The following is a 57,671-nucleotide window of genomic DNA, read 5'->3' as shown; positions in this document are numbered from 1 at the left end:
CCGCGCCGCGAAAATCGAGATACCGCTGGATGAGGAATGTGATGCCACGCGCCACAAGGAAGAGCGCAACGATAAAGACAGTAATGGTGAAGAGCAAGGGAGATCCCCCGTTCGCTAAACGCCGTTAGATGTGCGCGACACGCCTGAGCTTGGAAAACGGCCCGTAAACACAGCAGCGTGACGCCCCCGGTCGAGCAGTATTGTACCCAAGCCAAAATTTTTTGAAAATCATGCTTGCAAGTCCTTACAAACTCGCGTATATTATCTTCCTGCAAGCGGACATGGCTCAGTTGGTAGAGCACAACCTTGCCAAGGTTGGGGTCGCGGGTTCGAGCCCCGTTGTCCGCTCCATTGCATGAGACGGGCCGGATGGAGCATTTTCATTCGGCCTTTTTCATCGGCGACGTGGCCAAGTGGTAAGGCAGAGGCCTGCAAAGCCTTTACCCCCAGTTCGAATCTGGGCGTCGCCTCCATTGCATTGAACGGGCGCCTTCACGGTGCCCGTTTTTTTGTAACCTGCGCACCTATGGCAACCATACCCACCGGAAAATGAGACCCAAGGTGCCGCCCGGCCAACGAAGCCTAGGGTGCCGTCCATCCACGTGACCCTACGGCCAACTGCCCCCTGGCCCTCGGAAAGACTTATCTCCGGCCGGCTTATCACAAGAGTTTGATCAAGCGCGTCATGGTGCCCTGAGCATCGGTACGGCGCCGTATCTCAACGCTATCCACCAGCAGGCGCATGAGCTTGATGCCGCGCCCGCGCTCCTCGCTCTCCTCGGGCTCTTCATCGGGCGAAATCTCAAACCCGCACCCGCAATCGCAAACCTCGATCACCACGCGATCGCGATAGGCCCGCGCGTTGAGCACGCATCCCACCCCGCATGCATGGTCGTAGGCGTTGCCGAGGGCCTCGCTCGCAGCAAGTGCCAGATCGTAGCGCGCGTCCTGTGCCATAGGCAGGCTTTCAAGCAGCTCGACAACGCGATGGCGATAGAAACCGAGGTGTTCGATGCCCTCGGTAACAGAGATGCTCTTGCTCCAGCTCGGCAACTCGGTAGGTGAGAGCGCTGGAATGGGCGGCCGGTCGGCAGCAGTGACATGAAGCACGTCGATGAGGCGGGCAATCTGCAAAAAGCGCGCAACTGCCGGCGATGCGTTAACGAGCGAGAGCAAACCATCGCTTCGCATAAGGCGGCGAGCGCAGGTGAGCAGGAAGGCAAGGCCGGTGGAATCGATAAAACTCACGTGCTCGCAATTGACGATGATGCGCCGCGCACCGCCATCAATCAGGGCATCGACGTCGGCGCGCAACGAAGGCATCGTCGAGATGTCGATATCGCCCGGCGGGGCGAGAACCGCTATGTCGTTCCACTCACGCATATGCACATGCTTCCCGCGTCGAAGCACTTCTAATCAGTGCGCCCCGCAGACGAGCCGCTCGCTCCGGCAACTGGATATACGGCCTCATCGCGCGTCGCCTTCCGTTGCCGCATGCTGAAAGCCGGAGCGCTCGGGACCCTGGAACTCAAGCGCCACGAGCGCGATGTCGTCTTCGAGCGATGAATCGGTAAAGGAATCGAGCTCGTCGAGCACGCGCTGGCACAGTCCGTCCGCGCCAAAGCGCGCGTTCGCAAGGATGATGTCGCGCAGGCGCCGCTCGCCGAAGAACTCGCCCGAGGCGCTCCGTGCCTCGATGGCGCCATCGGTATACATGAACAGCACATCGCCGCGGGCAAAGGTAAACGATCCGCTCTTGAATGCCATATCCTCGAATGCGCCAACCACGCCCGATTGCTCGCTCAGAAGCTCCACCTCGCTCGGAGACGCCTCTCCCCCGGAGAGCGTCTCTCCATCTTCTGTTGGCGCAGCCCCCGCATCGCCACCCACATGGGCGAGCATCGTGGGTGGGTGCCCCGCCGAGCAATACGTCGCCCTCCCGCGCCGTAAATCGAGCTTGGCCACGAACATGGTCGCAAACGTCTCGACTCGCGAGAAATTCATGAGCATCGCATTGAGCGAGCGGACCATGCGAACAGGGCTCAGCCCTTCCCATGCATAGGCGGAGAGCGCTGTCTTGACGAGCGCCGACATGGAGGCGGCCTCGATGCCCTTACCGGATACATCGCCCAGAATCATGACCGCCCGGTCGTCGGGAAGGCGAATAAGTGTGTAGAAATCTCCGCCCACAAGCGCCTGCTGCGTGGCGGATGAGTACAGGGAGTCGCTCACGATGCCCGGAACAGCCCCGAGGGAGCTCCTCATGCCTGCCTGCAGCGTCTGGGCGATCCTCCGGTCCTCCTTGCTCTGCGTGGCGTCGCGCAGCCGGAGCTCGAACTCATGCGCCAAGCGCACGAGATAATCGAATTCCATATCGTCAATGGGCTCCTGGGAGTCGTCGCGCAACAGCAGGAAGGTGCTAGGAGCGAACCCGGACGAACGCGGCGCAAGGGCAGAACCAGCCCCCTCCGCCGTCTGCGAACCCTCGTCCATGCTTTCCGAGGCACCCGTATCGCCCGCTTCCGCCGCGCGAGACGCTTCCGCTGCATCGCGATCGGCATGCTCCCCCAAAGAATCAGCGCCCGCATCGACGCCGCCGAACGCCAAGTCTCCGCGCATCTCGAAGAACACGCCTTGGTCGGGCAGACCCTGCGAGCTCAGCCATGTCCCCATGCGAGACATGCGCTCGATGCGCGTGATGCGCACGTATTCCAATTCGGTCCCGTCCGACCTAAACTCCCCCGCTGCATGCGCAAAGTAATCCCGCGGTTCCTGGTTCATGCGGGCGGCGGGCGCGGTCGTGGAGAAGAAGAGCTGGTCGATGTCGCCGGGGAGCGCGACGCGGCTCCCGCCCTCGAAGTCGATTTCAAGCTGCCCCGTACGGGGGTTGCTCACCACAGGGCACACGTGGCACGAGAGCACCCGGCGCACCTCGGTGATCGTCTCGGCCCAGATGAGCCCGATGTCGCCCTCGGCACCATATACGACATCGCGCACATGGTTGAGCGAGCGACTGAGCTCGGCGGTGCGCTGGGAGCGCATGCTCGTTGCCAAGCTCATGAGCTCGATTGATAGATAATCGCAAACGACCTCGATAACGTTCACGTCATACGCACGCGATGCCGTGGGGCGCTTCCAGCCCAGCTCAATCACACCGAGAATCTGCGTACCGAAGAAAACCGGCACCGCGATGAGCGTCTTGAAGGGCGGCATATAGTGCGCACGGAGGTTTCTACCACATCGAGCGTCCAGGTCGTAGAGCGAACCGGCGTTGGTGCCCGAGCCCTCGCCAGAGCGGATGATGGTGAGGCGGCAGCTCGAACCCTTGCGCGTCACATAGGTGGGCACGCCCGCACCAAAGGGAATGAACTCCGGTACATAATCGAGCTCGAGGCTTCGCGAAATACCCCGCAGCTTGAACCCTCCGCCCTCTGCGAAGTAGATAGTCGATCCATCGGCATCGAGCGCATCCACGAGCTTGTTGAGCACCGTGTCCAGAAGCGATGGGAGATTCTCTGCACCCACGGTGGACATGATGACCGAAAGCGTCCCCGAAAGGCGCTTGTTCGCCGCCTGAAGCTCCGAGAGCACACGGCGCATCTGGCGATCATGCGCATAGCGCTCTTCGAGACTGCGAAGCGTGAGAAGCACATGCCCTTTACCAGATGCGCGCTTGAGCAAACGCTTGCGCAGGCGCTCGGACGGTGTCACCTGAATCGCGCGCACGAGCACTGGAATGAACGAACCGTCCGCAAGCTTGAGCATGAGCGGGCAGTCCTTGCCATCGAGAGAGAACGGCAGCTTGTGATCGGCAGCGCGCTCGAAAGATGAGCTGAAGAGGAGGTCTTTGACATCGGTTTCTATAAGCTGGCTGGCCTCTTCCCCCGTTAAAGCAACCAGACGGGAGTTGACCTGGTAGATGGTACCGTCGGTACTGCATGCGATGATGGCGTCGCTCGTAAGCTCGGCAAGCCGTGGGAGGTCGGAAAGCTCATCTCGTCCCGTTGCATCCATCGCGCGTCCTCTCGTTCGTAGCGTCTTGACCTACTATACCCCGTTATCGAGTCTCCCCCGCCTTAGGGTTCTCGAGCTGAACCCGGGTGCACGCTTCGTTCATGGACGGACTGCAGGCGGGCATCCCGCTTTCGGGCGACATTAGGACACGAATCTCGTTGTCGGGCGACAATTCTCCGCTAGGAGGCGCAAACATGGCGATATGTCGCCCGAGAATGGTCCCTGTGTCCGAATCGCGCCCGAGTACACACTGCGTGCGCATCGCAGCACTCGCGCGGGGTGCACGTCCGATGTCATAGACGCTAGAGACATGAAAAAGGGCCTCCGTGGAGGCCCTGAACACTCGATGGTGTCGGAGGCGGGACTTGAACCCGCATGATCGAAAAGTGATCACTAGCACCTCAAGCTAGCGCGTCTGCCAATTCCGCCACTCCGACAAGCAGCGAAATAGATAATACCCCAGCCCCTCCGTAGAACGCAAGAAGAATTTTGAGAAATTTTTCTCGCGCGGGCCCACTGCGTCCGCCGTCACGCAGAAGCAGCAGTTCGAAGTGCTATTCCGCGAGTTCAGCCGAAGCGAGATCGAGGCGCCCCTGGGTATCGATGGCCAGATGGGTCACGCGCTCCGAAGCCGCATACGACCGGGCATGGTACATGAGCGGCACCACCGGGCATTCGGATCCAATGATGCTGTCCGCCCCCTGCAAGAGCGAAACCCGTGTGCCCTCATCAAGCTCTGTTCGGGCCTGAGCAAGCTGCTGGTCAACATGGGCGTTCTGGTAACGGGCATAATTCGTCGAACCAATGCAGCCCGAGAAGAAGAGCGGGAAGAGCACGCTATCCAAGGTTGGCGCATCGGCCGTCCAGTCAACGCGAACGAGGTCGAAATCCCCATCCTCGATGCGCTGCCGAAGCGTCTCGGCATCAAGCGCCTCGAGACGACACGTGATACCGAGGTCCTCCAAGTCGTCAGAAATCTTCTGCATGACCTCCGCATGCCCGCCATCGGTGTTATACGAGAGGCGAACCTCAATGCCACGATGGTCGTCATCATTGAGCGGATAGGAGCTTTCAAGCAGCTCCGTGGCGCTCGAGGGGTCGAATGCAGCGTACGCCCACGACTCCTCGCGATAACCGAAGACCGTCGGAGGAACAGCGCCGTGCGCCGGCACCCGCGTCTCACGGTAAAGCGTGTCGCACAGGTAATCGCGATCGATTGCCAGGGAGATGGCGCGCCGCACCACAGGGTCATCAAGCGGTGCCGCCGAACAGTTGCAGGCGAGCATGCTTGTCGTAAGCCCGGTTACACAGACAAAGCGTCCATCATCACCGAGCGTGCGACCATCCTCTGAGCGCCCAAGACTCGATGCGGCGTCGCTCGCATCGCCTATAGGACACGGGCTCACATCGATATCGCCCGTTTGGAACGAACGGAACGACGATTCCGTATCCGGCTCGACATCGAAGAGCACGCGGTCGAGCGATGCAACCTCGCCATAATAGTCGTCATAGCGGGATAGCGAGAGCGTGCCCGAACCGCTCTTCCACGTGTCTGCCATCATGAACGGGCCGTTGCCGATGGGCCGTTGGGAGAAGGACGGTAGGTCGTCGTCAGCGGAAGACGGAACGGGGCCAAGCGCCGGATGCGCTAGCAGATAAGGCAGATCGGCATAGGGCGTGCTCAAGCGTATGCTAAGCGTTGCGCTATCCGGGCACGTGACGCCGGAAAACTCCGTCGCCAACCCAATGTGGAGGGCATCATAGCCATCAATGAGCGAAAGGAGGTAGGCATAGGGCGTGGTGCCAGCAAGCTGGCTTGGGGCGCTCGACGGACACACGATTCGCTCCCAAGCGCGCTTGAAATCCTCAGAGGTTACCCGCGAGCCATCGTGAAACGTGGCATCCCGCAGATAGAACGTGAACGTCTGGGCATCATCCGACACCTCATAGCGGTCCGCGGCAAGGCAAGAAAGCTCTCCGGTGGAAAAATCATACGAGGTAAGGCAGTCGAACAACTGCCACACGACGGTAAGAGAGCTCGTATCGGTCGCAAGAGCTGGGTCGATACTTGCAGGTCGCGAGAACCCTATGGCCAGAGGCTGTTCGGCAACCGCCGCACTCCCCTGCTCGGCCTGACCTCCCGAAGTGCACGCGGAAAGAGCAGCGAGCGCACCCGCAGCCAGCGATCCGCCTAGAAAACGCCTGCGGCTTAGCGCTCCATGAGCCATTCGATCCATGCCAAACGCCCTTCATATCGCAATCATCTACCGCGACCAGCTTATCAAAATGGCCGCAACAACGTGAGCCGCCGCACAGAGCACCACCCACTCGACAAGAATGCCGCGTGTGCCATGCAAACCAAGCCTGTTACCGCCGATCAAAGGAATCTAGACCTGCAGCGGAAACATCAAGGGCGGCCCCTTTGCTCGCGAGCGCTTCCGCAGGAACTCGACTCTGCCGAGTTCCGAGGACTAGCGAGGGAGCAAAGGGGCCGCTCGTTAGGTGCGTCAACCTATCCTACAGGTCGATATGGGTTTCCTTGATTGGGAACTTCTCCGCGAAGTGGCATGCGCACATATGACCAGGCGCGACCTCACGGAACTTAGGCTCCTCCTTGCCGCAGATCGCCTGCGCGATCGGGCAGCGGGTGTGGAAACGGCAGCCGCTCGGAGGGTCGATCGGCGAGGGGGGATCGCCCGCAAGGATGATGCGGGATCGCGTCTTCTGCACGTCGGGATCGGGCACCGGAACTGCAGAGAGCAACGACTGCGTGTACGGATGATGCGGCTCGGTGTAGAGGGTCTTCCAGTCGGAAACCTCGACCATCTTGCCCAGGTACATCACCGCAACGCGGTCGGAGATGTGCTGAACGACCGAAAGGTCATGCGCAATGAACAGGTACGCGGTACCGAAGCGGTCCTGCAGGTCCTTGAGCAAGTTCAGAACCTGCGCCTGGATGGAGACGTCGAGCGCGGAAACGGGCTCGTCGCAGATGATGAGCTTCGGCTTGAGCGCGAACGCGCGGGCGATGCCGATACGCTGGCGTTGACCGCCGGAAAACTCATGCGGGTAACGGTTGATGTGCTCGGGGTTGAGGCCCACGACGTCGAGGAGCTCGCGCACGGTCTGCATGCGCTCCTCTTTGGTGCCCACGTTGTGGATCGTCATGGGCTCCGAGACGATCTCGCCGATGGTCATGCGCGGGTTCAGGCTCGCATATGGATCCTGGAAGATGAACTGCATGTCGCGGCGCATCTCCTTGAGCTCCTTATGGCTCATCTTCGAGACGTCTTTGCCTTGGAAATACACCTTGCCCGAGGTGGGGTTGGTCAGCCTCATGATGGAGCGGCCCGTCGTGGACTTACCGCAGCCGGATTCACCCACGAGGCCGAAGGTCTCGCCCGCATGGATCTCGAACGAAACATCGTTTACAGCGGAAACAACGCGCTTGGAGAACCTACCGGCGAGCATGCCCGCCTCCGCAGGGAACTCCTTGCTCAGATGCTCGACCTTAAGCAGCGGCTCCTTGGTGGTATCGGCCATTAAGCCTCGCCTCCCTTCGAGAATGCTTCGATGGTATCGGGCGTTCCCGTCGCGATCTTACCGCGCGAGCGCGAGGTATCGGGAGCGAATTTGAGGAACGCGGGGTCGTCGGCAAAGTGGCATGCGGAGTAATGACCGGTCTCAGTCGTGATGTACTCAGGTGCCTGCTCATGGCAAACATCCACCGCATACGGGCAACGCGGAGCAAAGGGGCAGCCCTTGGGAAGGTTCACGAGCGACGGCGGGTTGCCGTGAATGGGCGTAAGCGGCTTCTTCTCGTCGACCGCCTGCTCCGGAATGGAGCGGATAAGGCCCCAGGTATAGGGGTGGCGGCTCTCGTAGAAGATCTCGTCGGCGGTGCCGAACTCAACCGGGCGGCCGGCATACATGACCATGATCTTATCGGCCATATCGGCCACGACACCCAGGTCGTGCGTGATCATGATGATGGCATTGCCGTTCTTCTGCTGCATCTCCTGCATGAGCTCGATGATCTGCGCCTGAATGGTCACGTCGAGCGCCGTGGTGGGCTCATCCGCGATGAGGATATCCGGGTCGCAGGCGAGCGCCATGGCGATCATCACGCGCTGGCGCATGCCGCCCGAGAACTGGTGCGGATACTCGTTCACGCGCTTCTCAGGGTTCGGAATGCCCACGAGGCGAAGCAGCTCGATGGCGCGCTCCTGTGCCTGCTGCTTAGTGTAGCCACGGTGCAGGCGCAGGCCCTCGCCCAGCTGGCGCCCAATCTTATAGACCGGGTTCAGCGAGGTCATGGGATCCTGGAAGATCATCGCGATATCGTTGCCGCGAATGTGCTGCATCTCCTCTTCGGACTTCTCGAGGAGCGACTCGCCTCGATAGAGGATGTCGCCGTCTTCGATCTTGCCCGGAGGCATATCGATGAGACCCATGATGGTCATGTGCGTCACCGACTTGCCGGAACCGGACTCACCCACCACGCCGAGCGTCTCGCCGCGATCGAGCGTGTAAGACACACCGTCGACAGCATGCACGACGCCGTCCTGCGTGTGGAAGTACATCTTAAGATTGTCGACCTCGAGCAGATGGCGCCCTTCGGGCACGGGCTTCGTCTTAAGGTCGACGTAGCCGTTGTTGTTCTTCTTCGCCATTATGCATCCTTCATCTTGACGTCAAGTGCGTCGCGCAGGCCGTCGCCGAGCAGGGTGAACGCAAGCACCGTAGAAAGGATTGCGAGACCCGGCATGATCATGAGCCAAGGGGCTGTCATAAGATACGCCTGGCCGTCCTGGATCATGATGCCCCACGACGGGTTGGGCGGCTGCACGCCCATACCAAGGAACGAAATCGAAGCCTCGGTAAGAATCGCCGAACCGATATTCATCGTGGCATAGACCACGATGGAAGCGACCGAATTAGGGAAGATGTGACGCGCGATGATGCGGGCGTCGGAAGCTCCCATGGAACGGGCGGCGTCAACGTAGTCGTTCTCCTTAACGGAGAGAATCGCGGAGCGGAACACGCGCGCGATCGACGGCCAGCCGAGAATACCGATGGCAATGAACACGTTCGTGATGCTCTGGCCGAGCGCTGCAATCAGGCACAGCACGAAAAGCACGTACGGGAACGCAAGGAAGATGTCGGCGGCACGCATGATGATGGTGTCCCAGATGCCGCCGTAGTATGCGGCGATGGCACCCATGATGAGGCCGATGACCGTAGAGATGGCGGTTGCAAGCAAGCCGATGGTAAGCGAGATGCGTGCACCATAAATCACGCGGACCAGAATGTCGCGCCCGGTGACATCGGTGCCGAAGGGGTGCTCAAGCGACGGAGGCAGCAGCGAGCTCGTCGCCATGGCGGTGGTATCGGCTGCAGTGGGCGAGCCAAGAAGCTGAGGGGCCCAGAGATCGGCCGTGATAGCAACAAGCGCCACGAACACGATCCATGCGGCGGCGATGATCGCGAGCTTGTTCTTACGAAGGCGCTTCCAGGCATCTCCCCACAGGGTACGAGAAGCCTCGCCCGAAACGTTGTGCGGCGCGGAAGCCTCAGCCTTTGCCGCCTCTCCGAGGCGCTGCGTAGGACTCGGGTACAACATAAACGTGTTCCCTCCTAGTCTTCGCTCTTGCTGTTGCCAAGCCTGATGCGAGGATCAAGGAAGGCGTAGCTGATATCGACAAGCAGATTGATGACCATGACCACCACGATGATGATCGTGACGCCACCCATCACGAGCGGCCAGTCACGAGACGAGATGGCACGGTAGATCTCCGAACCAACGCCGGGCCAGTTGAACACCGTCTCGGTAAGAATCGCGCCGGCCATCATGGCGCCGAAGTCGATGCCGATATAGGTAACAACCGGAATGAGCGCGTTCTTGAGCGCATGGTGCAGAATGATCGCCCGACCGGAGAGGCCCTTGGCCTTCGCGGTGCGGATGTAATCCTGGTTCATGACGTCAAGAAGCTGCGAACGCATGATGCGTGCCGTGTAGGCGGTCGAGACCGCAGCCAGCGTAAAGGCCGGCAAGATGTAGTGGACCCAATCCATATATTGAGAATTGGGACCGCCCGCGCCCGAGATGGGCAGCGAGATGGCGCCTCCGGTGAGATCTTTGAGCCAGATGCCGAATATCAACTGTAAGATCATGCCGAGCCAGAATGCCGGAACAGCAACAAGGACCGACGTGATGAGCGTTACCAAAATGTCCCAGAAGGAGTAGCGCTTGATGGCGGAGACCAGGCCGGCACCGATGCCCATAACTGCCTCGAGGCAAATGGCGCACACAGCAAGCTTGATGGTGTACGGGTACTTCTCGGCGAAGATGTCCGTGACGGGACGCTTCTTCTGGTACGAAGTGCCCAAATCGCCGTGGAGCAGATCGTCCATGTAGCGGATATACTGCTCCCAGATGGGGACGGGAATGGTGTCACCGTTCTCGTCGTAGATCGGGCGACCGTTTTCGTCGCCGTAGATCATGTTGTTCTCCACCTCAAGCTGGAGTCGCGTCTGCTCGGGAACCGAGCGACCGCCGGTGATCATCGAGATCGGGTCACCGGGCACAATGGTCTTCATGGCAAAAAGAATAATGGTCACACCGATGAAGACAGGGATGAATTGAAGCACGCGCTTCAATATGTATTTTCCCATACAATACTCCCCTGGTCCGTTGATACGTGGCTATGGCGTCGGCCAGCCACTAAAACGGGCGCCTATCCTGCGAGGACAGGCGCCCTGTACAGATAGATTCCAAATTATAGCGCAGATTTGGAACCTACATCATAACTACTCGGCGCTCACGAGCTGAGCCTTGGAGAGGTCAGCCTTCTTCTGCGGGTCGAGATACATCGTCGCCACGTTGGAGCCGCCGACCATGGTGTGGGTATAGAACATGAGCGGGATGACCGGCATGTCCTCGGCGATCTGCTTGTTGACTTCCTGCAGCGCAGCGATGCGCTCGTCGTCATCAACGGTCTGGCGGGCAGCCATGAGCCCCTCGTCAACCGTGGGGTTGCTGTAGCCGGCGCGGTTGTCGCCGTTGCCGGTGTAGAACAGCGGATACAGGAAGTTGTCCATGATCGGGTAGTCGGCGACCCAGCCCAGACGGCCGAACTGGTAGTCGAGCTTCTGATACAGGTCGAGAACCGTAGCCCAGTCAGGGGTGTTCGCGGTGCAGGTGATACCCACAGCGGCGAGGTCGGAGATGATGGAGTCCATGACCTCCTTGTGGCCGCCGTCCTGGTTCGAGGTGATCTCGAGCTCGAGGCCACGGTTACCATCGGCATCAGCGGGATAGTACTCGTCGAGAATCTCGGTCGCGGCGTCGACGTCGTACTTGGAGTACTCCCACGCGCCCTCCTCGTAACCGGCGATTCCGGGCGGGACGATGTTGTCGGCCGGGGTGCGAGAACCATGGAAGAGGGTATCGCAGATGGCCTGGCGGTTGATGGCCATGGACACGGCGTGACGCAGGTTCACGTCAGTGAAGGGACCCTCGACCACGTTGCAGGTGAGGTAGTAGGTGGAGGGCTCAGAGCCGTTCAGGAACTGGTGGCCCGGGGTGATGGTGTAGCCATCCTCGGACTCGCCGTACTCCTCGGCAGCGGCCGCAAGCGAAGCGACGGGCACGTCGGAGACATCGAGGTTACCAGCCTGGAACTCCTTGTAGGCGGTCTCGACGTCCTTCTGGATCATGAAGTTCACGCCATCGAGAATCGCGGGCTCGCCGTAGTAGTCGTCGAAGCGCACGATGTTGATGTACTGACCGTCGACCCACTCGCCGTCCATCTTGAACGGGCCGTTGCCCACGGGTGCGAGGCCGAAGTCGACCTGGCTCATGTCCTTGGCGCAATCCGGAATAGGAGCGAGCGCGGGGTGAGAGGCGACATAGGGGAAGTCAGCGTAAGCGTAGGAGAGGGTGACCACGAGGGTGTGATCGTCCGGGCAGGTGAGGCCGGACATCTCCTCGGCCTCGCCAGCGGCCAGCTCGTCGTAGCCGGCAATCATGGCGAGGTGGTACCCGATGACCGAGGGGCTCTCGGGGTTGGTGGCGGGGTTCACGATGCGCTCCCAGCCATACTTCCAGTTGGAAGCGAGGACGTCGGTGCCGTCGTGGAACTTGGCCTCCTTGAGGTGGAAGGTGAACTCGGTGGCGTCGTCGTTCGCCTCCCAGCTCTCGCACGCGAGCGGCTCGAGCTCACCGGTCTCGAAGTTGTACTGGGTAAGGGAGTCGAACAGCTGGAAGCCGACCTGGGTGCCCTGGTCCTCCTGCAGGTTGTACGGCTCGATGCAGACCGGGTTGTTGATGTAGTAGCGCAGGGTGCCGCCCTGGGCGCCACCAGTGGCTGCGGAACCACCGGTCGTGGTGCCACCCTTGGTGCAACCCGCGAGCGCGGCGAGCGCGCTAGCAGCGAGGGCTCCGCCCACGAAGTGACGGCGGTCGAGCACCGGCTGCTTCTTCTCGAAATCTGCCATGCCTTCCTCCTTTTTTAACGGGTAGAGCCGATCTGCCCCACCTTTGATGCATCCGTCGATCTTCGCCCATGGCAACTCAGACGAAGGGACGCTTTGAATACAATACCGGATTCTCATCACAAAGTCTGCAAGAAACCTTACAGAAACGAAGGAAACACTTTACTTCAACAAAGCGACGCAAGCCTTTCCGGTATGCATGGCACAATCCTTCTTATGCAAACATCCCGCTCAAGGCCGTGCCAGAGCGGGATGCGCCTGCGTAATAACGATGCAATTATGCTTGATGAGCGCTCTTTATCGTGAAAACGCCTTTCGGACGCCCCGGAGATGAACGGTAGAATCGAGCCGGTGAACGGCTCTCTTGCAATCGAGCGGCGCCGGAACGTTTTAGACGAAATCGACGCCCTGAATTCCGCCCTGCGGGAAGAAGAACATGCACAGGACAACGCAGACGGCGAAGACTACGGCGACGATCACCGTAAGCCGGTCGAGATTGCGCTCCATGACGCCCGTAGCTGCACTGGAGTTATAAAGCGAGCTGGCGATCATATCGGAAACACCGGTGCCCTTGCCGGAGTGCATGAGCACGAGGGCAATGAGCGCGAGCGCGGAGAGCGCCCACACGATGAAAATGATGACCTGGAAGGGACCCATAAACGACTCCTTTTCACCACAGCAAAACTCTCGCATGATAGCACACCATTATGTCAATTGTCACCATCATCCAAAACTGGCATTCATATCCTGATACAAGTCAAAATGGGACGGGGACGTTTTGACTCATTTTGCACAACGCCCTCCGGTCAAATTGGGACGGGGTTGTTTTGACTCATTTCGCACATCGCCCTCCCATGCAGGTTGAAACGGGCTTCCAACGATTTATTGGGAGCGGGTCATATCGTTACGTACGGCCGTTGCTCGCGTAATCGAGCTTTTCCCAATGCCCGTCAACCGTTCAATTTGCTTGACAGTCAACCCCGTCTCCCTAAGCCTGCGCAAAGCCTCATCCCGATCTTCTCGGCAAAGAGCCTTGATATCACCTGGCTGCCCGCCTTCTAGCGCGCATCTCGCCGCCGATAGAGCCTCGTCGTCGGCAACCCTACGCGACGCTCTCACATAATAGTATGCGTATCTCTCGTCCTGAAATAGCTCCCTGAAGCCCTTGGGGCCGCCCACCATATCAAGGATGAGCTCACTCGACACAATACCGCCACCAGTTAGATACTCCTGATAGCTGCTCCACCGATATCGATCGACCGCCGCGATGTTAGCCTTCGCCGGGTTTTCGTGAATATAGCGAACCGCCTGCAGCAGTTGACGATCGTCCGTAATAGGCACGCCAGTGAACCTGCCCTGAAAAACCGCGCCGACATGACCGGTTTTACTATTGAAATACTGGGCGTAGGCCGTTGTGAGGCCATGCATCATGTGACTGACCTCGTTCTTCGGATCATCAAGCAGAAGGTGAACATGGTTGTCCATGAGACACCACGCAAGCACCGCCATCTCATGCGATCTCGCTTTGTTCTCCAGCGACGCCAAGTAATGTAGGCGGTCTTCATCGTCCTCAAAGAGTAGCTGACGGCCATTTCCCCGGCACGTCACGTGATAGAAGCCCGAGTCTGCAATCTGTCGTGCCACGCGCGGCATTCCCCATCACCCCTTGGTATTACGACGTTTGAGCATCGCCTGCAGGGAGTGGCGTCGCGATCCCACGCCATCCGTCGCATCTTCGTTGTCAAGCTTCGCGAATGCAATTGTTCCCCACAGCGAGCGTCCTCAAAGCGTAGAGCGTTCAAAAGGGTGCGTCATGTCGTCCACGGCGAGCGGTAGTAGAAAAACGGTAGTCGGTACCAGCAGTTTTCCACACTAAACACTATCTGACAAATATCTGAAAGGGATATTGCCGGAAGCTGAAAACTACCTCATTTACAGAGCGGAGCGATCGATACTCGCTGCCAAATTCACCCTCTTCTTTCACAGGCATCATTGAAGTGAGTCAAAACAAATCCGTCCCATTTTGACGCAGACGCATACAAGAAAGGGGCTGCCGCAGAGTGCGACAGCCCCTACTTGGGTCAAAATAAACCCGTCCCAGAATGACTGGTTAGTCCTCGGTGGCGAGAACGCGACCGGTCATCTCGGCAGAAGGCTCGATGCCGGCGAGGGAGAGCATGGTCGGAGCGATGTCCGAAAGGCGCCCGTCCTCGATACCGGTGAGTTTAGCGGCCGGGTCGACCACGATAAACGGCACGCGGTTGGTGGTGTGCGCCGTGAACGGGTGCTTCTCGCCCGCGTCGTCCACGTCGTACATATGGTCCGCGTTGCCATGGTCGGCCGTGATGAGCGCAAAGCCGCCCTTGGCAAGAATGGCGGGGATAACCTTGGAAAGGCCATCGTCCACAGCCTCGACCGCCTTCACCGCAGCGTCAAAGACGCCGGTGTGGCCAACCATATCGCAGTTCGCATAGTTGACGATGTAGAAGTCCGCGCGGTCCTCGTTGATGGCCTCGACGAGCTTCTCGGTGACCTCGGGCTCAGACATCTCGGGCTGCAGGTCGTAGGTAGCGACCTTGGGCGAGGGAACGAGCACGCGCTCCTCCCCTTCCTTGGGCTCCTCGACGCCGCCGTTCAGGAAGAACGTCACATGCGCATACTTCTCGGTCTCCGCCGTATGCAGCTGCTTCAAACCGTTCTGCGCGATGACATCGGCAAGCACGTTCTCGGGGAAGGTCTTGGGGAAGGCCACCTCGACGTTCTTGAACGTCTCGTCGTACTCGGTCATCGACACGAAGTGCGAGAGCTTCGGCGCGACCTTGCGGTCGAATCCGTTGAAGTTCTTCTCGGTGAAGGCTCGAGTCATCTCGCGGGCGCGATCGGGACGGAAGTTGAAGAACACCATCGCGTCGCCGTCGTGCACGCCCTCGTTGTGGCAGGCGAACGGCTCGACGAACTCGTCGCCGCGCTCGTCCTTCTCGTAGTAAGCCTTAACACCCGCGACCGGGTCCACGTCCTCGCCGTCGTAAGGCAGCGTGATGACGTCGTAGGCGCGCTCGACGCGCTCCCAGCGATTGTCGCGGTCCATAGCCCAGTAACGACCGGACACGGTGGCGATGCGCGCATCGACGCCGGTGTACTTGGAAAGGGCCTCGAGGTTCTCGGCAAGGGTCTCGATATAGCCGGCACCGGAGTGCGGGTCCACGTCGCGGCCGTCCATGAAGCAGTGGAAGCGAATCTTTTCGACGCCGTGCATGGCAGCAAGCACCGAGAGGGTCTCGCCGTGGCGCTGCATGGAGTGCACGCCGCCCGGGGACACGAGGCCCAGCAGGTGGACGGTGCCACCGCGCGCGGCGACGTCCTCCATGGCAGTCGCGAGCGTCGGGTTCTCCTCGATGGAGCCATCGATGATGGAGTTGTTGATGCGGCTGAGCTCCTGGAACACGATGCGGCCGGCGCCGATGTTCAGGTGGCCGACCTCGGAGTTGCCCATCTGGCCCGCAGGCAGGCCCACGTCCTCGCCCGAAGCACCGAGCGTGGTGTGCGGGTACTCCTCCCAGAGCTTATCCAGGTAGGGCTTGTTGGCCTTGAAAACGGCGTTGTTGTCGCCCGCAGGGGCGAGGCCGAAGCCGTCCATGATGACCAGGAGCGCAGGAAGATGACGCTCTGCCATGCGCTACTCCCCCGCCTTCTCGACCATGGCCGCGAAGCTATCGGCCTTGAGCGAGGCGCCGCCCACGAGCGCGCCGTCGACGTCTTCCTTCTCCAGGAAGCCGGCGATGTTCTCGGGCTTGGCGGAGCCACCGTAGAGCACGCGGATGCCGTCGGCGATCTCCTGGCCGAAGATCTCGACCAGGGTGGCGCGGATGGCGCCGCAGACCTCCTGGGCGTCATCGGCCGTGGCGGTCTTGCCGGTGCCGATGGCCCAGATGGGCTCGTAGGCGATGACGAGCTGGTCGCCGGAGGAAATCTCGACGCCCTCGAGGCCAGCCTTGATCTGAGCGGTCACGAACGCAACGTGCTCGCCCGCCTCACGGGTCTCGAGGCTCTCGCCGCAGCAGAAGATCGGGACGATGCCGCCGGCGATGAGCGCCTTGGCCTTCTTGTTCTCGTCCTCGTCGGTCTCCTTGAAGTAGTCGCGACGCTCAGAGTGGCCGATGATGCAGTACTCAACGGGCACGCTCTTGAGCATGGCAACAGAGGTCTCGCCGGTGTAGGCGCCGGAGGCCTCCCAGTACACGTTCTGAGCACCGAGCTTGATCGGGCTCTCCTTGACGCCGCCCTTGCAAGACACAACGCGAAGGTCGACGGTCGGCGGGCAGATGCACACCTCGACGCCCTCGGGAATCTCGGGCAGCGCGGCAACGAGCGCCTGCGCCAGGTCCTTGGCCTCGTTGAGGTCGTTGTTCATCTTCCAGTTGCCTGCGATGAGGCGGGTACGCTTACTCGGCATCGTTCAGAGCCTCCACTCCAGGAAGGGCCTTGCCCTCGACGAGCTCCATGGAGGCGCCGCCACCCGTGGAGATCCAGGACATCTTGTCGGCCAGGTTGAACTTGTTCACGGCTGCGACGGAGTCGCCGCCGCCGATGATCGAGGTGCAGCCCTCGTTCGCAGCCACGGCCTCGGCGACCGCCTGGGTGCCGTGCGCGAAGTTGTCGAACTCAAAGACGCCCATGGGGCCGTTCCAGAACACGGTCTTGGCCTCGGCGATGGCGTCGGCATAGAGCTTCTCGGTCTTGGGGCCGATATCCATGCCCATGCGGTCCTCGGGGATGGCGTCGGAGGCCACAACCTCGCCCTGGGCATCCTCGCCGAAGTGGTCGGCCACGACGTTGTCGACCGGGAGCAGGATCTTCACGCCCTTGTCCTCGGCCTTCTTGAGCATCTCGGCCGCGCGCTCAATCCAGTCCTCTTCCTTGAGGGAGGTGCCGACGGTCTTGTAGCCCTTGGCCAGGAAGAAGGTGTAGGCCATGCCGCCGCCGATGATCAGCGTATCGGCGGAGTCGATGAGGTGATCGAGCACGCCGATCTTGGAGGACACCTTGGAGCCGCCCACGATGGCCACGAACGGGCGCTCCGGCTCGGCGAAGATGCTGGTGAGGGTGTCGACTTCCTTCTCAAGCAGGAAGCCAGCGACCGCCGGCAGGTACTCGGCAGGGCCAACCACGGAGCCCTGGGCGCGGTGCGCGGTGCCGAAGGCGTCGAGCACGAAGACGTCGCCGTAGGAGGCAAGGGTCTTGGCGATCTCGGGGTCGTTCTTCTTCTCGCGCTTGTCGAAGCGGACGTTCTCGAGCACCAGGATGTCGCCCGGCTCGAGCGCGGCCACGGCCTCGGCGGCCTTCTCGCCATAGGTGTCGTCGACGAACTTCACGTCGAAGCCGGTGAGCTCAGCGAGCTTGTCGGCAGCAGGCTTGAGCGAAAGCTCGGGCTCGGGGCCATCGCCCTTGGGGCGGCCGAGATGGCTCATGAGAATGATCTTGGCGTTGTGCTGCTTCAGATACTCGATGGTGGGGATGGCGGCGCGCACGCGGGTGTCGTCGGTCACGACGCCGTCCTTCAGCGGCACGTTGAAGTCGACGCGCATGAGCACGCGCTTGCCGTCCACATCGATGTCGCGGACGGTCTTCTTGGTGAAAGCCATTTCGCTCCTCTTTCTATCTGGTGAATACAAAAAGGGCGCGGCCGCGGCCCTGTGAGCTGCGACCGCGCCCAAGCATGCGAGAGACGCGCGACTAGGCGACGAACTTCTCGAAGTACTTGATGGTGCGGACCATCTGGGAGGTGTAGGAGTTCTCGTTGTCGTACCAAGAGGTGACCTGAACGAGCGTCTGGCCGTTGCCGAGCGGGGCGCACATGGTCTGGGTGGCGTCGAAGATCGAGCCATGGGTCTCGCCGATGATGTCGGTGGAGACGATGTCGTCCTCGTTGTAGGCGAAGGTCTCGGAGATGGTCGCGGCGTAAGCCTTCATAGCGGCGTTGACCTCGTCCTTGGTGACTTCCTTGTCAACCACGGCATAGAGGTTGGTGAGGGAGCCGGTGGGGGTGGGAACGCGCTGGGCGGCACCGATGAGCTTACCGTTGAGCTCGGGGAGCACGAGGCCGATGGCCTTGGCGGCACCGGTGGAGTTCGGGACGATGTTCACGGCGCAGGCGCGGCTACGACGCTTGTTGCCCTTGCGCTGCGGGCCGTCGAGCGGCATCTGGTCGCCGGTCCAGGCATGGATGGTGGTCATGATGCCGGACACGATGGGCGCGAAGTCGTTGAGACCCTTGGCCATCGGGGCGAGGCAGTTGGTGGTGCAGGACGCAGCGGAGATGATGTTGTCCTCGGCCGTGAGCTGCTCATGGTTCACGTTGTAGACGATCGTGGGGAGATCGTTGCCCGCGGGAGCGGAGATGACGACCTTCTTGGCGCCAGCGTTGATGTGGGCCTGAGCCTTCTCCTTGGAGGTGTAGAAGCCGGTGCACTCGAGCACGACGTCGACACCGAGCTCGCCCCACGGGAGGTTGTTGGCGTCGGCCTCCTTGTAGATGGTGATCTCCTTGCCGTCAACGGTAATGGAGTTCTCACCGGCGGTGACCTCGTGATCGCGGCTGTAGTTGCCCTGCGTGGAGTCGTACTTCAGCAGGTACGCGAGCATATCCGGGGAGGTGAGGTCGTTGATCGCGACGATCTCGGAGCCCTCGTGACCGAACATCTGGCGGAACGCGAGACGACCGATGCGGCCAAAGCCATTAATCGCAACCTTTACTGCCATGTGTGTCTCCTTTCGTAGGGCCCGGCGGGTTCTTTGCCCACCGTTTAGACCCACAAACTAACCACTCACCAAATATACCTTTTTTTCTAAGCCCTATTCGCGTAATTGCGCACTTTTTGATGATTCCCTTGCATTGAAACGCTTTAACCCTAACCAGCCAGCAGATTTCCGCAGAATGATAAAACGAACCCGGTTCGTTTTATCATTCCAAGAGCTTTTCCAAGCGCAGCACGCGATGATACAGGGCGGACTTTGAGAGCGGCGGGTCCGAAACCTCGCCCAGATCGCGAAGCGATAGGTCTGGATACGCCTCTCGGAGGGCGCAGAAGTCCTCTAGGGCACGGGGAAGCGTACCCCGCAGCCCCCGGCGCTCAACCTCCGCGATGAGCTCGAGCTGGTGCTGTGCTGCACCGGCACTCCGTGTCTGGTTGGCGAGCTCGGCGTTCACCTTGCGATTGACCTCGTTCTTCACCGACTTCATGGCGCGGGCGTCCTCTAGAACGTCTACGCTGCGCTGGGCCCCCACCGCTTCGAGGAGGGCACGGATGTCGCGCGCGCTCTTCACATAGACGGCGAAGGTCGACTTGCGCCGGTTCACACGGGCATTGACCCCGATCTGGCCGATGAGCTCGGCGAGCGCGTCGGCGAACTCCTCGCCCTGCACGGCGATCTCAAGATGAAAGTCGCCACGAGGGTCCGCCACGAAGCCCCCCGCGATCAGCGCCCCGCGGATGTAGGCGAGACGGCAGCAGGGCCGCGCCACCACATGCCGGGGAATCCCGCGTACGAGCCCGCCGCGGCGGTCGAGAATACCAAGCAGCACGAGCGCCTTGTCGAGCCCCGGCTGATCGGGCAGGGTGATGAGGTAGTTGCGCACCTTGTGGAGCACCGAGCGACGGACGGTGAACTCGGTGCGCAGCTTCAAGATCTTATGGGTGAGCCCGAGCATGGTGCGGGCCACGGCACCGGTCTCGGTGGCAACCGTGAGCCGATAGCGGCCGGACCCCGCGATAGAGAGCGTCCCGCAAACGCGAACGAGGGCCGCGAGCGTCGCAAGGTCGCAGTACTCGCAGGTGGGCTCGCAACGCGAAAGCTCGTCGCGCACCTCAGCCGTAAATGACATACACCTGTTCCTCCCTAGGTCAGTCGTGTTGGGTCATTTTGGGACGGGGTTGTTTTGACTCATCCGGTGAGTCAAAACAACCCCGTCCCAAAATGACCCACGACCAATCCCCACCAGGCCCTAGTGAGCCTCGCCCGTCGCGGTCTTGTTGGCGCGCGCTAGGTCGCGATGCGAAATCGACACATGGTACTGCTGGCGCTCCAGATAGCGCGCCGTGGCCTCAGCGATGGCCACGCTGCGATGCTGGCCGCCCGTGCAGCCGATGGCGATCGATAGCTGCGGCTTGCCCTCGGCCACATAGCCGGGCATCACGGCATCGAGCAGCTGGTACCACGCGGTGAGGAACTCCTTCGTCTTCGGATGCTCGAGCACGAAGGTCGACACCTTCTCATCGAGCCCCGTCATGGTGCGCATCTCGGGGTCGTAGAAGGGATTGGGCAGGAAACGGACGTCGATCATGATATCCGCCTCGACCGGCATGCCATGCTTGAAGCCGAACGAGAAAACCTGCACATCCATCAGCTGCTGGTCGGTGAGCTCGGAAAACGCAAGGCGCAGCCGCGTGCGCAGCGCCGATACGCGCAGGCGGCTCGTGTCGATGATCATGTCGGCACGATCACGCACCTTGCGCAGCTGGATGCGCTCGCGCTGGATGGCGTCGGCGGTGGACTCGCCCGGCTTTGCAAGCGGATGCCGGCGGCGGTTCTCGTTATAGCGACGCATGAGCACCTCGTCCGACGCCTCGAGATAGACGACCTTGCAGGTCATCTCGTGCGCCTCGAGCGATACGATCACATCGAGCAGCTCGTCGAAGAGCCCCTGGCTACGCAGGTCGCAGGTCACGGCGAGATGTCGCCCCACGCCCGTGTTGATGCCCACCAGCTGGGCGAGTTGCAGCACGAGGCTCGGCGGGAGGTTATCGATGCAGAAGTAACCCATGTCCTCGAACACGTGCATGGCCTGCGTGCGCCCAGACCCGCTCATACCTGTGATGATCACGATGTCCGGAACGCGATCGGCGAGCTCCGCCGCCGTAATCGCCTGAGGATTCATCTCTGCCATGGGGATCGCCTTCCTGCCGTCGAGCCGTCCTCCCCAGTATACCCGTGCGCCTCCCCTACCGACAGGACGCTCCGGCCGCGCGCGAGCAAAACGGCACCCCGCTCGCGAGCCACCAGAGCGACCCGCGCGCGATTAATCGATCGCTTGCGATAACGGCGAGCCCTCTATGCATCCAACGCGGCGGCAAACCAGCTCGTGATGCTCGTGGGATGCGTGATGGCCGTTCCCACCACCACCGCCCAGGCGCCGGCGTCCATAGCGGCCCGGGCCTCGGCCGGCGTGTGCACGCGACCCTCGCAGACCACGGGGAACCCGGGGAACTCCTCGGCAGCCTGCCGAAGAAGCGGGAGGTCGGGCCCATCGGCCATCGTGCAGTCGATCGCTGCGACCCCATGGGAAAGCGTCGTCGATACGATATCGAACCCAAGGTCGACCGCACGGCGAATGTCGTCGATGGTCATGCAGTCAGCCATGGTGAGCACCCCTTCCTCCTTAAGGGGAGCGAGGGTGTCGGCCACCGACTTTCCATCGGGACGGGGGCGGTCCGTGGCATCAATGGCCACGATGTCGGCGCCGGCCGCCACACAGGCGCGCGCATGCCGAAGCGTCGGCGTGATGTAGACGCCGTCGTGGCCGTCCTTCCACAATCCGATGACCGGCACCTCGACACGCCCTTTTATCGCCGAGATATCGGCAAGCCCCTGGCAACGAATGGCCGCAGCCCCACCAAGCTCGCACGCGCGCGCCATGAGCGCCATAGTCTCCGGCGTGCGAAGCGGCTCGCCCGGATATGCCTGAACGCTCACGATCAGCGTTCCCTTAAGTGACTGGATGAGCGGGTGAATGGACACGGCGTCCCCTTTCATGCGATGTTGTACCTCCACGTACCAATGTCAGGAGCCAGAGCCCGCGCGGTCGTCTGCGCGCTCGCCGGTGTGGCCGTCTGCGTGCTCGCCAGCACGGCCATCCGCGCGCCCAGCCTCTCGCTCGGCATCCCAAGCACGAAGCGTTCGGTACACGTCCTCCGCCACATGCCGCGGCACGCCCTTCACGGCAGCGATCTCGTCTGCGCTCGCCGCGCGGAGCTTCTTCATAGAGCCAAAGTGCCGCATGATGGCCCGCTTGCGCGTGGGCCCCACGCCCTCGACCTCGTCGAGCACGGAGACGGTCATGGCCTTGCCGCGCAGCTCTCGATGGAAGGTGATCGCGAAGCGGTGCGCCTCGTCGCGCACCTGTTTGATGAGGTAGAGCGAGGCCGAACCGTTGGGCAAAACCACAGGCGTCTCGTCCCAGGGGACGAACACCTCCTCATCGGCTTTGGCAAGACCGCAGACGGGAATATCGAGGCCCAGCCCTTCGAGCTGCGTGAGCGCCGCGGTGAGCTGCGGCTTGCCGCCATCGACCACGAGCAGATCGGGGTGCGCGCCGAAGCGCTCGTCTGCCATGCGCTCGGGGGCGTACCTGCGCCCCAGCACCTCCTGCATGGAGAGGAAATCGTTCGCCTCGCCCGTGATGCTGCGAATCTTGAACCGCCGGTATTGCGACTTATCGGGCTTGCCGTTGGTGAAGACCACCATCGACGCCACGGTGAAGGCGCCATGGATGGTCGAGATATCGAAGCACTCGATGCGCAGGGGCGGCGCCGGCAGCGCAAGAGCGCTCTCCAGCTGCAGAAGCGCCTGATTGGTGCGGTCGTCGGCATACCCGGTGCGCATCATGTAGCGCATGAGCGCATGCCGGGCGTTTCGCTCAGCAGTCTCGAGCAGACGATGCTTCTCGCCACGCTGCGGGCGATGCACGCGGCACACGCGGCCCCGCCTCTCGGTAAGCCATGCCCCGATGAGCTCGGCGTCCGCAAGCTCGCATGCCACGTTCACCTCGGAGGGAATATCCGAGGTCTCATCGTAGTAGCGCTTGATGAAGCCTCCGACGAGCTCCTCCTCCGATACATCGAGCCCCTTGTCCAGGATGAATTCGCAGCTTCGCTGCGTTCGGCCGTCGCGCACCACGAAGACGCAGGCCCCCGCGATGGTCTCCTCGCGGAAGAACCCGACCACATCGATGTCGACGCGCGAGGGAAAAACCACCTGCTGGCGATCATCGAGCCCGTTGATGACCTCGAGCCGCCGCTTGATGCGACCCGCGCGCTCGAAATCGAGCTCCTCGGCGGCACGCCCCATCTCGCTGGAAAGCTCATCGACCACCTCGCGCCGGCGGCCCGAGAGGAACCGCTCGACGCGCCTCACATTGTCAGCGTAATCCTGCGGCGTTATGGCGCCCACGCAGGCGCCGGGGCCGCGCCCAACGTGGTAATCGAAGCACGGGCGTCCATGCTGCGCGCACACGAGGTTGATCACATCGCTCTCGTCTTCGTGCGCCTCGATGAGCCGTCGCGTGCGCTTCCACTCCGCGCAGGTCGCGATGCAGATGGGAATAACCTTGCGGATGGTGTCGATGGTCTCGCGCGCGGCACGGCTATCGGTATACGGGCCAAAATAGCGCGTGCCGGGCTTGTGCTTCTCACGCGTGTACTTGATGGCGGGGTACACATCGCCTTTGGTGATGGCGATGAAGGGATAGCTCTTATCGTCTTTGAAGTCGACGTTGAAGTAGGGCCGATACTGGCCGATGAGCTCGCGCTCCAAGACGAGCGCCTCGTGCTCGGTATCCACGACTAGGTAATCGAAGCTCTCCACGAGCTGCATCATGAGGGGAATCTTGGCGCGGTCGTCGGTCAGGGTCACATACTGGCGCATGCGCGCGCGCAGGTTTTTGGCCTTACCAACATAGATGACCGTGCCCGAGGCATCTTTCCAGAGATAGCACCCCGGGTCTGTGGGAACATGATCGACCTCCGCAGCGAGGCGAGCGAGATGGTCGTGCAGGGCATCGGCCTCCGCCATGCGCTACCGGGCCTTCCGGATCGCGGAGCGCAACCCGCGCGCCTTGACGAGCGCGGTATAGAACGCCTTCTTGAGCGGCACATCGCGATCGGGGGCAACGGCGCGCACGCCCTCCTTGGCGAACTTGGTCTTGAACTCGTTGAGGTTCTTGAGCTCAGGCTGGAAGTCGCTGCCGATGGCCATAAGGTCGTACGCGGTGCATCCAAGCTCAGCAGCCTGCTGGCACTCGAAGAACAGCAGGGCATCGGCCACGCGCAGCCTACCGCTGCCGATAGCCGTTGCCGCATAGTAGCGGGTGGCAAGCGTACCCGAGATGGTGAGCAAGCTCCACGCGACGACCTTGCCGTCCACGCGCGCCGCGAGCACGCGGCAATGCTCGGCGCCCAAGATGCGCACCATGTTCTGATAATCAGCACAGGGCGCGGGCGCAAAACCGTCACGCGAGCCCGTCTCGCACATGACCTGGTAATACTCGCTGAAATCTTCGGCGGCGCGGGCGGTCTCGTCCGCCATCTGAGCGGGGCACTCGCGCAGCGCTTTGCGCACGTCGCGGCGACCGCGCGGCTTCATGCGGGCAAGGATCTCGTCGTCTCCGCCGGTGAGGTCGATCACGACGGTAGTGTCGTAGGGCAGGGTCGAAAGCACCGGGCACGCGAGGTCGCAGGGGGTCTCGACCGCCATGCGCATGAACACCTGCTTGCGGTCGCGTCCTCGCACGTAGGCCGAAATCGCCTCGAGGACCGCGCGCTCGAGCTCGGGCGTACGGTCAACGATCCACACGGGGCCGTGCGGTGCGCGCAAGAAGCGATAGCCATGGGTTTCGAACTGGGAGAACGCCACGGCCGCGATGACCTGCCCGTCGCTCTCGACCGAGCAGTAACCCCACGGAGAGCGGCCCTCGATGGTCTTTTGGTAGTCGAGCCATACGGGCAGCTGCTCGACGGGCACGGGCGCCGTACACGCGCTCAATACCTGCTCGTATGCCTCGCGAGAAAGCTCACGTACCACCATCGTCCCATTCACTCCCTGCTCTCCCGCGCAGATGGGTCGCGCAGGCGTCGTCTTGTACGGCATTTCTTACGGCCCTCCATCCTACGCCCTTTGGCCCCGGAGCAGCTGCAGGCCGTTCCGCGGCAGCAAAATAACAGAATCGTGAAGGACATCTGGCGTTTGGGCACCGGGGCACGTCGGCGCTGGCGCTCCCGGCGAGCGGCGGGCATCGCTGCTGTTATCCGCAGGCGCCGAGGTGATGGCCGGCGAATGGCACTGCGCGCCCCTCTTGGCATGCGCGCCCGTGTCGCGCGGAAAACTCGGGCGAAAAATAGACAAGGTAAACTTTCATGCCGATTTACGCAATAAGATAGTGAAGAATGCCCCTTATTGCGTAATTCGGCATGCAAGTTGATTTCCACCGCGGCCCGTCGGGGTGCGAGCGACCAGGCGCCGCCGGGAAACGGAGCAGTCGAAGACAGCAGCCTCGGCGAATCGCTAGAGCGCGGCGCAACCAGGGTCGCAGCAGCCTTTAGCGATCCGCTGAGGTGGGAACAACCTGCAGCGATCCGCCGGGGCGGGAGCAACCGGAAGCGGCAGCCAGCCACGGCACCCGTCCGCCACGATGCCCCTATGCTATGATGAGTGCTCCGTCTTCAATTCTACGAAGCGCACTCCGGCGCCCACGGGCACCGCGAGCAAAGCGCCCCCTCAAGGAGTCCTATGCCCTCCCCATCAACTATCCCAGCTTGTGATTTCGTTCCTGTGATTCTCGGCGGCGATATCGGTGCCTACGCGCTTGGCCGTGAGTTTCACGAGGCCTACGGTTGCACCTCGATCTGCTTGGTCAAGCAGCCCATCGGCGCTATCCTGCACTCTTCCATCTTCCGCCACGTCCCTCTCGGCTCGCTCGAGCCAGACGAGGTCATAGCCGCCGTCGAACGCATTCATGAAGAGGATCCCGGGCGCACGATCCTCTTTCTCACGAACTCCGAGGCATGCATCCCGGCCGTGCTCGCCGTGCGAGATGCCCTGCCATACGTGCGCACACCCACGCCCTCGCGCGACGTCATCGACCAGGTCTCGCACAAGGACCGTTTTGCCGAGCTATGCCGCGAGCACGGGCTGGACGCACCCGCATCGGAAACCGTGCGACTCGCCGGTACCGACGCGATCGCAGCGTGCGAACTCCCCTTCCCCGTGGTTGCAAAGCCAGCATTCTCGCCCGAGTATGCTGGATACATGAGCCGTGGATTCAAAAAGGTCTACTTCATCGAACGCCAAGCACAGCTCGATGAGCTCTGGCGCGACCTGCGGGCCGCCGGCTTTGCCGGAACGTTCATCGTCCAAGAGCTCATCGGCGGCGATGATACCTACATGGACAGCGTGACCCTCTATATCGACAGCAACGGTAGGCCCACCCTCTTTGGCGGGGCGAACGTGCTGCTCGAGGACCACGCGCCCTCGATGCTCGGCAACCCTGTGGCCATGATTACAACCTCGATGCCCGAGGTATGGCAGCGCTGTGCGGAGATGCTCTGCGCGGTGGGCTACCGCGGCTACGCAAACTTCGACGTCAAGCGCGACCCCAAGACCGGCCGCATGCTGTTCCTTGAGGTCAATCCGCGCATCGGGCGGAACTCGTACTATGTGTGCGCCGCGGGGGTGAACCCAATGCGCGCGTGCGTCGAAGATCTCGTGCGCGGACGAGCGCTTGAGCCCATGCGCGCCGAAAACGAGATTCTCTATACCCTCGTTCCCCTGCGACTGCTGCGTCATTATGTGCGCGACGAACAGCTGCGAGCACGCATGGAGCGGCTTGTCCGTGAGGGAAAGGTCTTTGACCCTCAGCGCTACGATAAGGACCGCAGCATCCGGCGCGTGGCCGATGTGCTCCTCACCGAGTGGAACCAGGTGCGCAAATTCAAGCGCTACTATCCCGAGCCCACGAACACCTCGTTCTAGCCGTACGCGGAAGTGGCACTTGCCCGCTTGCGCCCTGCGAGTATGGTATCGCCGGGCGACTCGAACCCATGAGCGAGGCGTCGCGGGATGATTCGCACTCGCGCCGGGGCACCGCCCTTCCGCTTGCACCTCGCGACCATGACATCTTCCATGCGGCCCCGCCGCCTCACCCGATGAAAAACGGCCCGCAACGTGTTTCCACGCTGCGGGCCGTTGCTATAGAGCGCGTCGCTCCGCCCTGGAGGGCTGCTTGCTATACCGGCGAGCCGCCACCAACGAAGTTGCGGGAATTCGAGCTGAGGCTGCTCGTGATGACGCCAACGCCGGGCGACGATGCATGCACGTAGCGGCCGCCACCGATATAGATGCCGACGTGGTAGATGCTTGAGCTGCTGCCGCCATAACCCCAGAACACGAGGTCGCCAGGCGAGAGGTAGGAAGTATTCGTGACCAGATGGCCCTTATTTTTCACAAGATTGCACTGAGCCTGCGAAGAATGCGGAAGCGAAATGCCGACCTGCTTGTAGCTGTACTGCACCAGGCCGGAGCAATCGAACGTGTCGGGGCCCTCGGTGCCGAAGATATACGGCTTGCCAACCTGCGCCAGCGCGATATCTACGACGCTTGACGGAGCATTACCGGAATCGGTGTTGTTGTTCGAGCCGCCACCGCCGCTGGATCCACCGTTGTTGCTGGAGCCGCCGTTGTTATTGGACCCTCCGTTGTTGGAGCCACCGCCGTTGTCGTTGGAGCCCCCGTTGTCGTCAGATCCGCCGTTGTCGTTATTCGAATTGCCGTTATCGCTGCCGCCGCCCTGGTTGTTGTTGGCGGCCTCCTCGGCTGCAGCCTGCTCGGCAGCGGCACGCGCCGCCTCCTCGGCCAGAGCGGTCTGGAGCTCGCTATCAAGGCTGTTGTAATACGACTGCTGTTCGGAAACCTTCGACTGGATATCCTCGGTCTTCTGCTGCTGATCGCTCACCAGCTGCTGCTGTTCTTGCTCCTGCGTCGCGAGGTCGCTCTTCTTCTGCTCGAGCTCCTGCTGCGTCTGCTTCACCTGATCGATGAGCTCGGCGTCGCGGTTGGCCATGCTATTCGCATAGTAGACGCGAGAAAGCAGTTCCTCGAAATCGGAAGCGCCGAGCACCACGGAAAGCGTGCTGTTGGAGCTGTTCTGCTTGTAGGTCTCGGCAAGGCGCTGCGAAAGCTCGGCCTGGCCCTGCTCCAGCTCCTGCTGCTTCTCCTCGATATCAGCCTCGGTCTGCTGAATCTCGGCCTGCACCGACTCAAGGTCGGACTGGAGCTGGTAGAGCTCGTTATTTGCCGCCTCGAGCTCGTTGGAATATGTCATAAGCGTGCTGTACGCGTCGTTGACCTTCGACTGAAGGTCCGCAGGATCATCCGCAAAGGCAGTAGCCGGCACGCCGCTCAGTGCGAGCGACGCGGAGGCGAACAGCGTTACAGCGATTCTGGCACGTTTGAGCTGCATATCATCAGTCCTCTCAATCGCAAGACCTGTTCACTATACCAACCATGCGCCGCGCACGCCACCGCCGCGCCCAAGCTTCAAACGATGGGCACACTGCTTAAGATGCGCGCGGCAAGATTCGCACGGACCGTCCGCCAATTCGCGCGGCGGCGTGCACTCATTCGTGCGGATTCGTTCTCCAGTTCGCACGGCGCCGTCCGCCCGCTCAAGCACGAGCTCTTCCTCTAGACGCCCGTCACGCTGGAGCACGGACCCAGCCACTAGATACCCGTCGCGTTGATGCGGGGGTAGTACTTCGCGAACTTGCGATAGTAGTTGAGGCCGATGGCCGCCTCCGTAAGGTTGCGGCGCAGGTCGTGTTCGAAGGGTGCCTTCGTGGGATTCACTGCCCTACCGGCGCGAATCAGGGAGCGCGCCTCGCTAGCAAGATCGCCCGAAAGATAGCGCAGCGCGAGACGCAGGGGCACCACGGAGTAGAGCGCCGTCTCGCGGTGCGTGAAGAGCGGCAGGTCCTCCTCGTCGAGCAGGTCCTTCACACCAAGCCACATGGGGTTCACCGCCGAAGCAGATACGTAATACGAGTTCCTCCCCAAGCGCGGGTTGCACTCGAAGACGAAAAGCTCGCCCGTGCGCTCGTCTACCTTGAGGTCGAAGTTCGCCGGCCCATGCCAGCCCACCGAACGCAGCAGCTCGACCGCTCCCCGCGAGAACGCGGAGAGATCGCGCGTGACCATGGTCACGGGGTTGCCGATCATGTCGGGCTTGTGGTCCTCGAGCAGCACCTGCGCGCCCGTATCGAGCACGAGCTCGCCACGCCGATCGATGTAGACGGTGAGCGAGCGCTTGAAGGTGTCGTCGCCAAAGACCGGCTGCTGCATAAGCATGGTGCCCGAGAAGCCCACCTCGCGCAGACGCCGGAACAGGTCGTCGACCTCGGGCTGGGATTGGAGTAGATAGACCTTGTCGAACCCCCTGCGCCGCGCCGGCACATATTCAACGGACGAGGAAGCCTTGACGATGACCGGGAAGGCGTCGGGCCAGGGCTCGATGGGCGCGTCGCCGGCGAGCGAGACGTTCACCGTCTTGGGCAGACGAACGCCGTGCTCTGCCGCGAGGCGCGCGAACGACTCCTTGGTATCAACGGCGTGTATCGCATCGAGCGGAGCAGCGAGCACGACGACGCCCTGCGGCAGGCTGTCGCGGATGCGCGCGATGTTCTCGACATGCATATCCATATTGCTCGTCACGAACAGGCGCTTGCCGCCCGCCGTGCGAGCAAGGTCGCAGATCGTCTCGCGGATGTGCTCGGCATCCATCTTGCGCAGCGGAACAACGTCGAAGATCGTGGAGCGCGAGATGGCGCTGATCGGCGCGGGGGCGATGCAGTAGGACCGAACGCCGAACGCCTCATAGAACTCTCGACCAACCGCATAGGCACCAAGATCGCCGCCAACGATGACCGGGATGAAGTCGTCACGCCGCTCGATGGGCGAAAACGTGGTTGAGCTGGGCATAAACCGCCTCCGAAGTGTTTTGAACGCAAGCAACAGCTTGCAAGTATACCTATGCTCTCGCACCTGGCCGCGCCTACACAGAATACCCAGCCGAGAGCCGCGAAGCCCGCGCGCAAATCTGGAGATGCCATCGACGCGCCGCGTGCGTGCTAGAATGGCGGCTTAGCTTGAAACGCCGTCGCTGAGCCCTCCCCCAGCGACCTGCGCAAAGGATCGGCATGAAGCATTCAAACAACGCCACCTCGAACGCGAGCGCCCACCAGCCCAAGCATATGCGGAGCGCCCAAGCAGAACCCGCGAACTCGGCCACGACGACCGCCTCTCGGTCGGATATCGGGCGCAGCACGCGCATGATGAGCGTGCTCGTGATTCTCTCCCGCCTGACGGGCTTCCTGCGCACGTGGGCGCAGGCGTTCGCCGTGGGCGCGACCATCATCTCGAGCTGCTACACGCTTTCGAACAACCTGCTCACACAGCTGTACGGCCTTGTTGCCGGTGGCCTCATCGTCACCGGGTTCATGCCCGTCTACGTCCAGGCGCGCAAGCGCGGCGGGCAAGAGAGCGGCAACGACTACGTCTCCAACCTCCTGAGCATCGTCGGGCTCGCACTCGCCGTAATCGTCGCGCTTTCCATCATCTTCGCCCCGCAGCTCGTATGGCTGCAATCGTTCAACGCGACCAGCGACTTCGACGCCGACCTCGCAGTATGGTTCTTCCGCATCTTCGCCGTCGAGTTCCTACTCTACCCGCTTTCGGGCATCTTCACCGGCATCAACAACGCTGACCGAGAGTATTTCTGGAGCAACTTCGCGCCCACGCTGAACAACATCATCGTGGCCGCATCCTTCGGCATCTACACGGTCCTTGTGCCGGTGAACCAAGAGCTCGGGCTCATCGTTCTCGCAATCGGCAACGTGCTCGGCGTGGTGTTCCAGGTAGGCGTCCAGATTGTGCCGGCGCTCCGCCGCGGTGTTCGCTTCCGCTTCAAGGTAGACCTCCACGACCCTCGCCTCAAGGACACCCTTTCCATCGGCGTCCCCATGCTCGCCGTCACCATCACCACGTTCATCACATCGTCGATTCAGACGAGCTACGCGCTGTCCATCTCGGCAGCGGCCTCGTCCATCATGTACTATGCGCAGGTGTGGTACGCGCTTCCGTACTCGGTCTTTTCGACGCCGCTTTCCACCGCGCTCTACACCGAGCTCACGGAAAGCTACGCCACCGGCGACCTCGACTCGTTCCGGCGCGACCTCGCAGACGGTACCAATTCCATCAGCTTCTACCTCATTCCGTGCACCCTGCTGCTCATCGTGTTCTCCATCCCGCTCTCATGCGTGCTTGCGGGCTCGATGACCACGGACGACATTCTCATGACCGCGAACTACCTTTCGTGGTGCGCGCCGACCCTCACGTTCTGGGGACTCGCCGGCTACCTGCAGAAAGCATCGAGCTCGATGGGGCGCATGAGCTATTTCGCCGTTTCCGCCGTGCTGGGCAGCGTGGGACAAGCGCTCATCTGCGTGGTGTTCACGCCGATCTTCGGGCTGCCCGCCGTCGCGCTCTCCAGCCTCGCTTACCAGGGAACGCTGGTCATCGTCACGTTCGTCGTCATGCGTAAGCGCTTGGGCCGCATCGGCCTGCGCGGCATCGTCAAGGGGCAGCTGCAGGCATTGATCGGAGGCATCGCGGGAGCCATCGTCGGCGGTGCGCTGCTCTGGCTGGTTGGCGGGTTCAATCCCGCAATCGGAGCCATGCGCTCGGTCGTCAACTGCGTGATCGCCGGTGTTCCCGCACTGGTTGCGGTTGTTGTCGCGGGCACGGTGCTCGGAAACCCCACTGCGGTCGAGCTCGTGGACAGCGGCAAGCGCGCGCTCAGGCGCCTCACGGGGCGGAGGTAGCGCAAGCTCCGTGCAACAGCACGGCGCGGCGGCCGCGAGCGCGCTCGCCGCGCCCTACCGCGTGATGGCCGCCACCGTCGCGCCGACGAAGCTCACGAGGTCGGCGGGAGCGATCACGAGCTGGATACCGCGCCGCCCGCCCGAAATGAAGATCTGATCCCACAGCTCGCAGGTCTCGTCGATGACCGTGGGAAACCGCTTCTTCATGCCCACGGGCGAACAGCCGCCGCGCATATAGCCGGTCACCGGCACGAGGTCGCGAACGTGCATCATGACGAGCGACTTCTCACCGAGCGCGCGTGCCGCCGCCTTGAGGTCGAGCTCTTCCGCCACGGGAATGCAGCAGACCGCGTGCCCGCCCGACGCCGTCTCGCACACGAGCGTCTTGAAGCCCTGGCCCGGCTCCTCGCCCAACTGCTCGGCTACGTGCACGCCGGAGAGGTCGTTCTCATCGACCTCGTACGTGCGCACGTCGAACGCGATACCGGCACGCTCCAGCTCGCGCATCGCGTTCGTCTTCTGAAGCTTCTCGCGCTTGGCCACGCCCTGCTCTCCCCTCCATGCAAAATTAGGACAGAGGGAATTTTACCTTGAGCGTGCGATTTGGAGTGGGGTCGTATTGCGCGCTCGCTCGGTTCTGCGCCGCGAATCGTCAACAACAGAACGAAGCGCAGACTCTCCGCAAAACAGCGTTCCTACGCCGGAATGCGCAGAACCGCACGATTCAAATGACCCAAAATGACCCCGTCCCAAAATGGATCACGATTGCCGCTTCCTATCGCGCTCCAAGATGGGAGCGAGGAACCGGCCCGTGTAGCTCTCAGGACAGGCGGCCACCTGCTCGGGCGTGCCGCTCACCACGATGGTGCCGCCGCCAGAACCGCCCTCGGGGCCGAGGTCGATAATGCGGTCGGCCACCTTGATCACGTCGAGGTTGTGCTCGATCACGAGCACCGTGTTGCCCGCGTCCACGAGCCGCTGCAACACGTCTACAAGCTGCCGCACGTCCTCGAAATGCAGGCCCGTGGTGGGCTCATCCAAGATGTAGAACGTCTTGCCGGTCTGGCGGCGGTGCAGCTCCTTGGCGAGCTTCACGCGCTGTGCCTCGCCGCCGGAGAGCGTCGTTGCGGGCTGCCCCAAGCGCACGTAGCCCAAGCCCACATCGTAGAGCGTCTGCAGCTTTCGCTTGATCTGCGGAATGTTGCCAAAGAACGCGAGCGCCTCGGTCACGCTCATATCGAGCACGTCCGAGATGGATTTGCCGCGGTAGGTCACCTCGAGCGTCTCGCGGTTATAGCGCTTGCCCCCGCAGACTTCGCAGGGCACATAGATGTCCGGCAGGAAGTGCATCTCGATCTTGATCTGGCCGTCGCCCTTGCAGGCCTCGCAGCGGCCTCCCGGCACGTTGAAGCTGAAGCGCCCGGGGCTGTAGCCGCGCGCCTTAGACTCCGGAACGCTCGCGAAGAGCGCCCGCAGGTCGTCCCAGAGCCCAATATAGGTGGCAGGGTTGGAGCGCGGCGTGCGCCCGATGGGCGATTGGTCGATATCGATGACCTTATCGATCTGGTCGAGCCCCTCGAGCTTCTTGTACGGCCCCACAAGGCGCGTGGAATGATGGATGGCATTGGTGAGCGCCGGCGCCAGCGTATCGGTAACAAGCGAGCTCTTGCCCGAGCCCGAAACGCCCGTCACCACGGTGAAGGTGCCGAACTCGATCTTCGCCGTCACGTTCTTGAGGTTGTTGGCGCTCGCCCCGGTGATCTTAAGGCAGCCGCGCTTGGGTTTGCGCCGCTGCTCCGGCAGGCGAATCATGCTCCGGCCCGTAAGGTAGGCGCCGGTGAGCGAGCGGGGGCACGCCATGATCTCCTCCGGGGTACCCGCGCACACGACCTCGCCACCGTGCTCTCCCGCCCCGGGGCCCATATCGATCACGAAATCCGCAGCGCGGATGGTATCCTCGTCGTGCTCGACCACGATGACGGTATTGCCTAGGTCGCGAAGGCGCTCAAGCGTTCCGATGAGCCGCTCGTTGTCTCGTTGATGCAAGCCGATCGAGGGCTCATCCAGAATGTACAGGACACCCATGAGACCGGCACCGATCTGCGTGGCAAGGCGGATGCGCTGCGCCTCGCCACCGGAGAGCGTGGCGGAAGCGCGGTCAAGCGTGAGGTAATCGAGGCCCACGTCCACCAGGAAGCGTAGGCGCTCGAGAATCTCCTTCACGATGCGCCCGCCGATGAACTGCTGGCGCTCGGTGAGCTCGAGCCCTTCGAAGAACGCGAGCGACTCGCGACACGAGAGACAGCAGACATCAAAGATCGACTTTCCCCCTACCGTGACGGCGAGCATCTCCGGGCGCAGGCGCGCGCCGTGGCAGGCCGAGCAGGGCTCCTCGCGGATGTAGCGCTCGAGCCGCGCCCTGGTGTTCTCGTTCGTGGTCTCGACATAGCGCTCGTAGAGGATGTTGCGCACACCGGAATACTTGGTGAACCAATGCGTATCGCGGCCGTCCTGCGTGTGATAGTCCACGCGCATCTTCTTGTCGCCCAGGCCGTCGAGGAACACCTTCTGCACGCGCTTCGGCAGGTCGCGCCAAGGCGTGGAGGGGTCGACCTTGAGGTGCTTGGCGAGCGCACGGAAGATTTGAGGGTAATAGTTCGACTTGCCGAAGAAGCTTCCGAACACCCCCTCCTCGATGGAAAGGCTCGGATCCTCGATAAGCGCCTCGGCGTCCACGACTTTCTTGAAACCGAGACCGTCGCACTCGGGGCAAGCGCCATAGGGGGCGTTGAACGAGAAATCGCGCGGCTGCAGGTCGTCGATGGAATGCCCATGTTCCGGGCACGCGAGCGCAAGGGAGTACATGAGGAGCTCGCCCTCCGTGCCTTCCGGAGCGTCGCGATCGGGCAGCAGGTAGACCCCCACGCGGCCGTGGGCGAGCGCCGTAGCCTGCTCGACAGCCTCGGCAATGCGCCCCGTGCTCCCCTCGCGGATCACGATGCGGTCGACCACGACCTCGATGGTATGCCGGAACTTCTTATCGAGTTCGATGGGGTCGTCGAGGGAGCGGACCTCGCCGTCGATGCGCACGCGTGAGAAGCCTTCGCCGCGCAGGTCTTCGAGGAGCTTGGCGAACTCACCCTTGCGGTCGGTCACCACGGGCGCGAGCATGAAGGCGCGCCGCCCCATGCCCTGTTCCAGAATCTTGTCCGCTACCTGGTCGGTGGTCTGGCGCTCGATTTCGCGACCGCATTCGGGGCAGTGCGGCGTACCGATGCGCGCGAAGAGCAGGCGCAGGTAGTCGTAGATCTCCGTGACTGTACCCACCGTGGAGCGCGGATTCTTAGAGGTGGTCTTCTGATCGATGGACACGGCCGGGCTCAGGCCATCGATGGAATCGAGGTCCGGCTTGTCCATCTGCCCCAGGAACTGGCGCGCGTAACTGGAAAGGCTCTCCACGTAGCGGCGTTGGCCCTCGGCATAGATGGTGTCGAATGCGAGGCTCGATTTGCCCGAACCCGAAAGCCCCGTGATCACGACGAGCTTGTCGCGCGGAATCTCGACATCGACGTTCTCGAGATTATGTTCGCGGGCGCCGCGGATGACGATAGATGAATCGGACATGTGCTCCCCCGTTCTGTGTTTCGCAGCCTCCGATTCTAGCGCACGGCAGCGCACGCCTGTTCGCGTTGTGCGGGCGTCACGGTTTGTCCAAGCCTTGTTCGATGCAGTTTCCGCACGGGATGGATTGCGCCCGCTCGCCCCGCCCCTACCCCGCAATGAGACAGTTGTGCCGGGTCAAACTGTCTCACTTCATTTTCGGGCAGGAAATCGTAGAAAAATATTTTTATACCCCCTCTTTTCTTAGATTTTATGCCCGAATCTCGATATAGCAGCGGCGAACGTTAAAAACGGGGCAAGGGTGACGCTACGCGGGCACGCGGACGGTAAAGGTGGTGACGCCGCGCTCGCTCGAGGCATCGATGGCGCCGCCATGGCCCTCGATAATCTCGCGTGCGATGGCCAGCCCGAGCCCAGCGCCCTTGCCGCTCCGCGCCCCATCTTCGCGGTAGAACTTATCGAAGATGCGGTCGAGATGCGCTGCCGAGATTTCCTTGCCGGTATCCTCGACCGTGAGCACGAGCCGCGCTCCCTCCACGGCGGCATCGCCCGCCGCGCTGCCCCTGCCCGCCGCGTTGGACCCGCCGGCAGCAATAACATCGCCTGCCGCACCGCCCTCGCTTGCAGCGGTGGCATCGCCCGCGGCCTCATCCACACGCGCGCGGCACACGACCGCCGTGCCCGCTTCGGCGTAGGCGATCCCGTTCTTGAGGAGGTTCCCCATCACGCGCGCCATCTTCTCAGGGTCGATGAACGCGCTCAGGCCCTCCGGGACCTCCACCTCGATACGAACGCCGCGCTCCATTGCCGCTGGATAGAGCTCGTCCGCCACCTGCTCCACCAAAAGCGCCACATCTGTGGTTTCGCGCTCGATGGGAATGGCGCCCAAGTTGTAGCGGGTAATCTCGAAGAACTCGTCCATCATGCCGTCGAGGCGCTGCGCCTTCTCGAGCGCCGAGCGCGCGTAGCGCTCGCGACGAGCCGCCGGCAGCCCAGGCTCCTCGGCAAGCAACGCCAGGTAGCCTACGACCGAGGTCAAGGGCGTCTTGATGTCATGAGCAAGATACGCCACGAGCTCGTTTTTGCGGGCCTCGGCATAGGTTGCCGCACGCGCCTGCGCCTGCTCGCGCTCGGCAAGGCGCGCGAACGCAGCGCGGGCGCCATCGAATCCGCCCGGAAGCTCCGGCTTCCCGCCCGCAGCCGCCTGCTCGAGCGCCGCCATGAGCGCATCGACCCCGTGCGCCGAGCGCGCGGCGCACCAGAGCCCCACCGCTGCGAGACCTATCGCGTAGACCAACCAGAGCACCGGCCCCTTGATGATGCCCGTCACGAACCGGTAGTCCGCCAGATCGCGGAACTGCGGGTTGCCGTTGACCAGCGAGCCCTCCTGATAACCGAGCATGCGGTAGAGGTCGACGGAATCGGCCGGAACCTCAATCCACACCGAGGTCGCGTCGGCTATCCATCCCGCAAGGGTCGGCCACGCGAGCACGCGCGCCGCAGCAACGAGCAGCACGAACGCAAGCGTATAAGCGGCCATGCGCGCGAATGCGCCCGCCACGGCCCGCCTTCGGTACTCGATTCCCTGCATGGTTTTCATAAGGCCTCCTCACTGGCGCTGGGCCCGGCACACTGCCGGGTGGCGCGGCCCCTCTCCGCCTCTCGCCAGCGGCCGGCGCCCCTACGGCGCGATCTTATAGCCCACACCCCACACCGTCTCGATAAACACCTGGTCGGAGTCGATTTCGGCAAGCTTGGCGCGCAGATGCCGAATATGCACCATCACTGAGTTCGCACTCGCCGCAAGGTAGCACTCGCCCCACACCGCCTCGTAGAGGTCGCGCGTCGAAACGGGCCTACCGCCCGCCGCGAGCAAGAGCGCGAGCACGTCGAACTCCTTCGGCGTGAGCGCGAGATCCTCGCCATGAAGCCTCGCAACATGCCCCGCCCGGTCGACCTCGAGGCCGCGACAGGCAAGCAGGGCCTCGCGCGCGCCAGCCGCATCCTCTGCCGCATACGACGCGCGGCGCAGGCACGACTTCACCCGCGCAACGAGCTCGCGCGGAAGGAACGGCTTGGTCACGTAGTCGTCCGCCCCGCTCATGAGGCCCACGACCTTATCGGCCTCCTCGCCCTTGGCGGAAAGGAAGATCACCGGCACGCGCGAGCGCCCCCGCAGCCGGCAACAAAGCTCGAAGCCATCGATCCCCGGCATCATGACATCGAGAATGACCAAATCGATGCCGCCCCGGTCGAGGATGCCGAGTGCCTCGAGCGAGTTTGTGCAAGGCACCACGCGCATTCCCGCCGTGCCGAGGGTGTCGGCCACAAGCTCGACGATCATGGGGTCGTCGTCCACCACGAGTATGTTCTGCGAAACCTCCATGCCTCGATGGTATCAGCACGGGCACGCGGCGCGCGGGCCGACGCCGAGAGATAAGGTTTGCATAAGGTTTGATCGGGCAAAGGTAAGGATTCGCTATAGGAAGGCCAAGGAGGCGAGCGCGTACGGTTGAGCACATCAGCCCAGCCGTTTGACAGCCGTGGTTCATTTTGTACCCGTCCCAAAATGACCGGAATGGACCGCGGGCCAGAAAGGATCTGACCATGACACGCATGCCACGCAGGCGTCTTCCCGCCCTTCTCTCCCTAGCGCTCTTCATCGGGGCCATTGCGCTGGCGGCGCACGGCATCGGCTCACTCGCCGGCGCGCCCGCAAGCACCATCGCTCCGCAAGCAGCCACAGGCGAGCAGCCCTGGTACCTCGTCCTCGTCAACAGTACGCACCCCTTGCCCGATGACTTCTCCATCCAGACGGCCAAGATGCCCGGCGGCGAGACCGTAGACGCGCGCATCGCCGATCCCCTCGCCCAGATGCTCGATGCCTGCACCGCCGCCGGCTACCACCCCTTCGTAAGGTCGGGCTATCGCACGCGCGAAACGCAACAGGCGATTCTCGACAACCGCATCAAAGACTACGAAGCCGAGGGCCTCTCGCCGGAACGCGCCCGCGATGCAGTGCTCGACTGGGTCGCGCTACCCGGCACGAGCGAACACGAGCTTGGCCTCGCCGTGGACATCAACGACGAGAACGGTGACGCGGGCATGTACGACTGGCTCGCCGAGCATGCGCACGAATACGGCTTCATACAGCGCTATCCGCCGGAGAAGTCGTCGATCACCGGCATCTCGCACGAACCCTGGCACTACCGCTACGTGGGAGAGGAGGCCGCAACCGCCATCTACGAGGAAGGCATCACGCTCGAGGAATACCCAGCATGACACCCCTCCGAAAACGCGGCAGCGGCGCCAGGGGAGCCTGCCACACATGAGACAGCTGTGCCGGGTCAAACTGTCTCACGGACGGACAATGCGCATTTTCATGCCGAAATCACCCAGCATCTGTGCATTATCCATCCGAACGTCATGGTGAGAAACGACGACGTTCAGTGAGCGCCGTTCGGCACGTGCATGATGGGTACAATACGGGCATACCAAACGTTCGCCCGGCCCGCAGCCGGGCTCTACATGAAAGGACGTCCCATGGCTTCTTGCGAGCATGCAGCCGCCGCCGGCGGCCAGACTGCTCCCACGCAATTCGAGGAGAACAGCCTTTCCGAGGTGAAGCACGTCATCGCCGTGCTTTCGGGCAAGGGAGGCGTGGGCAAGTCGTTCGTAACCGGGGCGCTCGCCATCGAACTGAGCCGCCGCGGGCACACGGTCGGCATCCTCGACGCCGACATCACCGGCCCCTCCATCCCCAAGATGATGGGCATGAGCGGCAAGCGGGCGAGCGGCCTCGGCAAGCTTCTCCTTCCCGAGATATCCGCCACCGGCATCAAGGTCATGTCTTCGAACCTCCTGCTCGAGCGCGAGACCGACCCGGTGCTCTGGCGCGGGCCCGTCATCGCGGGTGCCATCCGCCAGTTCTGGAGCGATACCTCCTGGGGCCCGCTCGACTACCTCCTTGTTGACATGCCTCCGGGCACGGGCGATGTTGCGCTCACCGTGTTCCAATCGCTTCCGGTCGACGGCATCGTCGTAGTCACGAGCCCGCAGGACCTCGTCTCCATGATCGTCGCCAAAGCCGTGAACATGGCCGAGAAGATGCACGTGCCGATCCTCGGCATCATCGAGAACATGAGCTATATCACCTGCCCGGATTGCGGCCGTAAGATCGAGGTCTTCGGGCAGAGCAACCTCGACGAGGTGGCGGCGGGCTATGGACTCAAGGTCCTCGGCCGCCTTCCCATCGACCCCGCGCTCGCAGCCGCCTGCGACGACGGCACCATCGAATCCGCACTGCCCATGGGGCTTCTTCCTGAGGCGCTCGCCGTTTGCGAAGCGGTCGAGGTGCGCACGGACGCAGATGCCGAGCCCGCCGAGCCAGAGGCGTAACCGCAGACGAAGAGCCGACCGTGTAGCCGCGAACACCAAACGGAACACTCCGCCCCTGCCGGTATTCGGCATTCATGGCAGGCGCCTTTGCCTCGCCCGCCCGCCGCATCGATGCGAAGTCGAGCGACAAGGGCCCTCGCCCATTCCCCAACCATGACGACCAGGAGCAGCATGCCGCGTACCGAAGTTGAGCCATATGACGTCATCGTGATCGGCGGTGGGGCATCCGGCCTCGCCGCCGCCCTCTCCGCTGCCCGCGCGGGGGCGCGGACGGCTGTCGTGGAACGCGATGTGGCCTGCGGCCTCCCCATCCTCTCTACCGGCAACGGACGCTGCAACCTCTCGAATACCTTGCTGCATCCGGGCCATTATCGGCACCCCGAGGTGGCTCGCACCGTGATGGGCGCCACGCCCGAAGAAGACCTCTCCGCATGGTTCCATTCGATCGGCCTGGCAACCTGCCGCGAGGGAAACCTCCTCTTCCCCATGAGCAAGCGCGCGGAATCGGTGCGCGATGCGCTCCTCGCCGCATGCGAGCGTTCGGGCGTCGAGCTCATCTGCTGCTGCGAGCCCGTGCGCGCGACATGGAGGGAGAGCAGCGCGGTGCAAGAGCCCCGGGGAGCGGCGACGGCCGAACGCGGCGCATGGAAGCTCGACGTCCTCGCGCCCACGCGGCTGCTGCGCGCCCACCGAGCGCGCGATGCCAAGGCCGAGCTCCGCGCGCTCCGCAAGGCGCTCTCCGTTGCACCCAAGCGCTCCCACGCCCTGTTCGCGCGAACGGTCGTGCTTGCCCCCGGCGGCTCGAGCGAGGGCGTCTGCCAGCTCTTCGACCTGCCTCACCTTGAGGAATCTCCCGTACTCTGCCCCGTTTCCTGCACGCCGCTCGACGACCGGGGGCGTGCTGGCGCCGACCTTCTCGCGCGCCTCGACGGCCTCAGGGCCGAGGCCGAGCTTTCGCTCTTGCGTGACGGCGAGCTCGTTTGGCGGGAACGAGGCGAGGTGCTCTTCCGCTCGTACGGCCTTTCGGGCGTGGTTACCTTCAACCTTTCGCGCCGAGTCGAGACGGGCGACCGCATCGAGGTCGACCTGTTTCCCGATACGCCCGAACCGGCTCTTGCCGATGCCTTCCGCATGCGAGAGCGCGTGGTCGGAGACATGGGCCCGCGCGCTTACCGCTGGTTCGACGGCATGCTCGCCCCCGCGCTCGGGAGGGCGGTCATCTTGCTGGGCACCGGCACCCGCGAGGGTTGCGCCCGCGCAGCCAAGCACCTGGGCTTTCGCGCTAACGGGCGCACCGAGACGGGCGTCGCCCAGGTTAAGCGCGGGGGAATCCCCTTCAGCGCGACCGACCTCTCTACGCTCTCGGTGACGCACCCGAGCAACGCCGCAGCAGCCGGCACGCTCTTCGCCTGCGGAGAGGCCCTTGATATGGACGCGGATTGCGGAGGGTACAATCTAGCATGGGCTTGGATTTCCGGGGCACGCGCCGGCAGGTCCGCTGCGCGTGCAACGAGACCATAGGCTGCCACGCCCTCGCCGTGCGGGCACCTCGCCTGCATGCCGCCCCTACGAGTTTGCGACGAAATGAATGGAGGCGCTGAGCCCATGATCGAGATCTCTGACATTCGCGCGACCCTCGCGCAGGGAGCCGCCGAGCAGAGCTGCCTCGCCGTAGGCCTCATCGATGCCGTGCGCCTCTTCACCTGCCTCCCCCACTACTTCGCCCACATCGAGCTCCGGCGCCGCTCCATCGACGCCAGGCGCAAATCTGACGTGCACATCGTGCTCACGGTGCGCATACGATTCGCCGAAGGAGTCGATGAGCACGCGATGCTCGCCCGCGTGCCCGAGCGCGACCGCCGCCGCGTTCGCATCGTCTCGCCGGACCCGAGCGTTTCCGTGCCGCACATCTCGACCCTGCCCGGAGCGCGTCCCGTCGTCGTAGGCGCCGGCTGTGCCGGTCTCTTCGCCGCGCTCAGGCTCGCCGAGGCGGGCCTGGAGCCCCTCCTCATCGAACGGGGCGACGATGCAACCAGGCGAACCCAGGCCATCGAGCGCTTCAACCAAACCGCAACGCTCGATCCCGAGAGCAACATTCAGTTCGGGCTCGGCGGTGCCGGCACGTTTTCCGACGGAAAGCTCAACACGGGCACGAAGAACGCCGCTCATCGCTACATCCTCGAGACGCTCGTTGAAGCCGGTGCTCCCCGCGAGATTCTCTGGGACGCCAAGCCGCACGTGGGCTCGGACATCCTCCCCACCGTGGTCACGCGAATCGTCGAGCGCATCCGCGCGCTCGGAGGCGAGGTGCGCTTCCGCACGAAGCTCGTCGACATCGAGCGCGAGCGCCCCGCAGCGGGCGCCATCACGGCCATCGTCGTGGAAGGCGGAGCGGGTGGCTTTGACCCCCTCTCGCTTAAGCACCCCGAGGCAGATAGGGCGACCTCGCGCCAGGAAAGCGCTCGCAGCGAGCGCATACCGTGCGACCAGCTCATCCTCGCCTGCGGGCACTCCGCCCGCGACGTGTTCGAGCTTCTCCTGCACCGCGGCTTCGCCGTCCAGCGCAAAACGTTCGCCATGGGCGTGCGCATCGAGCACCTGCAGAGCGCAATCGACCGCGCGCAATACGGGCCGGCGGCCGGGCACCGCGCGCTCGGAGCCGCGCCCTACAAGCTTGTCGCCCATCTGCCCAACGGGCGGAGCCTGTTCTCGTTTTGCATGTGCCCCGGTGGCCAGGTTGTTGCCGCAGCATCGGAACCGGGGGGCGTGGTTACGAACGGCGCGAGCCTCTACGCCCGCGACGGAAAGAACGCCAACTCGGCCCTTCTGGTAAACATCACCCCGCAGGACCTTCCCGGCGCCGACCCGCTTGCCGCCGTGGCGCTCCAACGCGCCTGCGAGCAGCGCGCTTACGAGCTCGGCGGGGGCAGCTTCCGTGCCCCCGCGCAGCTCGTCGGAGATTTCCTGAAGCGCCGTCCAAGCGAAGGGCCGGGTGCGGTCGCCCCCACCTACCCGCTCGGAGTCACATGGACCGAGCTCGACAGCACGCTGCCCGCACACGTCATCGAGACGCTGTGCCTGGGCATCCCGGCGCTCGACCGCAAGCTCAAGGGATTCAACGTGGCCGACGCCGTGCTCACGGGCGTCGAATCGCGCTCGAGCTCGCCCGTAACCGTAGCGCGCGACCGCAGTTGCGCAGCACTCGACGCGCCCGGGCTCTACCCTTGTGGCGAGGGCGCGGGCTACGCCGGCGGCATCATGAGCGCTGCGACCGACGGGCTCCGCTGCGCCGACGCCGTACTGGCGAAGCTTAGCCAGAAAGCCGCCGCACGCTAGGCAACAGCCCCGGAATCATGCCGCCGAGCATCTGCAAATGACCTGCTAGAGCGCGTACGTTGACCATTTGTCAAACGTGAACATCCCGTGGAATAGAGCGCCGCGAAGCGCAAATTTCGCCCTGAGCGCCCCCGTGCGAGGCGATTCTTCGCTAGCATTATAGCGGTTGACGTTAATTAACGTTTCGTCAATAAGCAGGCGTGACATCGCTTGCTTCGAATTGCACCGCGAGCATGGAGGATCATGGCCTTCCACATCACCGGAACGGGCTCGGCGCTGCCGCAGCGATCCGTCACCAACGATGAGCTTTCGAGCTTTCTCGACACCTCAGACGAATGGATTGCCGCCCGTACAGGCATCCGCGAGCGTCGCATCTGCACCACGGAGACCCTTGACGAGCTTGCGATCGCCGCATGCCGGCGCGCGCTCGATGCGGCCGGGATCACCGCCGCCGACATCGACCTCATCGTGTGCTCGACGACCTCCGGCGATCATCTCATGCCCGCCGAAGCCTGCGCCATCGCCGAGGGCCTCGGCGTGGACTGCCCCGCCTTCGACGTGTCTGCCGCATGCGCCGGCTTCGTCTTCGCGCTCGATATCGCAGACGGCTTCTTTGTTCGCGGGCGCAGCCAGCGCGCCCTTATCGTCTCGGCCGAGAAGATGTCACGCATCCTCGATTGGTCAGATCGCGCTACCTGCGTGCTCTTCGGCGACGGTGCGGCGGCGTGCGTCGTGGAGGCGGGCGGCGAGAGCCCGCTCGCGATCAACCTGGCATGCAAGCCGAATCTCACCGCCCTCGCCGTACCCGGCGTCACGGGGAACTCTCCGTTCGACGAGACCCGCGACGGGAACGGCGCGCGCTCGGCTGGCGCAACGGCCCAGGCCTGCTCCCTCACCATGAAGGGGCAGCAGGTGTTCAAATTCGGCGTCACCACCATCTGCGACGCCGTGAACGGCCTCTGCGAACAGGCGGGCATCGAGGTCTCTGCAATCGACCACTTCATCTTTCACCAGGCCAACGAGCGCATCCTCGCGGCAGCGAGCGCGCGGCTCGGACTCGACGACACCAAGGTTGCGCGCACGCTCGCGCACACGGGAAACATCTCGAGCGCCTGCATCCCCTATACCATCGACACCCTCGCCCGCAACGGCGAGCTCAAACAGGGCGAGCTCATCGCCCTCGTGGGCTTTGGCGCCGGGCTCGACACCGGCTCCTGCCTTATGCGCTGGAGCTGACCGCGTTCTATGAGACGGATGAGACAGATTGACCCGGTACAACTGTCTCATTTCGTGCACCACCCTTGTTGTCCACGGCGCAACGGGCGCCGGGAAGATACCAACCGTAAAGGAGTACACCATGGCTGAGTCCACCACCTTCGAGCGCATCTGCGACATCATCCGCGACAACGGCGGCACCGCCGACATGGAGCTCACCCCCGAGACCAAGCTCGCCGACGCGGGCCTCGATTCCCTCGCCACCGTCGAGGCCGTCATCGCCTGCGAAGACGAGTTCGACATCGAGATCGAGACCGACTCCAACCCGGAGACCGTGGGCGAGTTCGTCGAGCTCGTCGAGTCCCTCATGGAGAACTAACATGCTCCACACCCCCATCTGCGACCTTCTGGGCATCGAAAAGCCCGTCTTCCAAGGCGGTATGGCCTGGATCGCCGACGCGAGCCTTGCCTCTGCCGTCTCCGAGGCGGGCGGCCTGGGAATCATCGCTGCCATGAACGCGAACGCCGAATGGCTCCGCAACGAGATCCACGAGCTTCGCGCCAAGACCGATAAGCCCTTCGGCGTGAACGTGATGCTCATCAGCCCGTTTGCCGACGAGGTGGCCCAAGTGGTCATCGACGAGCAGGTGCCCGTCGTGGTCACCGGTGCCGGCAACCCCACCAAGTACATGAAGGCTTGGGTGGCCGCAGGGATCAAGGTCGTACCGGTCTGCGCCTCGGTGGGCCTGGCCCGCATGGTCGAGCGCGCCGGAGCCACGGCCGTCGTGGCCGAGGGCGGCGAGTCCGGCGGCCACGTGGGCGATGCCTCGACGATGGCACTCGTCCCACAGGTCGTTGACGCCGTGAAGATCCCCGTCATTGCTGCCGGCGGAATCGGCGACGGACGCGGTATGGCGGCGGCCCTTATGCTGGGCGCCCAGGGCGTCCAGGTGGGCACGCGCTTCCTCGTGGCCAACGAGTGCACCGTCTCCGAGGAGTACAAGGAGCGCGTGCTCAAGGCCAAGGACATCTCGACCATCGTGACCGGCCGTCGTACCGGGCACGCCGTCCGCTGCCTCAAGACCCCCTTCACCACCACCTTCGCCAAGAAGGAGAACGAAGGGGCCCCCGTTGAAGAGCTTGAGCAGATGGGGGCGGGCGCGCTGCGCAAGGCCGCCAAGGACGGCAACTACGAGGAGGGCTCGTTCATGTGCGGCCAGATCGCCGGCATGGTGCACGAGCGCCAGAGCGCTGCCGAGATCGTGGACGACCTTGTGAACGGCGCCGAAAAGCTCCTGAAGGAGGCTCCCGCATGGGTCAGGTAGCATTCCTGTTCGCGGGCCAGGGCGCACAGCACCCCGGCATGTGCATGGAGCTTGCCGAGCGCGAGCCCGCCGCCCGCGCCGTCTTCGAGACGGCGGACGCCGCGCGTCCCGGCACGAGCGCCCAGTGCTTCGAGGGCACCCAGGAGGAGCTCAACGACACGGCGAACACCCAGCCATGCGTCTTCGCCGCCGACCTCGCCTGCGCCCGCGCGCTCGAAGCGCATGGCGTGGCGCCGGCCGCCGTTGCCGGCTTCTCGCTCGGCGAGGTAGCTGCGCTCACCTTCGCCGGCTCCTATACCGACGCCGAAGGCTTCGCGCTCGTATGCCACCGCGCTGAGCTCATGGCCGCTGCCGCCGAGGCGCACCCCGGTGCCATGCGGGCCATACTGAAGCTCGATGCAGAGACGGTGGAGGAACTCGCCCAGCAGGCGGGCGAAGCATGGCCCGTGAACTACAACAGCCCGCAGCAGACCGTGGTTGCCGGCTCGCCCGAGGCGCTCGAGCAGCTCGACGCCCTTGTGCGCGACGCCAAGGGCCGCTCGATGCCCGTCGCCGTCTCTGGAGCGTTCCACAGCCCGTATATGGCCGAGGCGTCCGAGAACCTGGCCGCCTACCTCGCCGAGGGCCATGCCCCGGCTGCACCGCAGGTGCCCGTCATCGCAAACCGCACCGCCGAGGCCTACCCCGCGGGCGACACCGCCGAGGATACTACGGCGCGCGCCGCGCTCCTTGCCGAGCAGGTGTCTCACCCCGTGCAATGGGTCCGCACCCTGCGCGAGCTCGAGAGCCGCGGCATCGACACCTTCATTGAGGTGGGCCCGGGCAAAACGCTCACCGGCCTCGTGAAGCGCACCCTCAAAGGCGCGACTGCGCTTACCTGCGAGACGCCCGAGCAGCTCGACGCCGTACTCGAGGCGCTCGGCATGACCGACGCGAAGGAGGCATAAGATGGCTGCCACCGAAACCACTGCATCCGCCGACGCGCGCCGAGTAGCGCTCGTGACGGGCGGTTCGCGCGGCATCGGCCGCGCCATCTGCCTCGAACTCGCCCGCGCCGGCATGGGCATCGCTGTGGTCTACGCCGGCAATGAGGAAGCCGCCCAGGCCACCGTCGCCGCCGTGGAGGAACTCGGGCAGGCTGCCCGCGCCTATCGCTGCGATGTCGCCTCCGCCGAGGAGGTCGATGCCACCGTCAAGCAGGTCATCGCCGACTTCGGCGGCGTGTGGGCGCTCGTCAACAACGCCGGCGTCACGCGCGACACGCTCTTGGCCCGCATGAAGGAAGACGACTTCGAGCGCGTTATCGACGTCAATCTCAAAGGCGCCTATCACCTGGTGCGCGCCCTCACGCGGCAGTTCATGCGCCAGCGCGGCGGCCGCATCATCAACATGAGCTCCGTTGTGGGGCTCATGGGCAATGCGGGCCAGGTAAACTACGCCGCCTCCAAAGCAGGCCTCATCGGCCTCACCAAATCCGTCGCCCGCGAGCTCGCCGGGCGAAACGTCACGGTTAACGCTGTTGCGCCCGGATTCGTTGAGACCGATATGACCGCCGCCCTTCCCGAGGCTGCCCGCACGGCATACGAGCAGCAGATTCCACTCGGCAGGCTCGCGAGCCCCGAGGAGATCGCCGCGCTCGTGGGCTTCCTGGCGAGCGATGCCGCAGCCTACATCACCGGTGAGGTCATCCGCTGCGACGGCGGCATGGCGATGTAGCGCGCCAACAGACGGGACAAGGTGTCAGGCTCGCTTGCCCCGTCTCGCCCAACCGCCCGGAAGCAGGCGAAACGAGCTTGCGGCGAACGAGTCTGACGCTTTGTCCCACGCACGCCTAAGAGGAGTTTGAACATGGAACACAGAGTGGTCGTCACCGGCATGGGCGCGGTCACGCCCGTCGGCAACAGCGCCACCGAGACCTGGGACGCCTTCATCGCTGGAAAGAACGGCATCGGCGCCATCACGCGATTCGACACGACCGACTTCAAGGTCAAGGTAGCCGGAGAGGTCAAGGACCTCGATTGCGCCGAGCGACTCGGATGCAACACGCGCCACATGGATCTCTTCGTCCAGTACGCACTCGTCGCCGCCGACGAAGCCATCGCGCAAGCCGGTCTTGACGCCGAGGGCTCCTGCGATCGCGACCGCGTGGGCGTCTACGTTGGTTCGGGCATCGGAGGCATGAAGTCCTACACCGACAATGTCGACGTCATGCGCGCCCGCGGCGCACGCCGCGTCTCGCCCTTCATGATTCCCATGATGATCGCGAACATGGCAGCCGGCGAAATCGCCATCCGGCAGAAGCTCTACGGCCCCACCCTGCCCGTGGTGACCGCCTGTGCCACCTCGGCGCACACGATCGGCGAGGCGTTCCGCGCCATCAAACACGGCTACGCCGACGCCATCGTTGCCGGTGGCTCCGAGGGAGCGCTCGTGCCCGAAGCCGTGGCCGGTTTCACGAACGCCAAAGCGCTGACCAAGAATCCCGACCCCGAGACGGCGTGCCGCCCGTTCGACGCAGGCCGCGACGGCTTCGTGATGGGCGAGGGTGCAGGCATCGTCGTGCTCGAGGAGCTCGAGCACGCCCGCGCGCGCGGAGCCAAGATTCTGGCCGAGGTCGTGGGCTACGGCAACACCTGCGACGGATACCACATCACGAGCCCCGACCCCGAGTCGCGCGGCATCACGCGCGCCATCGTCGAGGCTATGGAGGGCACCGGGCTCGACGCCGCCGAGGGCCTTTACATCAACGCCCACGGCACCTCCACCAAGCTGAACGATGCGTCCGAGACGCGTGGCTTCAAACTTGCGCTCGGCGAGGAGGCAGCCCGCGCGGCGCACATCTCTTCCACCAAATCCATGACCGGGCACATGCTCGGCGCGACGGGGGCCGTCGAGGCCATCGCCTGCGTCGGCGCGCTCACCGAGGGAATCATCCCTCCCACGATCCACTACGCCGAGGCCGACCCCGAGTGCGACCTCGATTACACCCCCAACCAGGCCGTTTCGGCACAGGTGCGTTGGGCGCTCTCCACGAACCTCGGGTTCGGCGGGCACAACGCGGCTCTGGCGTTCAAAGCATACGAGGACTAACCATGCACATCGATTCAAAGAAGCTCAACGAGGTCGCCGCGCTCATGGAGGACCATGGCCTTACGCGCGTGCGTCTCTCAGAGGAAGACGGACGCGTGGTCGAGCTGGAGCGCATGACCGCCCCGGCGCCCGAAGCCATCGCCGTCCCGGTCGCCGCGCCCATGGCCGCCGCAGCGACCCCCGCGGCTGCCCCCGCTGCCCCAGCGATCATCGCGCCAACCGAGGCGCCGGCACCTGCTGCCGAAACCGCACCGGCCCCTACCGCCACTAGCACCATCTCCGTCGAGGCCCCGATGGTCGGCGTATTCTATGCAGCTCCCTCACCCGGCGCCGACCCGTTTGTCAGCGTGGGCTCCACGGTCCACGTCGGCGACACGCTCTGCATCATCGAGGCCATGAAGCTCATGAACGAGGTCGTTGCAGAAGCCGACGGTACCATTTCCGAGATCTGCGTCCAGGACGGGGACCTCGTGGAATTCGGCTCCTGCATCATGAAGATCGTCCCAGGCGGTGAGGCGTAGATGAAGCGCGACGAGCTCAAGAAGATTCTCCCCCATCGCGAGCCGATGCTTCTGCTTGATGAAGCCGAGGTTGTCGACGGCGTCGCTCACGGACGAATCACCATCACGGGCGACGAGTTTTTCGTTCAGGGCCATTTCCCCGGCAACCCCGTCGTTCCCGGCGTGATCCTCTGCGAGATGCTCGCCCAGAACTGCTGCGTGCTCATGGGTGATGGCCTTTCCGGACAGGAAAATGTGACACCGTTCTACACGAGTCTCGATAAGGTTCGCTTCAAGCACCCCGTGCGCCCTGGGGACACCGTGGAGCTCACGTGCCAGATTACGCGGCACCGGGGCCCCTTCTACTTTGCGAGCGGCGAGGCACGCGTCGGCGATGCGCTCTGCGTGACGGCCGAGATGTCTTTCGCCCTCATGCCCGCAGAATAGCGCCCGGATACGCTGCGGGCGGGCGAGATGGCGCCTGGAGCAACCTTCGCCGCCAGGCATCCGCTCATCCCGCCTGCCCTCAACGCACTTTTTTCGAAAATCCACAATTTTGTGGCAGTTATTTCAACTATGAACGATTGAGGCCGCCATGCCACGCCCCAAACGTCTCAATTAAGCCTCTTAGTCCCTCCGCACGAAGCGCTTTCCTGCAGTTTTGTGCTTGAGCGCCGATCGCTAGGCAAAATATTATCCGCGCAATCGTTCATAGTTGAAATAACTGCCAATTTTGGAGGCATCGATGTTCAAGAAGATCCTCATCGCCAACCGCGGCGAGATCGCGGTGCGCGTCATCCGCGCGTGCAAGGAGATGGGCGTCCAAACCGTAGCTGTCTACTCCACGGCCGACGCGAACGCGCTCCATGTACAGCTCGCCGACGAGGCATATTGCATCGGCGGGCCGCGTCCGCAAGATAGCTACCTTAACGAAGATGCCATCCTGACTGTCGCCGTCGCAAGCGGAGCAACCGCCATCCATCCCGGCTACGGCTTTCTTTCCGAGAACGCAGGGTTCGCGCGCCGTTGCCGCGAATGCGGCGTGGTGTTCGTGGGGCCGTCGCCCGAAGTAATCGAGCGCATGGGCGACAAGGATGCCGCGCGCCGTTGCGCCAAGGAGGCCGGCGTGCCCATCGTCCCCGGCTGCAACCTGCTCAAGAGCGCCGAAGAAGCCGAACGGGAAGCCGAGCGCATCGGCTGCCCGGTTCTCATCAAGGCGCGCGCGGGCGGCGGCGGACGCGGCATCCGCAAGGTCGAGCGCGCGCAAGACGCCGGCAAAGCTTTTACCGAAGCCCACGCCGAAGCCGAGGCCGCCTTCGGCGACGGGGAATGCTATATGGAGAAGTTCGTCGCCCCCGCGCACCATGTCGAGGTGCAGGTGCTCGCCGACGCCCATGGCAACGTGGTCACGCTTGGCGAGCGTGAATGCTCGGTGCAGCGCCGAAACCAGAAGCTCCTGGAGGAAAGCCCCGCGCCGTGCCTCGAGGGTCGCGACGACATCCGCGAGCGCATGTACGAGGCAGCGCGCAATTTGGCGCGCGCAGTCGGCTACGAAGGGGCGGGCACGATCGAGTACCTATACGCAGACGACGGCAATTTCTACTTCATGGAGATGAATACGCGCCTGCAGGTCGAGCACCCCGTCACCGAGTTTGTAACCGATATCGACCTGGTTAAGTGGCAGCTTCGCGTGGCTGCGGGCGTCGAGTTCCCCTATGCGCAAGACGAGATCATGCCCGCAAAGCGATCCCATGCCATCGAATGCCGCATCAACGCGGAGGGCCCCGCGCCCGACTACCGCCCCTCCTGCGGCACCATCCACTCCATGCATGTGCCCAACGGCCCATGGGTGCGATTCGACTCGTCTCTCTATCCCGGCGCCGTCGTGCCACCGTACTACGATTCGATGCTCGGCAAGCTCATCGTGCGCGCGGGCACACGTGAAGAGGCCATCCGCAAGATGCGCTCGGCGCTCACCGAACTCATCATCGACGGCGTCGACGCTAACACCGAGCTTCAGCTCGATATCCTCTCGAACCCTGAGTTCCTCTCCGGCATCTATCACACGAACCTGATGGAGCACCTCTATGAAGACTAAGCAGAAGGGCATCAACAAGCTCGAGGGCCCCGTGACGGACATCCCCATCGAGCTCCCCGAGCGCCGTGCCTATGTCAAATGCCCTGGTTGCCGGCGCATCATCGACCTCGAGCAGCTTGAGGCATCGCACGATGTCTGCCCGCGCTGCGGCCACCACATGCGCCTTGGCGCGAGAAAGCGCCTCGAGGCCACCGTCGATGCCGGCAGCTTCGAAGAGTGGGATGCCGAGCTTGAGGCAACGGACATCCTCGCATTTCCCGGTTATACCGAGAAGCTCGAGCGCGCCCAGCGTTCAACGGGCGATAAAGATGCCGTGCTCTGCGGGCGCGCCACGATCGGCGGCGAACCCTGCGCCATCTTCATCATGGATGGCGACTTCATGATGGGCTCGATGGGTTCGGTCGTGGGCGAGAAGATCTGCCGCACCTTTGAGCGAGCCGCTGAGCTTCGCCTGCCGGTCGTAGGTATTACCGTCTCCGGTGGTGCCCGCATGCAGGAAGGCACCACCTCGCTTATGCAAATGGCCAAGGTCTCGGGAGCGCGTGCGCGCTTCGCCAAGACGGGCCTCCCCTACCTCGTACTCCTCACCGATCCAACCACGGGCGGCGTGACGGCCAGCTTCGCCATGGAGGGCGACATCATCCTCGCCGAGCCCGGTGCGCTCATCGGCTTCGCAGGGCCGCGCGTCGTGGAACAGACCACCCACAAGCGCCTCCCCGCCGGCTTCCAGCGTTCAGAATTCCTGCTCGAGCACGGCTTTCTCGACCTTATCGTCGAGCGCGAGAACGTCCCCGCAACCCTCTCCGAGCTCCTCGCGCTCCACGCCGGACGCATTCCCGCAGCCGATGCTCCGCACGTTCTGCCCGAGCGACATGAGCCGCACACGCTCCTCAAGAAGGCGGGCCGCAAGCGCCGGCGTAGCGGCAATGAAGCTCCGAGCGCATACGATATCGTGCAGGCAGCCCGCTCGGTGGAACACCCCACCGCCCTCGAGCTTATCGAGCTCGGCTTCGACGGATTCATCGAGCTCCACGGAGACCGGTACTTCAGCGATGACCCCGCCATCGTGGGCGGCATCGCATGGGTCGGCGACCAGGTGTTCACCGTCATCGGCACCGAGCGCGGTCGATCGACCAAGGAGCGCGTCGCGCGCAACTTCGGCTCCGCCCACCCCGAGGGGTACCGTAAGGCTCAGCGCCTCATGAAGGAGGCTGAGCGCTTCGGAAGGCCCGTCCTCTGCCTTATCGACACTGCAGGGGCGTACTGCGGAATCGGCGCCGAAGAGCGCGGACAGGGCGAAGCCATCGCCTCGAACCTCGTCGTCATGTCTGAGCTCGAGACGCCCATCGTGAGCATCGTCGTGGGGGAAGGGGGCTCGGGAGGCGCTCTTGCGCTCGCCGTTGCCGACCGCGTGCTCATGCTCGACAATGCAGCCTATTCCGTGGTAAGCCCCGAGGGCTGTGCGTCCATTCTCTGGAAGACCACCGATCGCGCCGCCGACGCCGCAGAGGCTCTCGCGCTCACCGCGCCTCGCCTCGCTGAGCTTGGCATCGTTGACGGCACCATCACGAGCTCCGGCACCCATCGCGAGCTCGCTGAGCGCATCATCGACCGGGTCACGCACGAGCTCGATGAGCTTGCATCCCTTAAGCCCGACGCCCTTGTCGAGGCCCGTCAAGCCAAATTCCGCGCGATGTAAGGGCACCGAGCTTCTCGACACGCTGATCCCCGGAAATCAGCGAAGCTGATTTCTGCGGAATCGCGCACCGAGAAGCTCGGCACCGAAAACTCCGCAGGCCGGACGCACTCCGCGCGCTAGTGCTTCATCTTGGAGCGCGCGCCGGGGCGCTTGCGGCCCGAAGCGAACACGCTCCCCTTGCGCGCGTTCCTGCGCAGCGCCTCCATGACCGCGTCCTCGCTTTCGCCCTCGAGCATTGCCTTGATGTGCACGATCGCGTCGCGCAGGCGCGCCGCCTCCTCGAAGTCCATCGCTTCGGAAGCGCTCCGCATATCGTCCTCCATGGTGGCCACGATGCGCTGCACCTCATCGCGCGGCAGGTCGGCGAGCTCCTCGGCCAAGCGCTGTCCCGTCGACGCCGCAACACCGGGCGCTTCCTCAGCGCCGGCGCCATCAGCCGATGGCGTGAAGAACTCGCCATGCCCAAGCGAGTCACCGCGCGACCGGTCGCGCTTGCCAACGTTTTCCGCCGCCTCGGCGATAAAACTCGAGATGTCGTTGATGGCCTTTCGAACTGTCTTGGGCTTGATTCCATGCTCCTCGTTGAACGCCATCTGAATCGAGCGGCGACGATTGGTCTCGTCAATCGCTTCGTGCATGGAATCGGTAATGGTATCGGCATACATGATGACTTCGCCATCGGCGTTTCGAGCCGCGCGGCCGATGGTCTGGATGAGGGAGCGCCGGTTGCGAAGGAACCCCTCCTTGTCGGCGTCCAAAATGGCCACGAGCGATACCTCAGGCAGGTCGAGGCCCTCACGCAACAGGTTAATGCCTACGAGCACATCAATCTTCCCCTGGCGAAGGTCGCGCAATATCTCGACACGGTCCATCGTCGCCGTATCCGAGTGCATGTAATTCACCTTAATGCCCGCGTCGAGCATGTGGTCGGTAAGGTCTTCCGCCATCCGCTTGGTGAGCGTCGTCACGAGTACGCGCTCATGGCGAGCGGTGCGAACCCGAATTTCATCGAGCAAGTCGTCAATCTGACCGTGCACCGGGCGAACATCGATCTTGGGGTCCAGAAGGCCCGTAGGTCGAATGATCTGCTCCACGTTGTTCTGGCTCACGCGCAGCTCGTAGTCGCCCGGGGTCGCGCTCACATAGATGAACTGTGGCACACGGGCCTCAAACTCATCGAAGCGCAACGGCCGGTTATCGAGGGCCGAAGGCAAGCGGAACCCATGCTCCACGAGCGTCACCTTGCGCGAGCGGTCGCCCTCGTGCATGCCGCGAATCTGCGGCACGGTAACATGGCTCTCGTCGATGATGCAGATCATGTCCTTGGGGAAGTAATCGATCAGCGTATATGGAGGTTCGCCGGGCTTGCGGCCATCGAGGTGACGCGAGTAATTCTCGATGCCGTTGCAATAGCCCATGGTCTCGAGCATCTCAAGATCGTAGCTCGTGCGCTGTTCCAGGCGCTGCGCCTCAAGAAGCTTATCGGCCGCCTTGAGCTCGGCGACACGATGCTCCATCTCGGTTTCGATCGATTTCACCGCAGCGGCTACCTTGGGTTTCTCCGTCACGTAGTGCGAGGCGGGCCACACGGGAATAGCGTCGTACTCGCGCAGAATCTCGCCGGTGACTTCGTCGATCTCGGCAATGAGCTCAACTTCGTCTCCGAAGAACTCGAAGCGAAGCGGATGCTCCGCATACGGGGGAAACACGTCGACGGTGTCACCACGCACGCGGAATGTGCCTCGAGCCAGATCGAAGTCGTTGCGGTCGTATTGGATGTCAATGAGCGCATGGATGAAGTCGTCGCGTTCGAGGGGCTCCCGCTTATCGACGTTCGGAGCAAGACCAGCGTAATCCTCGGGCGAGCCAATACCGTAGATGCACGACACCGAGGCAACCACGATCACGTCGTTGCGAGAGAGCAACTGGGAGGTCGCCTGATGCCGGAGCATCTCGACCTCCTCGTTAATCGAAGCGTCCTTTTCGATATAGGTATCGCTCTGCGGCACATAGGCCTCGGGCTGGTAATAGTCGTAATAGGAGACGAAGTACACGACCGCGTTATGGGGAAAGAACTCCTTGAGCTCGCTTGCCAGTTGGGCCGCAAGCGTCTTATTCGGCGCCATGACGAGCGTCGGCTTGCCCAGCGCTTCGATAGTCTTCGCCATGGTGTAGGTCTTTCCCGAACCAGTCACACCGAGAAGGACTTGATAGCGGTCCCCGCGCTCCACGCCCTCTACGAGCGAGGCGATGGCTTGCGGCTGGTCGCCCGAAGGCTCAAAGGGGCTCACAACCTCGAAGCGCGCAGGTTCGCTCGCAGCCCCAAATCGACGCAGCTCGCCGCCGACGCGCTCAACCTCGAACGAACTCATGAGACCTCCTCAAACTGGTTGCCGCACATACTGGGCGCGGCGGGATGAAACGCGCGGTTACGACGCCGAATTAGGGTCAAAGCTTAACGATACGGCCCTTTTACTCACATACCCTCAAACGTGCCAGCATAGAGCTCCTGATAGCGCTTATGGGCGTTTTTCACGCGAATGAGATATGCCTGCGTCTCGGGAAAGGTAATCGCGTTATGAAGCGCTGTAGCAGCAGATGCCCATTCCTCAACGTTACTCAGCCCTGCATTATAGGCAGCGATTGCATAGTCAGTCGAGCCGTTGAAGTAGTCGATAAGGTATCTAAGGTAGGCGCAGCCGAACATGATATTCGTCTCGGCATCGGAAAGGTCCTCGGGATCATACTCCGAGCCATCAACAAGGCCCAAGCGAACCATATCGCTCGCCGTATCGGGCATGAGCTGCATGAGGCCCTGCGCACCACGGTAGGATTCAGCTTCGGAATCCCAGTTCGATTCACACTCGATAACCGCCGCCACAAGATACGGATCTACGCTATATTGAGCACTCGCTTTGCTGATATAGTCCTGATACTCCAAGGGATAAAACGGCCGAAGCAGCAAAGAGGGAGCGCTCGTATATCCAAAGGAAATGAGCCCGAAAAGCAAGACGAGGCAAAGCGGAATAACCCGGAACCACCCAAAAGCTCTAAGCGCGCTCACGAGCAGCTCCCAGCTTATCCTGAATCTCCTGCAAGCGGAATGAAGCATCTGAAGGCTCTTTGAGGGCGATATCGTGATGCTCCGCCCATGCATCAATGGCAGAAAGAAGCCCGGCCATATCGTCTACATTTTCAATAACATAATCGGCAAGGGAGCAGAGCTCGTCCTCGGAAGGCTGCGCCTGCGAGCGCGCATCGAAATCCTGAATCTGCATTCCGCGGGAAAGGGCGCGTTCGCGGCGCAGTTCCTCAGGAGCGGAAATGGCGACGATTTCATCCGCAAGATCAAATACATCAACAAATGACTTCGGAACAGAAATCTCAACTACCGCCAAGCTGCATGATGGACCGCTTGCCGCACAGCAGAAAGGCGGAACAAGCATGCGCGCAAGTCGCTCCTTAACGTGGGGATGAACGATTTGGTTGAGAAGTTCAGTATGCTCAGAGTCGCTAAATGCAGAACGAGCGAGCTCAGAAGTAATGATGCAGCCGTCCTCATCGAGAATATGCATGCCAAACGCGCAGGCGAGATCGTTAACAATCTCGGACTCGGGCTCGTAAAGCGACTTAGCAAGATCGTCCAGATCAATGCGCCATGCACCGCGAGAAGCAAGATAGCGTGTCGCCAACGATTTACCCGAAGCAATATTCCCGATAAAAAATGCTGTAAACACGGAAGGTCCTCCATGCGCTCGCCAACTACTGGACTATATAGGATACGATTATTGGGAGCTCTACATACAAAAAAAGGCTTTTGGATAACCAAAAGCCTTTAATGTTAAGCGAACGGCTCGGTGCCGTCCACCGGTCAGCGGCGCCCTGCCCTCCCACGGTCTACACCGCAGTACTCTCGGCGCTCGGGGGCTTAGCTTCCGGGTTCGGAACGGGACCGGGCGTACCCCCCCTGCCATGGCCGCTGACCGGTGGGCGGCGCCCGCCGGCCCGGGGAACCTACGCCCCCGCGTGCCCTCAGGGCCGCACAGCGCGTAGCGCGACCTCCCGGAACCCGTGGGGAGCGCCCGAGCGGCGGCGACCGCCGACCATCCCGGCGGGCCCGTCGAGCGGGTGAAGAGCTCGGGCGATTAGTACCGCTCGGCTGAGGCCGTCGCCGAC

General features: G+C 63.1%; 45 protein-coding genes, 3 tRNA genes and 1 rRNA gene (1 of these 49 running past the window's edge). 18 read left to right on the top strand and 31 right to left on the bottom strand.

What is annotated here, in order from left to right:
• A protein-coding gene (locus GJE22_RS02650) for a putative ABC transporter permease (protein ID WP_144687694.1) crosses the window boundary here: on the bottom strand, nucleotides 1-97 show its start. Its footprint begins 830 nt before the window's first position; only the first 97 of its 927 coding nucleotides appear in the window; its start codon is at nucleotides 95-97; its stop codon lies beyond the left edge, outside the window.
• A 178-nt stretch (nucleotides 98-275) separates the two neighbouring features.
• Between GJE22_RS02650 and GJE22_RS02645 the strand changes: the two genes are divergently transcribed.
• Both GJE22_RS02645 and GJE22_RS02640 read left to right on the top strand, forming a co-directional pair.
• Nucleotides 276-351: transfer RNA gene (locus GJE22_RS02645), tRNA-Gly, on the top strand.
• A 48-nt stretch (nucleotides 352-399) separates the two neighbouring features.
• Nucleotides 400-473, top strand: a tRNA-Cys gene (locus tag GJE22_RS02640).
• 187 nt (nucleotides 474-660) lie between these two features.
• Here GJE22_RS02640 and GJE22_RS02635 read toward each other — a convergent pair.
• The 20 genes from GJE22_RS02635 to GJE22_RS02540 form a co-directional block, all read right to left on the bottom strand.
• On the bottom strand, nucleotides 661-1,383 hold the full coding sequence (locus GJE22_RS02635; RefSeq protein WP_144687693.1) for an anti-sigma factor antagonist: 723 nt from the start codon (nucleotides 1,381-1,383) through the stop codon (nucleotides 661-663).
• A gap of 84 nt (nucleotides 1,384-1,467) precedes the next feature.
• Nucleotides 1,468-4,014, bottom strand: a complete 2,547-nt coding sequence (locus tag GJE22_RS02630; protein WP_144687692.1) for a SpoIIE family protein phosphatase — start codon at nucleotides 4,012-4,014, stop codon at nucleotides 1,468-1,470.
• Between the two features lie 347 nt (nucleotides 4,015-4,361).
• Nucleotides 4,362-4,451 (bottom strand) — tRNA-Leu (locus GJE22_RS02625).
• Between the two features lie 117 nt (nucleotides 4,452-4,568).
• The gene (locus GJE22_RS02620) at nucleotides 4,569-6,251 is read right to left on the bottom strand and encodes an ABC transporter substrate-binding protein (protein ID WP_235895755.1); all 1,683 of its coding nucleotides are present in this window, start codon (nucleotides 6,249-6,251) and stop codon (nucleotides 4,569-4,571) included.
• A gap of 280 nt (nucleotides 6,252-6,531) precedes the next feature.
• The gene (locus GJE22_RS02615) at nucleotides 6,532-7,557 is read right to left on the bottom strand and encodes an ABC transporter ATP-binding protein (protein ID WP_022349501.1); all 1,026 of its coding nucleotides are present in this window, start codon (nucleotides 7,555-7,557) and stop codon (nucleotides 6,532-6,534) included.
• On the bottom strand, nucleotides 7,557-8,687 hold the full coding sequence (locus GJE22_RS02610; protein WP_022349500.1) for an ABC transporter ATP-binding protein: 1,131 nt from the start codon (nucleotides 8,685-8,687) through the stop codon (nucleotides 7,557-7,559). Before GJE22_RS02610 ends, GJE22_RS02615 begins: the two co-directional genes overlap by 1 nt.
• Nucleotides 8,687-9,637 carry an ABC transporter permease gene (locus tag GJE22_RS02605; protein WP_144687691.1) on the bottom strand — a complete coding sequence of 317 codons (951 nt, stop codon included), beginning with the start codon at nucleotides 9,635-9,637 and terminating at the stop codon, nucleotides 8,687-8,689. The genes GJE22_RS02610 and GJE22_RS02605 overlap by 1 nt, the downstream gene beginning before the upstream one ends.
• A 14-nt stretch (nucleotides 9,638-9,651) precedes the next feature.
• Nucleotides 9,652-10,689: an ABC transporter permease gene (locus GJE22_RS02600; protein ID WP_144687690.1), complete on the bottom strand. Its 1,038-nt coding sequence runs from the start codon at nucleotides 10,687-10,689 to the stop codon at nucleotides 9,652-9,654.
• Between the two features lie 135 nt (nucleotides 10,690-10,824).
• A complete protein-coding gene (locus GJE22_RS02595; protein WP_144687689.1) occupies nucleotides 10,825-12,513 on the bottom strand; it encodes an ABC transporter substrate-binding protein in 1,689 nt (562 codons plus the stop codon).
• 387 nt (nucleotides 12,514-12,900) lie between these two features.
• Complete coding sequence (secG, locus tag GJE22_RS02590) at nucleotides 12,901-13,167, bottom strand: preprotein translocase subunit SecG (protein ID WP_019128629.1); 267 nt, start codon at nucleotides 13,165-13,167, stop codon at nucleotides 12,901-12,903.
• A gap of 225 nt (nucleotides 13,168-13,392) precedes the next feature.
• Nucleotides 13,393-14,163 (bottom strand): transposase, encoded by a 771-nt coding sequence (locus GJE22_RS02585; RefSeq protein ID WP_144687688.1) that lies wholly within the window; start codon nucleotides 14,161-14,163, stop codon nucleotides 13,393-13,395.
• Between the two features lie 457 nt (nucleotides 14,164-14,620).
• Complete coding sequence (gene gpmI / locus GJE22_RS02580; RefSeq protein ID WP_019128631.1) at nucleotides 14,621-16,183, bottom strand: 2,3-bisphosphoglycerate-independent phosphoglycerate mutase; 1,563 nt, start codon at nucleotides 16,181-16,183, stop codon at nucleotides 14,621-14,623.
• Nucleotides 16,184-16,186: 3 nt separating this feature from the next.
• A complete protein-coding gene (tpiA, locus tag GJE22_RS02575) occupies nucleotides 16,187-16,963 on the bottom strand; it encodes a triose-phosphate isomerase (RefSeq protein WP_144687687.1) in 777 nt (258 codons plus the stop codon).
• Nucleotides 16,953-18,152 carry a phosphoglycerate kinase gene (locus tag GJE22_RS02570; RefSeq protein WP_144687686.1) on the bottom strand — a complete coding sequence of 400 codons (1,200 nt, stop codon included), beginning with the start codon at nucleotides 18,150-18,152 and terminating at the stop codon, nucleotides 16,953-16,955. The genes tpiA and GJE22_RS02570 overlap by 11 nt, the downstream gene beginning before the upstream one ends.
• A 91-nt stretch (nucleotides 18,153-18,243) precedes the next feature.
• Nucleotides 18,244-19,269, bottom strand: coding sequence for a type I glyceraldehyde-3-phosphate dehydrogenase (gene gap / locus GJE22_RS02565; protein WP_019128634.1), 1,026 nt, complete (start codon nucleotides 19,267-19,269; stop codon nucleotides 18,244-18,246).
• 202 nt (nucleotides 19,270-19,471) lie between these two features.
• On the bottom strand, nucleotides 19,472-20,392 hold the full coding sequence (gene whiA / locus GJE22_RS02560) for a DNA-binding protein WhiA (RefSeq protein WP_144687685.1): 921 nt from the start codon (nucleotides 20,390-20,392) through the stop codon (nucleotides 19,472-19,474).
• Between the two features lie 120 nt (nucleotides 20,393-20,512).
• Entirely contained in the window at nucleotides 20,513-21,454 is a 942-nt protein-coding gene (rapZ, locus tag GJE22_RS02555; RefSeq protein ID WP_144687684.1) for an RNase adapter RapZ, read from the bottom strand.
• A gap of 164 nt (nucleotides 21,455-21,618) precedes the next feature.
• Nucleotides 21,619-22,305 carry an N-acetylmannosamine-6-phosphate 2-epimerase gene (locus GJE22_RS02550; RefSeq protein ID WP_144687683.1) on the bottom strand — a complete coding sequence of 229 codons (687 nt, stop codon included), beginning with the start codon at nucleotides 22,303-22,305 and terminating at the stop codon, nucleotides 21,619-21,621.
• 42 nt (nucleotides 22,306-22,347) lie between these two features.
• Nucleotides 22,348-24,357: an excinuclease ABC subunit UvrC gene (uvrC, locus tag GJE22_RS02545; protein WP_144687682.1), complete on the bottom strand. Its 2,010-nt coding sequence runs from the start codon at nucleotides 24,355-24,357 to the stop codon at nucleotides 22,348-22,350.
• A gap of 3 nt (nucleotides 24,358-24,360) precedes the next feature.
• Nucleotides 24,361-25,431, bottom strand: coding sequence for a lipid II:glycine glycyltransferase FemX (locus GJE22_RS02540; RefSeq protein ID WP_235895754.1), 1,071 nt, complete (start codon nucleotides 25,429-25,431; stop codon nucleotides 24,361-24,363).
• 639 nt (nucleotides 25,432-26,070) lie between these two features.
• Between GJE22_RS02540 and GJE22_RS02535 the strand changes: the two genes are divergently transcribed.
• A complete protein-coding gene (locus tag GJE22_RS02535; protein ID WP_144687681.1) occupies nucleotides 26,071-27,312 on the top strand; it encodes a carboxylate--amine ligase in 1,242 nt (413 codons plus the stop codon).
• Between the two features lie 253 nt (nucleotides 27,313-27,565).
• Here GJE22_RS02535 and GJE22_RS02530 read toward each other — a convergent pair whose 3' ends face one another.
• Together GJE22_RS02530 and GJE22_RS02525 are read right to left on the bottom strand one after the other, a co-directional pair.
• Nucleotides 27,566-28,798, bottom strand: a complete 1,233-nt coding sequence (locus tag GJE22_RS02530) for a C40 family peptidase (protein WP_144687680.1) — start codon at nucleotides 28,796-28,798, stop codon at nucleotides 27,566-27,568.
• A 260-nt stretch (nucleotides 28,799-29,058) separates the two neighbouring features.
• Nucleotides 29,059-30,312 carry a carboxylate--amine ligase gene (locus GJE22_RS02525; RefSeq protein ID WP_144687679.1) on the bottom strand — a complete coding sequence of 418 codons (1,254 nt, stop codon included), beginning with the start codon at nucleotides 30,310-30,312 and terminating at the stop codon, nucleotides 29,059-29,061.
• Between the two features lie 218 nt (nucleotides 30,313-30,530).
• Here GJE22_RS02525 and murJ point away from each other — a divergent pair, with 218 nt between their 5' ends.
• The gene (gene murJ, locus GJE22_RS02520; RefSeq protein ID WP_144687678.1) at nucleotides 30,531-32,213 is read left to right on the top strand and encodes a murein biosynthesis integral membrane protein MurJ; all 1,683 of its coding nucleotides are present in this window, start codon (nucleotides 30,531-30,533) and stop codon (nucleotides 32,211-32,213) included.
• A gap of 54 nt (nucleotides 32,214-32,267) precedes the next feature.
• Here murJ and ybaK read toward each other — a convergent pair whose 3' ends face one another.
• From ybaK to GJE22_RS02500, 4 genes are all read right to left on the bottom strand, one after another.
• A complete protein-coding gene (ybaK, locus tag GJE22_RS02515; protein WP_022348675.1) occupies nucleotides 32,268-32,756 on the bottom strand; it encodes a Cys-tRNA(Pro) deacylase in 489 nt (162 codons plus the stop codon).
• Between the two features lie 216 nt (nucleotides 32,757-32,972).
• The gene (uvrA, locus tag GJE22_RS02510) at nucleotides 32,973-35,837 is read right to left on the bottom strand and encodes an excinuclease ABC subunit UvrA (protein ID WP_144687677.1); all 2,865 of its coding nucleotides are present in this window, start codon (nucleotides 35,835-35,837) and stop codon (nucleotides 32,973-32,975) included.
• A gap of 304 nt (nucleotides 35,838-36,141) precedes the next feature.
• Complete coding sequence (locus GJE22_RS02505; RefSeq protein WP_407923525.1) at nucleotides 36,142-37,056, bottom strand: sensor histidine kinase; 915 nt, start codon at nucleotides 37,054-37,056, stop codon at nucleotides 36,142-36,144.
• A gap of 459 nt (nucleotides 37,057-37,515) precedes the next feature.
• The gene (locus GJE22_RS02500) at nucleotides 37,516-38,220 is read right to left on the bottom strand and encodes a response regulator transcription factor (RefSeq protein ID WP_144687675.1); all 705 of its coding nucleotides are present in this window, start codon (nucleotides 38,218-38,220) and stop codon (nucleotides 37,516-37,518) included.
• Between the two features lie 221 nt (nucleotides 38,221-38,441).
• Between GJE22_RS02500 and GJE22_RS02495 the strand changes: the two genes are divergently transcribed.
• The 14 genes from GJE22_RS02495 (at nucleotide 38,442) to accD (ending at nucleotide 53,495) form a co-directional block, all read left to right on the top strand.
• Nucleotides 38,442-39,116, top strand: a complete 675-nt coding sequence (locus GJE22_RS02495; protein ID WP_235895753.1) for a M15 family metallopeptidase — start codon at nucleotides 38,442-38,444, stop codon at nucleotides 39,114-39,116.
• Nucleotides 39,117-39,377: 261 nt separating this feature from the next.
• Nucleotides 39,378-40,232, top strand: a complete 855-nt coding sequence (locus tag GJE22_RS02490; protein WP_144687674.1) for an Mrp/NBP35 family ATP-binding protein — start codon at nucleotides 39,378-39,380, stop codon at nucleotides 40,230-40,232.
• A gap of 171 nt (nucleotides 40,233-40,403) precedes the next feature.
• On the top strand, nucleotides 40,404-41,753 hold the full coding sequence (locus tag GJE22_RS02485) for an FAD-dependent oxidoreductase (protein WP_144687673.1): 1,350 nt from the start codon (nucleotides 40,404-40,406) through the stop codon (nucleotides 41,751-41,753).
• 84 nt (nucleotides 41,754-41,837) lie between these two features.
• The gene (locus tag GJE22_RS02480; RefSeq protein WP_144687672.1) at nucleotides 41,838-43,568 is read left to right on the top strand and encodes an NAD(P)/FAD-dependent oxidoreductase; all 1,731 of its coding nucleotides are present in this window, start codon (nucleotides 41,838-41,840) and stop codon (nucleotides 43,566-43,568) included.
• 243 nt (nucleotides 43,569-43,811) lie between these two features.
• Nucleotides 43,812-44,804 carry a beta-ketoacyl-ACP synthase III gene (locus GJE22_RS02475; protein ID WP_144687671.1) on the top strand — a complete coding sequence of 331 codons (993 nt, stop codon included), beginning with the start codon at nucleotides 43,812-43,814 and terminating at the stop codon, nucleotides 44,802-44,804.
• 121 nt (nucleotides 44,805-44,925) lie between these two features.
• Nucleotides 44,926-45,162, top strand: a complete 237-nt coding sequence (locus GJE22_RS02470) for an acyl carrier protein (protein WP_019128652.1) — start codon at nucleotides 44,926-44,928, stop codon at nucleotides 45,160-45,162.
• A 1-nt stretch (nucleotide 45,163) separates the two neighbouring features.
• Nucleotides 45,164-46,108, top strand: coding sequence for an enoyl-[acyl-carrier-protein] reductase FabK (gene fabK, locus GJE22_RS02465; RefSeq protein WP_144687670.1), 945 nt, complete (start codon nucleotides 45,164-45,166; stop codon nucleotides 46,106-46,108).
• Nucleotides 46,096-47,055: an ACP S-malonyltransferase gene (locus tag GJE22_RS02460; RefSeq protein ID WP_144687669.1), complete on the top strand. Its 960-nt coding sequence runs from the start codon at nucleotides 46,096-46,098 to the stop codon at nucleotides 47,053-47,055. Before fabK ends, GJE22_RS02460 begins: the two co-directional genes overlap by 13 nt.
• Nucleotide 47,056: 1 nt before the next feature.
• Nucleotides 47,057-47,824, top strand: coding sequence for a 3-oxoacyl-[acyl-carrier-protein] reductase (fabG, locus tag GJE22_RS02455; RefSeq protein WP_144687668.1), 768 nt, complete (start codon nucleotides 47,057-47,059; stop codon nucleotides 47,822-47,824).
• A 132-nt stretch (nucleotides 47,825-47,956) separates the two neighbouring features.
• Nucleotides 47,957-49,198, top strand: coding sequence for a beta-ketoacyl-ACP synthase II (gene fabF, locus GJE22_RS02450; protein WP_019128656.1), 1,242 nt, complete (start codon nucleotides 47,957-47,959; stop codon nucleotides 49,196-49,198).
• Nucleotides 49,199-49,200: 2 nt separating this feature from the next.
• Complete coding sequence (accB, locus tag GJE22_RS02445) at nucleotides 49,201-49,719, top strand: acetyl-CoA carboxylase biotin carboxyl carrier protein (RefSeq protein WP_144687667.1); 519 nt, start codon at nucleotides 49,201-49,203, stop codon at nucleotides 49,717-49,719.
• The gene (locus GJE22_RS02440) at nucleotides 49,720-50,145 is read left to right on the top strand and encodes a 3-hydroxyacyl-ACP dehydratase FabZ family protein (protein ID WP_019128658.1); all 426 of its coding nucleotides are present in this window, start codon (nucleotides 49,720-49,722) and stop codon (nucleotides 50,143-50,145) included.
• A gap of 298 nt (nucleotides 50,146-50,443) precedes the next feature.
• Nucleotides 50,444-51,796 carry an acetyl-CoA carboxylase biotin carboxylase subunit gene (locus GJE22_RS02435; protein WP_144687666.1) on the top strand — a complete coding sequence of 451 codons (1,353 nt, stop codon included), beginning with the start codon at nucleotides 50,444-50,446 and terminating at the stop codon, nucleotides 51,794-51,796.
• Nucleotides 51,786-53,495 carry an acetyl-CoA carboxylase, carboxyltransferase subunit beta gene (gene accD / locus GJE22_RS02430; RefSeq protein ID WP_144687665.1) on the top strand — a complete coding sequence of 570 codons (1,710 nt, stop codon included), beginning with the start codon at nucleotides 51,786-51,788 and terminating at the stop codon, nucleotides 53,493-53,495. Before GJE22_RS02435 ends, accD begins: the two co-directional genes overlap by 11 nt.
• A 116-nt stretch (nucleotides 53,496-53,611) precedes the next feature.
• Here accD and uvrB read toward each other — a convergent pair whose 3' ends face one another.
• The 4 genes from uvrB to rrf all read right to left on the bottom strand — a co-directional run bounded on the left by uvrB (nucleotide 53,612) and on the right by rrf (nucleotide 57,479).
• Nucleotides 53,612-55,867, bottom strand: a complete 2,256-nt coding sequence (uvrB, locus tag GJE22_RS02425) for an excinuclease ABC subunit UvrB (RefSeq protein ID WP_144687664.1) — start codon at nucleotides 55,865-55,867, stop codon at nucleotides 53,612-53,614.
• Between the two features lie 104 nt (nucleotides 55,868-55,971).
• Entirely contained in the window at nucleotides 55,972-56,559 is a 588-nt protein-coding gene (locus GJE22_RS02420) for a lytic transglycosylase domain-containing protein (protein ID WP_235895752.1), read from the bottom strand.
• Nucleotides 56,546-57,232, bottom strand: a complete 687-nt coding sequence (gene coaE, locus GJE22_RS02415) for a dephospho-CoA kinase (RefSeq protein ID WP_144687662.1) — start codon at nucleotides 57,230-57,232, stop codon at nucleotides 56,546-56,548. The genes GJE22_RS02420 and coaE overlap by 14 nt, the downstream gene beginning before the upstream one ends.
• 132 nt (nucleotides 57,233-57,364) lie before the next feature.
• Nucleotides 57,365-57,479 (bottom strand): 5S ribosomal RNA (rrf, locus tag GJE22_RS02410).
• Nucleotides 57,480-57,671: the final 192 nt, after the last annotated feature.

It is taken from the genome of Enorma shizhengliae, assembly GCF_009676995.1.
Taxonomy (GTDB): domain Bacteria; phylum Actinomycetota; class Coriobacteriia; order Coriobacteriales; family Coriobacteriaceae; genus Enorma; species Enorma massiliensis.
Note: the sequence above shows the minus strand (reverse complement) of the source record. Positions and strands in the feature narration are given on the sequence as shown.

Bases quoted from the DNA above. Each gene is read 5' to 3' on its own strand.
- GJE22_RS02635 (WP_144687693.1), bottom strand. From the start codon at position 1,383: ATGCGTGAGTGGAACGACATAGCGGTTCTCGCCCCGCCGGGCGATATC.
- GJE22_RS02630 (WP_144687692.1), bottom strand. From the start codon at position 4,014: ATGGATGCAACGGGACGAGATGAGCTTTCCGACCTCCCACGGCTTGCC.
- GJE22_RS02620 (WP_235895755.1), bottom strand. From the start codon at position 6,251: ATGGATCGAATGGCTCATGGAGCGCTAAGCCGCAGGCGTTTTCTAGGC.
- GJE22_RS02615 (WP_022349501.1), bottom strand. From the start codon at position 7,557: ATGGCCGATACCACCAAGGAGCCGCTGCTTAAGGTCGAGCATCTGAGC.
- GJE22_RS02610 (WP_022349500.1), bottom strand. From the start codon at position 8,687: ATGGCGAAGAAGAACAACAACGGCTACGTCGACCTTAAGACGAAGCCC.
- GJE22_RS02605 (WP_144687691.1), bottom strand. From the start codon at position 9,637: ATGTTGTACCCGAGTCCTACGCAGCGCCTCGGAGAGGCGGCAAAGGCT.
- GJE22_RS02600 (WP_144687690.1), bottom strand. From the start codon at position 10,689: ATGGGAAAATACATATTGAAGCGCGTGCTTCAATTCATCCCTGTCTTC.
- GJE22_RS02595 (WP_144687689.1), bottom strand. From the start codon at position 12,513: ATGGCAGATTTCGAGAAGAAGCAGCCGGTGCTCGACCGCCGTCACTTC.
- secG (WP_019128629.1), bottom strand. From the start codon at position 13,167: ATGGGTCCCTTCCAGGTCATCATTTTCATCGTGTGGGCGCTCTCCGCG.
- GJE22_RS02585 (WP_144687688.1), bottom strand. From the start codon at position 14,163: ATGCCGCGCGTGGCACGACAGATTGCAGACTCGGGCTTCTATCACGTG.
- gpmI (WP_019128631.1), bottom strand. From the start codon at position 16,183: ATGGCAGAGCGTCATCTTCCTGCGCTCCTGGTCATCATGGACGGCTTC.
- tpiA (WP_144687687.1), bottom strand. From the start codon at position 16,963: ATGCCGAGTAAGCGTACCCGCCTCATCGCAGGCAACTGGAAGATGAAC.
- GJE22_RS02570 (WP_144687686.1), bottom strand. From the start codon at position 18,152: ATGGCTTTCACCAAGAAGACCGTCCGCGACATCGATGTGGACGGCAAG.
- gap (WP_019128634.1), bottom strand. From the start codon at position 19,269: ATGGCAGTAAAGGTTGCGATTAATGGCTTTGGCCGCATCGGTCGTCTC.
- whiA (WP_144687685.1), bottom strand. From the start codon at position 20,392: ATGTCATTTACGGCTGAGGTGCGCGACGAGCTTTCGCGTTGCGAGCCC.
- rapZ (WP_144687684.1), bottom strand. From the start codon at position 21,454: ATGGCAGAGATGAATCCTCAGGCGATTACGGCGGCGGAGCTCGCCGAT.
- uvrC (WP_144687682.1), bottom strand. From the start codon at position 24,357: ATGGCGGAGGCCGATGCCCTGCACGACCATCTCGCTCGCCTCGCTGCG.
- GJE22_RS02540 (WP_235895754.1), bottom strand. From the start codon at position 25,431: ATGCCGTACAAGACGACGCCTGCGCGACCCATCTGCGCGGGAGAGCAG.
- GJE22_RS02535 (WP_144687681.1), top strand. From the start codon at position 26,071: ATGCCCTCCCCATCAACTATCCCAGCTTGTGATTTCGTTCCTGTGATT.
- GJE22_RS02530 (WP_144687680.1), bottom strand. From the start codon at position 28,798: ATGCAGCTCAAACGTGCCAGAATCGCTGTAACGCTGTTCGCCTCCGCG.
- GJE22_RS02525 (WP_144687679.1), bottom strand. From the start codon at position 30,312: ATGCCCAGCTCAACCACGTTTTCGCCCATCGAGCGGCGTGACGACTTC.
- murJ (WP_144687678.1), top strand. From the start codon at position 30,531: ATGAAGCATTCAAACAACGCCACCTCGAACGCGAGCGCCCACCAGCCC.
- uvrA (WP_144687677.1), bottom strand. From the start codon at position 35,837: ATGTCCGATTCATCTATCGTCATCCGCGGCGCCCGCGAACATAATCTC.
- GJE22_RS02505 (WP_407923525.1), bottom strand. From the start codon at position 37,056: ATGGCGGCGCTCGAGCAGGCGGCTGCGGGCGGGAAGCCGGAGCTTCCG.
- GJE22_RS02500 (WP_144687675.1), bottom strand. From the start codon at position 38,220: ATGGAGGTTTCGCAGAACATACTCGTGGTGGACGACGACCCCATGATC.
- GJE22_RS02495 (WP_235895753.1), top strand. From the start codon at position 38,442: ATGACACGCATGCCACGCAGGCGTCTTCCCGCCCTTCTCTCCCTAGCG.
- GJE22_RS02490 (WP_144687674.1), top strand. From the start codon at position 39,378: ATGGCTTCTTGCGAGCATGCAGCCGCCGCCGGCGGCCAGACTGCTCCC.
- GJE22_RS02485 (WP_144687673.1), top strand. From the start codon at position 40,404: ATGCCGCGTACCGAAGTTGAGCCATATGACGTCATCGTGATCGGCGGT.
- GJE22_RS02480 (WP_144687672.1), top strand. From the start codon at position 41,838: ATGATCGAGATCTCTGACATTCGCGCGACCCTCGCGCAGGGAGCCGCC.
- GJE22_RS02475 (WP_144687671.1), top strand. From the start codon at position 43,812: ATGGCCTTCCACATCACCGGAACGGGCTCGGCGCTGCCGCAGCGATCC.
- GJE22_RS02470 (WP_019128652.1), top strand. From the start codon at position 44,926: ATGGCTGAGTCCACCACCTTCGAGCGCATCTGCGACATCATCCGCGAC.
- fabK (WP_144687670.1), top strand. From the start codon at position 45,164: ATGCTCCACACCCCCATCTGCGACCTTCTGGGCATCGAAAAGCCCGTC.
- GJE22_RS02460 (WP_144687669.1), top strand. From the start codon at position 46,096: ATGGGTCAGGTAGCATTCCTGTTCGCGGGCCAGGGCGCACAGCACCCC.
- fabG (WP_144687668.1), top strand. From the start codon at position 47,057: ATGGCTGCCACCGAAACCACTGCATCCGCCGACGCGCGCCGAGTAGCG.
- fabF (WP_019128656.1), top strand. From the start codon at position 47,957: ATGGAACACAGAGTGGTCGTCACCGGCATGGGCGCGGTCACGCCCGTC.
- accB (WP_144687667.1), top strand. From the start codon at position 49,201: ATGCACATCGATTCAAAGAAGCTCAACGAGGTCGCCGCGCTCATGGAG.
- GJE22_RS02440 (WP_019128658.1), top strand. From the start codon at position 49,720: ATGAAGCGCGACGAGCTCAAGAAGATTCTCCCCCATCGCGAGCCGATG.
- GJE22_RS02435 (WP_144687666.1), top strand. From the start codon at position 50,444: ATGTTCAAGAAGATCCTCATCGCCAACCGCGGCGAGATCGCGGTGCGC.
- accD (WP_144687665.1), top strand. From the start codon at position 51,786: ATGAAGACTAAGCAGAAGGGCATCAACAAGCTCGAGGGCCCCGTGACG.
- uvrB (WP_144687664.1), bottom strand. From the start codon at position 55,867: ATGAGTTCGTTCGAGGTTGAGCGCGTCGGCGGCGAGCTGCGTCGATTT.